General features: G+C 59.1%; 56 protein-coding genes and 3 tRNA genes (2 of these 59 only partly in view). 34 read left to right on the top strand and 25 right to left on the bottom strand.

Annotated elements, in window-relative coordinates:
- Nucleotides 1–459, top strand: partial view of a sterol desaturase family protein gene (locus tag AMM33_RS03130; protein WP_228767914.1) — the 3' portion only. It extends 204 nt beyond the left edge of the window; only the last 459 of its 663 coding nucleotides appear in the window; its start codon lies beyond the left edge, outside the window; its stop codon occupies nucleotides 457–459.
- 137 nt (nucleotides 460–596) lie between these two features.
- On the opposite strand, the gene AMM33_RS03125 is transcribed toward AMM33_RS03130, so the two are convergent.
- Nucleotides 597–3,215, bottom strand: a complete 2,619-nt coding sequence (locus AMM33_RS03125; protein ID WP_090138793.1) for a cation-translocating P-type ATPase — start codon at nucleotides 3,213–3,215, stop codon at nucleotides 597–599.
- Nucleotides 3,216–3,988: 773 nt separating this feature from the next.
- On the opposite strand from AMM33_RS03125, the gene AMM33_RS03115 reads away from it, so the two are divergent.
- Nucleotides 3,989–4,444: a MaoC family dehydratase gene (locus AMM33_RS03115; RefSeq protein WP_090138791.1), complete on the top strand. Its 456-nt coding sequence runs from the start codon at nucleotides 3,989–3,991 to the stop codon at nucleotides 4,442–4,444.
- On the opposite strand, the gene trmL is transcribed toward AMM33_RS03115, so the two are convergent.
- Complete coding sequence (gene trmL, locus AMM33_RS03110) at nucleotides 4,435–4,929, bottom strand: tRNA (uridine(34)/cytosine(34)/5-carboxymethylaminomethyluridine(34)-2'-O)-methyltransferase TrmL (protein WP_090138653.1); 495 nt, start codon at nucleotides 4,927–4,929, stop codon at nucleotides 4,435–4,437. The two genes, AMM33_RS03115 and trmL, sit on opposite strands and share 10 nt — an antisense overlap.
- Nucleotides 4,930–4,984: 55 nt before the next feature.
- Nucleotides 4,985–5,644 (bottom strand): ComF family protein, encoded by a 660-nt coding sequence (locus AMM33_RS03105; RefSeq protein ID WP_228767931.1) that lies wholly within the window; start codon nucleotides 5,642–5,644, stop codon nucleotides 4,985–4,987.
- A 191-nt stretch (nucleotides 5,645–5,835) separates the two neighbouring features.
- Between AMM33_RS03105 and AMM33_RS03100 the strand changes: the two genes are divergently transcribed.
- From AMM33_RS03100 to AMM33_RS03070, 8 genes are all read left to right on the top strand, one after another.
- On the top strand, nucleotides 5,836–6,753 hold the full coding sequence (locus AMM33_RS03100; protein ID WP_090138649.1) for a biotin synthase: 918 nt from the start codon (nucleotides 5,836–5,838) through the stop codon (nucleotides 6,751–6,753).
- 95 nt (nucleotides 6,754–6,848) lie between these two features.
- Nucleotides 6,849–7,325: a DUF2244 domain-containing protein gene (locus tag AMM33_RS03095; RefSeq protein ID WP_090138647.1), complete on the top strand. Its 477-nt coding sequence runs from the start codon at nucleotides 6,849–6,851 to the stop codon at nucleotides 7,323–7,325.
- Between the two features lie 78 nt (nucleotides 7,326–7,403).
- Nucleotides 7,404–8,576 carry a cytochrome c oxidase subunit II gene (gene coxB / locus AMM33_RS03090; RefSeq protein ID WP_090138645.1) on the top strand — a complete coding sequence of 391 codons (1,173 nt, stop codon included), beginning with the start codon at nucleotides 7,404–7,406 and terminating at the stop codon, nucleotides 8,574–8,576.
- Nucleotides 8,577–8,608: 32 nt separating this feature from the next.
- A complete protein-coding gene (ctaD, locus tag AMM33_RS03085) occupies nucleotides 8,609–10,225 on the top strand; it encodes a cytochrome c oxidase subunit I (RefSeq protein ID WP_090138643.1) in 1,617 nt (538 codons plus the stop codon).
- An 11-nt stretch (nucleotides 10,226–10,236) separates the two neighbouring features.
- Entirely contained in the window at nucleotides 10,237–10,347 is a 111-nt protein-coding gene (locus tag AMM33_RS22330) for a cytochrome oxidase small assembly protein (RefSeq protein ID WP_228767913.1), read from the top strand.
- A 9-nt stretch (nucleotides 10,348–10,356) separates the two neighbouring features.
- Nucleotides 10,357–10,986: a cytochrome c oxidase assembly protein gene (locus AMM33_RS03080; protein WP_090138641.1), complete on the top strand. Its 630-nt coding sequence runs from the start codon at nucleotides 10,357–10,359 to the stop codon at nucleotides 10,984–10,986.
- Nucleotides 10,987–11,021: 35 nt separating this feature from the next.
- Nucleotides 11,022–11,207, top strand: a complete 186-nt coding sequence (locus tag AMM33_RS03075) for a DUF2970 domain-containing protein (RefSeq protein WP_369802392.1) — start codon at nucleotides 11,022–11,024, stop codon at nucleotides 11,205–11,207.
- 44 nt (nucleotides 11,208–11,251) lie between these two features.
- On the top strand, nucleotides 11,252–12,133 hold the full coding sequence (locus AMM33_RS03070; protein ID WP_090138637.1) for a cytochrome c oxidase subunit 3: 882 nt from the start codon (nucleotides 11,252–11,254) through the stop codon (nucleotides 12,131–12,133).
- 115 nt (nucleotides 12,134–12,248) lie between these two features.
- Here AMM33_RS03070 and AMM33_RS03065 read toward each other — a convergent pair whose 3' ends face one another.
- Nucleotides 12,249–12,482 carry a twin transmembrane helix small protein gene (locus AMM33_RS03065; protein WP_194945194.1) on the bottom strand — a complete coding sequence of 78 codons (234 nt, stop codon included), beginning with the start codon at nucleotides 12,480–12,482 and terminating at the stop codon, nucleotides 12,249–12,251.
- Between the two features lie 50 nt (nucleotides 12,483–12,532).
- Between AMM33_RS03065 and AMM33_RS03060 the strand changes: the two genes are divergently transcribed.
- The 5 genes from AMM33_RS03060 to AMM33_RS03040 are packed head-to-tail and all read left to right on the top strand — an operon-like array spanning nucleotide 12,533 to nucleotide 16,550.
- A complete protein-coding gene (locus AMM33_RS03060) occupies nucleotides 12,533–13,240 on the top strand; it encodes an SURF1 family protein (protein WP_369802391.1) in 708 nt (235 codons plus the stop codon).
- On the top strand, nucleotides 13,191–13,904 hold the full coding sequence (locus tag AMM33_RS03055) for a hypothetical protein (protein ID WP_090138632.1): 714 nt from the start codon (nucleotides 13,191–13,193) through the stop codon (nucleotides 13,902–13,904). Before AMM33_RS03060 ends, AMM33_RS03055 begins: the two co-directional genes overlap by 50 nt.
- A gap of 3 nt (nucleotides 13,905–13,907) precedes the next feature.
- Entirely contained in the window at nucleotides 13,908–15,038 is a 1,131-nt protein-coding gene (locus tag AMM33_RS03050) for a COX15/CtaA family protein (protein ID WP_090138630.1), read from the top strand.
- Nucleotides 15,035–15,931: a heme o synthase gene (cyoE, locus tag AMM33_RS03045; RefSeq protein ID WP_090138628.1), complete on the top strand. Its 897-nt coding sequence runs from the start codon at nucleotides 15,035–15,037 to the stop codon at nucleotides 15,929–15,931. The genes AMM33_RS03050 and cyoE overlap by 4 nt, the downstream gene beginning before the upstream one ends.
- 10 nt (nucleotides 15,932–15,941) lie before the next feature.
- The gene (locus AMM33_RS03040) at nucleotides 15,942–16,550 is read left to right on the top strand and encodes an SCO family protein (RefSeq protein ID WP_090138626.1); all 609 of its coding nucleotides are present in this window, start codon (nucleotides 15,942–15,944) and stop codon (nucleotides 16,548–16,550) included.
- 56 nt (nucleotides 16,551–16,606) lie between these two features.
- Here AMM33_RS03040 and AMM33_RS03035 read toward each other — a convergent pair whose 3' ends face one another.
- The 7 genes from AMM33_RS03035 to AMM33_RS22325 form a co-directional block, all read right to left on the bottom strand.
- Nucleotides 16,607–17,590: a Bug family tripartite tricarboxylate transporter substrate binding protein gene (locus AMM33_RS03035; RefSeq protein ID WP_090138624.1), complete on the bottom strand. Its 984-nt coding sequence runs from the start codon at nucleotides 17,588–17,590 to the stop codon at nucleotides 16,607–16,609.
- Between the two features lie 198 nt (nucleotides 17,591–17,788).
- Nucleotides 17,789–18,418 (bottom strand): 50S ribosomal protein L25/general stress protein Ctc, encoded by a 630-nt coding sequence (locus AMM33_RS03030; protein WP_090138622.1) that lies wholly within the window; start codon nucleotides 18,416–18,418, stop codon nucleotides 17,789–17,791.
- A gap of 100 nt (nucleotides 18,419–18,518) precedes the next feature.
- Nucleotides 18,519–19,496: a ribose-phosphate pyrophosphokinase gene (locus AMM33_RS03025; protein ID WP_194945193.1), complete on the bottom strand. Its 978-nt coding sequence runs from the start codon at nucleotides 19,494–19,496 to the stop codon at nucleotides 18,519–18,521.
- A gap of 42 nt (nucleotides 19,497–19,538) precedes the next feature.
- Nucleotides 19,539–19,615, bottom strand: a tRNA-Gln gene (locus AMM33_RS03020).
- A gap of 27 nt (nucleotides 19,616–19,642) precedes the next feature.
- Nucleotides 19,643–20,494, bottom strand: coding sequence for a 4-(cytidine 5'-diphospho)-2-C-methyl-D-erythritol kinase (gene ispE, locus AMM33_RS03015; protein WP_090138620.1), 852 nt, complete (start codon nucleotides 20,492–20,494; stop codon nucleotides 19,643–19,645).
- 47 nt (nucleotides 20,495–20,541) lie between these two features.
- Entirely contained in the window at nucleotides 20,542–21,042 is a 501-nt protein-coding gene (locus AMM33_RS03010; protein ID WP_228767912.1) for a lipoprotein insertase outer membrane protein LolB, read from the bottom strand.
- Nucleotides 21,039–22,094: a heme biosynthesis protein HemY gene (locus tag AMM33_RS22325; protein WP_228767911.1), complete on the bottom strand. Its 1,056-nt coding sequence runs from the start codon at nucleotides 22,092–22,094 to the stop codon at nucleotides 21,039–21,041. The genes AMM33_RS03010 and AMM33_RS22325 overlap by 4 nt, the downstream gene beginning before the upstream one ends.
- Nucleotides 22,095–22,833: 739 nt before the next feature.
- Between AMM33_RS22325 and mutM the strand changes: the two genes are divergently transcribed.
- Together mutM and mutY are read left to right on the top strand one after the other, a co-directional pair.
- Nucleotides 22,834–23,649 carry a bifunctional DNA-formamidopyrimidine glycosylase/DNA-(apurinic or apyrimidinic site) lyase gene (gene mutM / locus AMM33_RS03000; protein WP_090138616.1) on the top strand — a complete coding sequence of 272 codons (816 nt, stop codon included), beginning with the start codon at nucleotides 22,834–22,836 and terminating at the stop codon, nucleotides 23,647–23,649.
- Complete coding sequence (gene mutY, locus AMM33_RS02995; protein WP_194945192.1) at nucleotides 23,634–24,677, top strand: A/G-specific adenine glycosylase; 1,044 nt, start codon at nucleotides 23,634–23,636, stop codon at nucleotides 24,675–24,677. Before mutM ends, mutY begins: the two co-directional genes overlap by 16 nt.
- A 12-nt stretch (nucleotides 24,678–24,689) precedes the next feature.
- Here mutY and rapZ read toward each other — a convergent pair whose 3' ends face one another.
- From rapZ to AMM33_RS02980, 3 genes are read right to left on the bottom strand one after another with little or no spacing between them, the layout of a single operon-like run.
- Nucleotides 24,690–25,553, bottom strand: a complete 864-nt coding sequence (rapZ, locus tag AMM33_RS02990) for an RNase adapter RapZ (protein WP_090138614.1) — start codon at nucleotides 25,551–25,553, stop codon at nucleotides 24,690–24,692.
- Nucleotides 25,550–27,247: a DNA repair protein RecN gene (gene recN / locus AMM33_RS02985; protein ID WP_090138610.1), complete on the bottom strand. Its 1,698-nt coding sequence runs from the start codon at nucleotides 27,245–27,247 to the stop codon at nucleotides 25,550–25,552. The genes rapZ and recN overlap by 4 nt, the downstream gene beginning before the upstream one ends.
- A 4-nt stretch (nucleotides 27,248–27,251) precedes the next feature.
- The gene (locus AMM33_RS02980) at nucleotides 27,252–28,145 is read right to left on the bottom strand and encodes an NAD kinase (protein ID WP_090138608.1); all 894 of its coding nucleotides are present in this window, start codon (nucleotides 28,143–28,145) and stop codon (nucleotides 27,252–27,254) included.
- Nucleotides 28,146–28,174: 29 nt separating this feature from the next.
- Between AMM33_RS02980 and hrcA the strand changes: the two genes are divergently transcribed.
- The 6 genes from hrcA (at nucleotide 28,175) to AMM33_RS02950 (ending at nucleotide 33,964) form a co-directional block, all read left to right on the top strand.
- Nucleotides 28,175–29,179 carry a heat-inducible transcriptional repressor HrcA gene (gene hrcA / locus AMM33_RS02975; RefSeq protein ID WP_053170858.1) on the top strand — a complete coding sequence of 335 codons (1,005 nt, stop codon included), beginning with the start codon at nucleotides 28,175–28,177 and terminating at the stop codon, nucleotides 29,177–29,179.
- A gap of 35 nt (nucleotides 29,180–29,214) precedes the next feature.
- Nucleotides 29,215–29,291: transfer RNA gene (locus AMM33_RS02970), tRNA-Ile, on the top strand.
- Between the two features lie 326 nt (nucleotides 29,292–29,617).
- Nucleotides 29,618–30,592: a Bug family tripartite tricarboxylate transporter substrate binding protein gene (locus AMM33_RS02965; protein WP_090138785.1), complete on the top strand. Its 975-nt coding sequence runs from the start codon at nucleotides 29,618–29,620 to the stop codon at nucleotides 30,590–30,592.
- A gap of 1 nt (nucleotide 30,593) precedes the next feature.
- Nucleotides 30,594–32,216 carry a gamma-glutamyltransferase family protein gene (locus tag AMM33_RS02960; protein WP_090138606.1) on the top strand — a complete coding sequence of 541 codons (1,623 nt, stop codon included), beginning with the start codon at nucleotides 30,594–30,596 and terminating at the stop codon, nucleotides 32,214–32,216.
- Nucleotides 32,216–33,121 carry a DMT family transporter gene (locus tag AMM33_RS02955; RefSeq protein ID WP_369802397.1) on the top strand — a complete coding sequence of 302 codons (906 nt, stop codon included), beginning with the start codon at nucleotides 32,216–32,218 and terminating at the stop codon, nucleotides 33,119–33,121. The genes AMM33_RS02960 and AMM33_RS02955 overlap by 1 nt, the downstream gene beginning before the upstream one ends.
- Nucleotides 33,122–33,163: 42 nt before the next feature.
- Nucleotides 33,164–33,964 (top strand): SDR family oxidoreductase, encoded by an 801-nt coding sequence (locus AMM33_RS02950; protein WP_090138602.1) that lies wholly within the window; start codon nucleotides 33,164–33,166, stop codon nucleotides 33,962–33,964.
- A 181-nt stretch (nucleotides 33,965–34,145) separates the two neighbouring features.
- Here AMM33_RS02950 and AMM33_RS02945 read toward each other — a convergent pair whose 3' ends face one another.
- Together AMM33_RS02945 and AMM33_RS02940 are read right to left on the bottom strand one after the other, a co-directional pair.
- Nucleotides 34,146–35,120 carry a Bug family tripartite tricarboxylate transporter substrate binding protein gene (locus tag AMM33_RS02945; RefSeq protein WP_090138601.1) on the bottom strand — a complete coding sequence of 325 codons (975 nt, stop codon included), beginning with the start codon at nucleotides 35,118–35,120 and terminating at the stop codon, nucleotides 34,146–34,148.
- 26 nt (nucleotides 35,121–35,146) lie between these two features.
- On the bottom strand, nucleotides 35,147–36,187 hold the full coding sequence (locus tag AMM33_RS02940; protein WP_090138599.1) for a CDP-6-deoxy-delta-3,4-glucoseen reductase: 1,041 nt from the start codon (nucleotides 36,185–36,187) through the stop codon (nucleotides 35,147–35,149).
- Between the two features lie 47 nt (nucleotides 36,188–36,234).
- Here AMM33_RS02940 and AMM33_RS02935 point away from each other — a divergent pair, with 47 nt between their 5' ends.
- On the top strand, nucleotides 36,235–37,197 hold the full coding sequence (locus tag AMM33_RS02935) for an SDR family oxidoreductase (protein ID WP_090138783.1): 963 nt from the start codon (nucleotides 36,235–36,237) through the stop codon (nucleotides 37,195–37,197).
- Nucleotides 37,194–37,595 carry an RNA-binding S4 domain-containing protein gene (locus AMM33_RS02930; protein WP_090138597.1) on the top strand — a complete coding sequence of 134 codons (402 nt, stop codon included), beginning with the start codon at nucleotides 37,194–37,196 and terminating at the stop codon, nucleotides 37,593–37,595. The genes AMM33_RS02935 and AMM33_RS02930 overlap by 4 nt, the downstream gene beginning before the upstream one ends.
- Before the next feature lie 67 nt (nucleotides 37,596–37,662).
- Here AMM33_RS02930 and AMM33_RS02925 read toward each other — a convergent pair.
- Nucleotides 37,663–37,747: transfer RNA gene (locus tag AMM33_RS02925), tRNA-Leu, on the bottom strand.
- Nucleotides 37,748–37,894: 147 nt separating this feature from the next.
- On the opposite strand from AMM33_RS02925, the gene cysM reads away from it, so the two are divergent.
- Genes cysM through AMM33_RS02910 form a run of 3 tightly spaced genes read left to right on the top strand, consistent with a single transcriptional unit; the run spans nucleotide 37,895 to nucleotide 39,593 of the window.
- Nucleotides 37,895–38,797, top strand: a complete 903-nt coding sequence (cysM, locus tag AMM33_RS02920) for a cysteine synthase CysM (protein WP_090138595.1) — start codon at nucleotides 37,895–37,897, stop codon at nucleotides 38,795–38,797.
- An 11-nt stretch (nucleotides 38,798–38,808) separates the two neighbouring features.
- Nucleotides 38,809–39,366 (top strand): NUDIX domain-containing protein, encoded by a 558-nt coding sequence (locus AMM33_RS02915; RefSeq protein ID WP_090138593.1) that lies wholly within the window; start codon nucleotides 38,809–38,811, stop codon nucleotides 39,364–39,366.
- The gene (locus AMM33_RS02910; RefSeq protein ID WP_194945191.1) at nucleotides 39,366–39,593 is read left to right on the top strand and encodes a sulfurtransferase TusA family protein; all 228 of its coding nucleotides are present in this window, start codon (nucleotides 39,366–39,368) and stop codon (nucleotides 39,591–39,593) included. Before AMM33_RS02915 ends, AMM33_RS02910 begins: the two co-directional genes overlap by 1 nt.
- A 17-nt stretch (nucleotides 39,594–39,610) precedes the next feature.
- On the opposite strand, the gene galU is transcribed toward AMM33_RS02910, so the two are convergent.
- Both galU and AMM33_RS02900 read right to left on the bottom strand, forming a co-directional pair.
- Nucleotides 39,611–40,489 (bottom strand): UTP--glucose-1-phosphate uridylyltransferase GalU, encoded by an 879-nt coding sequence (gene galU / locus AMM33_RS02905; protein ID WP_090138589.1) that lies wholly within the window; start codon nucleotides 40,487–40,489, stop codon nucleotides 39,611–39,613.
- Nucleotides 40,490–40,514: 25 nt separating this feature from the next.
- Nucleotides 40,515–43,412, bottom strand: a complete 2,898-nt coding sequence (locus tag AMM33_RS02900) for a valine--tRNA ligase (RefSeq protein ID WP_090138587.1) — start codon at nucleotides 43,410–43,412, stop codon at nucleotides 40,515–40,517.
- 332 nt (nucleotides 43,413–43,744) lie between these two features.
- Between AMM33_RS02900 and AMM33_RS02895 the strand changes: the two genes are divergently transcribed.
- The 3 genes from AMM33_RS02895 (at nucleotide 43,745) to AMM33_RS02885 (ending at nucleotide 46,228) form a co-directional block, all read left to right on the top strand.
- Nucleotides 43,745–44,167: a rubrerythrin family protein gene (locus AMM33_RS02895; RefSeq protein WP_062408037.1), complete on the top strand. Its 423-nt coding sequence runs from the start codon at nucleotides 43,745–43,747 to the stop codon at nucleotides 44,165–44,167.
- A gap of 109 nt (nucleotides 44,168–44,276) precedes the next feature.
- Nucleotides 44,277–45,626 (top strand): (Fe-S)-binding protein, encoded by a 1,350-nt coding sequence (locus tag AMM33_RS02890; RefSeq protein WP_090138585.1) that lies wholly within the window; start codon nucleotides 44,277–44,279, stop codon nucleotides 45,624–45,626.
- 11 nt (nucleotides 45,627–45,637) lie between these two features.
- Nucleotides 45,638–46,228: a DUF3501 family protein gene (locus tag AMM33_RS02885; RefSeq protein ID WP_090138583.1), complete on the top strand. Its 591-nt coding sequence runs from the start codon at nucleotides 45,638–45,640 to the stop codon at nucleotides 46,226–46,228.
- Nucleotides 46,229–46,368: 140 nt separating this feature from the next.
- Here AMM33_RS02885 and AMM33_RS02880 read toward each other — a convergent pair whose 3' ends face one another.
- The 3 genes from AMM33_RS02880 to AMM33_RS02870 form a co-directional block, all read right to left on the bottom strand.
- Complete coding sequence (locus AMM33_RS02880) at nucleotides 46,369–46,992, bottom strand: L-threonylcarbamoyladenylate synthase (RefSeq protein ID WP_090138581.1); 624 nt, start codon at nucleotides 46,990–46,992, stop codon at nucleotides 46,369–46,371.
- 78 nt (nucleotides 46,993–47,070) lie between these two features.
- On the bottom strand, nucleotides 47,071–47,970 hold the full coding sequence (locus AMM33_RS02875; RefSeq protein WP_090138579.1) for a DMT family transporter: 900 nt from the start codon (nucleotides 47,968–47,970) through the stop codon (nucleotides 47,071–47,073).
- Nucleotides 47,967–48,809, bottom strand: a complete 843-nt coding sequence (locus AMM33_RS02870; protein ID WP_090138577.1) for a 3',5'-nucleoside bisphosphate phosphatase — start codon at nucleotides 48,807–48,809, stop codon at nucleotides 47,967–47,969. Before AMM33_RS02870 ends, AMM33_RS02875 begins: the two co-directional genes overlap by 4 nt.
- A 150-nt stretch (nucleotides 48,810–48,959) precedes the next feature.
- On the opposite strand from AMM33_RS02870, the gene AMM33_RS02865 reads away from it, so the two are divergent.
- Nucleotides 48,960–49,208: a YfhL family 4Fe-4S dicluster ferredoxin gene (locus AMM33_RS02865; protein WP_090138575.1), complete on the top strand. Its 249-nt coding sequence runs from the start codon at nucleotides 48,960–48,962 to the stop codon at nucleotides 49,206–49,208.
- Between the two features lie 24 nt (nucleotides 49,209–49,232).
- On the opposite strand, the gene pth is transcribed toward AMM33_RS02865, so the two are convergent.
- The 3 genes from pth to ftsY form a co-directional block, all read right to left on the bottom strand.
- The gene (pth, locus tag AMM33_RS02860) at nucleotides 49,233–49,898 is read right to left on the bottom strand and encodes an aminoacyl-tRNA hydrolase (protein ID WP_090138574.1); all 666 of its coding nucleotides are present in this window, start codon (nucleotides 49,896–49,898) and stop codon (nucleotides 49,233–49,235) included.
- Between the two features lie 105 nt (nucleotides 49,899–50,003).
- Nucleotides 50,004–50,936 carry an RNA polymerase sigma factor RpoH gene (rpoH, locus tag AMM33_RS02855; protein WP_090138572.1) on the bottom strand — a complete coding sequence of 311 codons (933 nt, stop codon included), beginning with the start codon at nucleotides 50,934–50,936 and terminating at the stop codon, nucleotides 50,004–50,006.
- 135 nt (nucleotides 50,937–51,071) lie between these two features.
- Nucleotides 51,072–52,118 (bottom strand): signal recognition particle-docking protein FtsY, encoded by a 1,047-nt coding sequence (ftsY, locus tag AMM33_RS02850; RefSeq protein ID WP_090138781.1) that lies wholly within the window; start codon nucleotides 52,116–52,118, stop codon nucleotides 51,072–51,074.
- Nucleotides 52,119–52,146: 28 nt separating this feature from the next.
- Between ftsY and AMM33_RS02845 the strand changes: the two genes are divergently transcribed.
- Nucleotides 52,147–53,598, top strand: coding sequence for a M16 family metallopeptidase (locus tag AMM33_RS02845; RefSeq protein ID WP_090138570.1), 1,452 nt, complete (start codon nucleotides 52,147–52,149; stop codon nucleotides 53,596–53,598).
- Between the two features lie 55 nt (nucleotides 53,599–53,653).
- A protein-coding gene (locus tag AMM33_RS02840; RefSeq protein WP_090138779.1) for a M16 family metallopeptidase crosses the window boundary here: on the top strand, nucleotides 53,654–54,910 show its 5' portion. Its footprint extends 117 nt past the window's final position; the window shows 1,257 of its 1,374 coding nt (coding positions 1–1,257); it begins with the start codon at nucleotides 53,654–53,656; its stop codon lies off the right edge, out of view.

Below are 54,910 nucleotides of genomic sequence, written 5' to 3'. Positions count from 1 at the left end.
AGGGCGCACCACTCAGCCGAATACATGAGCATTCGGGTGATGTTCCGCAACAATCTCTTTGATTACCTGCTGATGCCCGGCTTGTGGTTTGCCCGTGCCTTGCTGTACCTGGGCTTTGGCGGCATGGTGTATGCGCTTTATATTGTGGTGAAACTGTTGGTCATCCTGGGGGCGCATTGCGCCTGGCGCTGGGATGAACCGCTTTACCGCATCCGTGCCTTGCACCCCCTCATGTGGGTGCTGGAGCGCACCATCTCGACTCCGGCCACGCATTGGGCACACCACGCCATCACCAATGCCGATGGCGTGGGGCATTGCAAGGACAACTTTGGGAACCTGCTGTTTTTCTGGGACATTTTGTTGGGCAGTGCGCACATCACACGCCCTTACCCTGATCAGGTGGGCTTGATCGATGACAAGTTGTTTGGTCAGGAGCTCTGGTACCACCAGATGTGGTAGGACTGGCTGTAGTCGCGGTGCGAGCAAATGGCCTTGAAGTTCGGCGGCAGTGTGTATGAGGGACTCGAGGGTAAGAGTCCGCAGGTTTGAATTGACCGCGTATGACGGCTGAGGCCCCTGCAAATTTCCGGGGGGCCTTACTGACGATCTGGTCGTTGTAGGTCGGTCTCATGCTTTGTTGCAAATGCCCACTGCAACAAGCTCACGTTGGCCAAACTCAACAGCCCCGAACCGATGGCCACCCACAGCGCTGGCATGGGGGGTGCTTTGAATTGCAGCGGCCCCGCCAGCCAGGGCCAGTAAATGGCCACCATCAAAAAACCCAATGCCAAGCCTATGACGGCATAAGCGGTGGGGTTGGGTACGCGCAAGCTGGCCCAAAATGCGCCGCCTTGGGCACGGTTGCTCAGGATCAGGGCGGCATTGCCGACCACCAAGGTGACGAAGACCATGGCGCGGGTTTGCGCGGGGTCAAGTGGTGACCATCCCAGTTGGGCTACCCCGTCAGAGACCCAGGCGCCCAGCCCTTTTTGGGCCAAAAAATACGTCAAGGCCACGCTGGCCAGCACGCACAGGCCTTGCGCCATCGCCAGGGCAATGGCGCTGGCGCCAAACAAGGGGGCGGTGGTGTCGCGTGGCGGGCGTTGCATCACTTGGGCATCCGCAGGTTCGTTTTCAAAAGCGATGGAGCAGGCCGGATCAATCACCATTTCCATCAGCGCCACATGCAGCGGCAGCATCATGGGGGGCCAGCCCATGAGCATGGGCACAAGCGCAATGCCTGCAATCGGGATGTGGATGGCAAAGATGTAGTGCATGGACTTTTGCAGATTGCCAAAGATGCGCCGACCCACCCGGATGCCGCGCACGATGGAGGCAAAGTTGTCGTCCACCAGCACCAGGTCGGCGGCTTCGCGGGCCACGTCGGTGCCGCGCGCGCCCATGGCAACGCCCACATGGGCGGCTTGGAGGGCGGGGGCGTCGTTCACGCCGTCGCCGGTCATGGCGACCACTTCGCCAGCGGCTTGCAGGGCCTGCACGATGCGCAGTTTTTGATGGGGCGAGATGCGAGCGCATACCGTCACTTGCGCCAGCTGGGCTTGCAATTGCGGGTCACTCAGACTGTCTAGGGTGTCGCCACTGAGGGTCTCGCCTTCAGGCAGTCCCGCCTGGCGGGCAATCTCCTGGGCGGTGGCGGGGTAGTCGCCGGTGATCATGATGACGCGGATACCGGCCGACTGGCATTCGGCCACGGCCTGGTGAATTTCTGGACGCAAGGGGTCGGTCAAACCGATCAGGCCCAGCCATTCGAAATGAAAGCCGTGGGCGCTTTCGGGCCAGTCGTTGCCCGCAAAGCGGCTTTGGGCTACGGCCAGCACGCGCAAGCCTTGTGCGGCCATGCGCTCGACCTGAGCTGACCAGGTTTTCCGCTCAGCGTCCTGGAGGTGGCACAAAGCCATCATGGCTTCTGGCGCGCCTTTGGCCGACACCGTCCGGTCGGGGCCATCGTTCATTTGCCAGACGTGTGACATGGCTTTCAGTTGGGGGCTCAGGGCGTAGGTTTGCACCAGTTCCCAATCGGCGTGCAGGTGGTCGGTCGCGGCCAGATGCTTTTGACCCAGGGCATGGAAGGCCGCCTCCATGGGGTCAAAGGGCTCCGGAGCGCTGGCCAGAATGGCGTGTTCCACCAGGGTGTGGAACTCTTCGCTCAAAGTGGGGGCGCCTGCATGCCAGGTGAGGAGGCTGGCGCCGGTGGCAGCGTTTTGTGTCTTCACGGCCAGCGCGGTCACGGTCATGCGGTTTTGGGTCAGGGTGCCGGTCTTGTCGGTGCATAGCACACTGATCGCGCCAAGGGTTTCGATGGCTTGGATGCGCCGGGTCAACACACCGGCTTGGGTCAAGCGGTGTGCGCCCATGGCCGGAAAGATGGTGAGCACCACGGCATATTCTTCGGGCAGTGTGGCCATGGCCAGAGCGATGCCGGAGAGGATGGCGGGTATCCATTGCCCGGTGCGCCAGCCCAGCGTGAGCACCATGACCAGGCATAAGACCAAGACGATGCTGGCCAGTACTTTGATCAGGCGTGCAGTTTGTTGTTGCAGGGGGGTGGTGTCGACCATGAGCTGGTTCAGGCTCTGGCCAATTTGGCCGACCTGGCTGCGCTGGCCGGTGGCGGTGACCCGTGCCACGCCCTGTCCTCGCACGATGAAGGTGCCCGCTTGCACGGTGTTTTCGCTGTTGGCAGGCGTGTCGCTGGTGTGGGCTTGCTTGCTCACGGGCACGGATTCGCCCGTGAGCATGGATTCGTCGATTTGCAGGTTGTTGGCGCTCAGCAGTTGGCCGTCTGCAGCGACACGATCGCCTTCAGAGATCAGCAGCCAGTCCCCGATCACCACCTCGCGTGCGGGGATTTCGAGGGTCTGGCCTGAGCGCACCACCTGTGCATTGGCTTGGGTCAACTGGCGCAAGGCCTGGATGGATTTTTCTGATTTGCCTTCCTGGTAGAAGGTCAGTACCAGCACTGCCAGCACAAATACGCTCAGTGTCAGGCCTTCGGTCAGATCGCCCAGCACGATGTAGAGGAGGGCGGCAGTGACCAGCAGTGCAAACATGGGCTGGCGCAGCATGTCGATCAAACGGCGCCAGATCGGTCGCACCTTGGCTTGCTCGATGTCGTTGGGGCCGTCTTGCAGCAGCTTTTGTGCGGCTTGCGCTGTCGTCAGCCCGTCAAGAGTGTTAATGTGGTTTGCTGTCATGGTGTGCTGTTTGAGCACTGTGCCTGGTTTTTTGGGGTCAGATTTGACGCATGTCATGTCCAGCCCAATGTCTGTCGCTTCAGCTGCAAGCCCCCTGTGGCTGTCAAAGGACGATCATGAATACCAAGATTCAAGAATTTCTGGAGCGGATCCACCAGCTGGAGATGCAGATTGAGGATGAGTTCGCTCAGCGCAGGCAGCAGCTGCAGGTGGACTTTGAAGAGCGCAAGGTGAAGTTTGAAAAAGAGGTCGTGGCGCAGCAGCGGCGTTTCAAGCAGGGTGTGCTGCGCTACATCCTGACGGCGGACTGGCGGCATCTGCTGAGCGTGCCCTTCATCTACCCGGTGCTTGTGCCCATGTTGGTGCTGGATGCGTTCATCACCCTGTACCAGTGGGTGTGCTTTCCGCTGTACGGGATGGCGCGCGTCAAGCGCTCAGACTATTTTGTGTTTGACCGCACGCATCTGGCCTACTTGAACGTTCTGGAGAAGATCAATTGTGCGTACTGCTCGTATGGCAACGGTTTGTTGGCCTATGGCCGCGAGGTGGTGGGTTTGACCGAGCAGTACTGGTGTCCGATCAAGCATGCCCGCCGGGTTTTGCATGCCCACCCTTACTACCATGGCTTTGTGGATTACGGCGATGCGACCCATTACCGTGAAGAGTTGGTGCAATTGCGGCAACAGCTTCAGGCCATGTCTTCGGGGCAGGATCAGGGGCCGCTGTCACAGCCTGGACAGCCCGAGCCGGTCAGCCTGTCTACAGTCGACGGCATGAAAACCTTCAATACTTTGGCCGATTTGGCCGCTTGTGTCGGCCAGGATGTCACGGCTTCTGAATGGATCGAGATCACGCAGGAGCAGGTCAACCAGTTTGCGCAGGCAACGGGTGACCACCAGTGGATTCACGTCGACGTCGAGCGGGCCAAACAAGGCCCGTTTGGTGCGCCGATTGCCCATGGCTTTTTGACCTTGTCGCTGCTGTCCCAGTTTTTTGACAAGACCATCGTGGTGACCGAGGCGCGCATGGGGGTCAATTACGGCCTGAACAAGGTGCGTTTCATGGCCCCTGTTCCGGTGGGCAGCCGTTTGCGGGCGCATTTGCATTTGCATTCAGCCACGCCTTTGGAGGGCAATGGCTTGCAGCTGCAGTGGAATGTCTCGATCCAGCGCGAGGGCAGTGACAAGCCCGTTTGCGTGGCCGAATCCCTGGTGCGCCTTTACGCCTGATGGCTGGATGGGGTCAGACTGGCCCCGCCAAAACCGTTTTGCCGCCAGGCTTCGAAGACGGTCACTGCCACGGCGTTCGATAGATTGAGGCTGCGCTGGCCTTCGCGCATGGGCAGTTTGATGCGCTGGTTCAGCGGAAATTGTTCGCGCAGTTCTGGAGCCAGGCCCCGGGTTTCGGCGCCAAAGACTAGCCAATCTCCAGGCTCAAAGGCCACGGTGTGAGCCGTTTTGCTGCCCTTGGTGGTCAGTGCAAACATCCGGTCTGCGGCGGGGCGTTCGCTGTCCAGAAAGGCGGGCCAGTTCGCATGGCGGCGCAAGGCGGCGTATTCGTGGTAATCCAGTCCGGCACGCCGCATGTGCTTGTCGTCCATGGAAAAACCCAGCGGTTCGATCAAATGCAGCGTGCAGCCGGTGTTGGCCGCCAGGCGGATGACATTACCCGTGTTGGGCGGAATTTCGGGTTCGACGAGGACGATATGGAACATGGCCGGTATTGTGCCTTGGGGCCTGAGGAACGAGTCCCACGCTGTTTGCCGTGGTTCAGCCTTCACTGTCGGCTGCGGTGCGGGCCAGCACAATGGCGCTGATGTGGGTGGCACCAGCTTGTCTCAGTACCCGTGCTGCGGTGTGCAGGGAAGCCCCGCTGGTCATCACGTCATCGATCAAAACCACCCTTTTTCCCCGGATGTCATGGACTCGCAAAGGCTCGACGGCAAAAGCACCATGCAGGTTGCTCAGGCGCTCCGCTCTGGGTAGGGTGCGCTGAGCAGGGGTGTGGCGGGTGCGCAGCAGCAACTGCGCATCGGTTTTTTCGGGGCTGAGTTTGTTCGCCAGCAGCAAGGCCTGGTTGTAGCCCCGCTCTGCCAGCCGTTGGGCCGACAAGGGTACAGGAAGCACCCAGTCGGCAGCTTCTAGAGTGTCCTCCACCCATGGGGCACTCATCATCAGTGTGGCCAACGGCCCTGCCCAGCCGGGTTGCTGGTGAAATTTGAGATGGGCAATCAAATCGCGCCATGGCCAGATATAGGACGTGGCGCAAAGGCAGGCATCCAATGGAGGAGGCAACTTCAGGCAAACGCCGCAGATGTCGGCCATCTGGGTAGGCATGGGCAATGCACAAGTTCTGCAGCGATGAAGCGGTGGGGCAAAACGACTGATGCAAGTGTCACACAAAGGGGCATGCGGCCAACTGCGGCACACCGCGCAGCGGCTGGGTAACCATGCCCAAGCGCTGTCTGGCCTGCGCGAGGCCAACCATGACTTTTCCCCTCTGAATAACTTGGACCACATGAAATCAATATACTGCCGCCACCCCCTGACGACAAGCCCACTTCAATCATCCCAGTGCGTGTGCAGCATGTTGTATTTTCAAAGCTTTCGACCCCTTGGCCATGTCTGAATCTGAATGCCCCCCTTCACTTGACCCTGTTGCTGCGGCACGTTGGTCGGCATACCCTGATCCGGTGATTGCATCGCCTTGGCTGCACGAAGAGGTGGCGGCACGCATGCAGGAGCGGCTTGATTACATCAAGTTGATGCCAGAGCAATGGGTTCATTGGGAGCCCTTGCGTGGCGGTTTGAATGCCCATAAGCACTTGCAGCAGCGGTATCCCAGCGCGAAAGCCTTGATCCACTGTGAACAAGCTGCCAAAGCCCGCGCAGTTCAAAAGGCGCTGCAAAGTCCATGGTGGCATCCCTTGCGCTGGTGGGGATCGAAGGTTCAGGTGGGCATGCCGCCGGACGGACAATCCCAGATGTTGTGGGCCAACATGCAGTTACACACATGCGCTCAACCCAAAAGTCTGATCGAAGCTTGGTATCGAATACTCGCTGTCGATGGTTTTTTGATGTTTTCTTGCTTGGGACCAGACACTTTGCGGGAATTGCGCGATGCCTTTGCGCAGCGGGGGTGGCACGCACCAGCGCATGAGTTCACAGATATGCACGATTGGGGCGACATGTTGGTGCAAACGGGTTTTTCAGAACCTGTTATGGACATGGAGCGTATAACGCTGACCTTTGAAACGCCCGAGAAATTGTTGGCTGAGTTGCGTGGTTTGGGACGAAACTTGAGCGTGAAACGCTTTGAAGGATTGCGTGGGCGCCTTTGGTATCGGCAGCTCTCAGACGTTCTGATGACTTTGGCCAAGCCTGAGGCGGGCGGGCGTTTGTCATTGACTTTCGAAATCGTCTATGGACATGCCATCAAACCGCCAATTCGCATGAAGGTTGCACCTCTTACAGAAATTGGTTTGGATCAAATGCGTCAAATGTTGCGTGGACAGTTGCATATCTCTGACAAAGTTTGAGATGAATCAAAACCCCCTCGTAACTCAGGTAAAATCCGGCCGAATTTGGCTTCAGAGCGTGCTGAAAAGCCCGTTAGCTCAGCGAAAGTTAACACGTGTCAAATCCCACCTACCAGTTCGCGCAAGAGTCTGAATCTGTTCTTCATTGGCAGCTTCGTCGCAATTGTTCGATTACCCCTTCCCAGTTGGCGTGGTTGTATTTCTCGCTGTGCTTGGTTTCCTTGGGGATAGGGGGGGTTTTCTGGTTTCAAGGTGCAACTTTGGTGTTGGTTTTTGCCGGGTTTGAAGTTGTTGTGGTGGGTGTTGCATTTTTGATCTACGCCAGACATGCAACCGACGGCGAGAGGATTTCACTGCACAGCACAAAGCTGGTGGTGGAAAAAGAATCTGCCGGCCGTATGGAGCGAGCAGAATTTGTTCGTCAATGGGTCAGAGTCGAGCCAAAATCTGGCGACCACAGTCTGATTGAGCTATCGGGCCAGGGGCGTTCAATGGAGGTGGGGCGTTTTGTGCGCCCTGAATTGCGTCAAATGTTGGCGCGAGAAATTAGAAAGGCATTGCGTTCAGCGTGATGCTTTGGGGGTAAGCAGGGCTTGGCCTAGTTTGCCTGAGGTGTGAGTTCAACAGTGTCTTGGAAGTTAGTGAGAACCATGAAGAATATTTCCAACCAATTGGCTACGCTGCTATCCCGCGCGGGCATTTTTGCTGGCGCGTGGGCAACCACAGCGGCTTTTGCGGTCAATGATTTGCCGGGCGGACCTGCCGTCAATCAGCTCAATTTTGCAGCGCCAGTGACCAAAATTGCCGAAGAGCAGCACTGGCTGCACTGGATGATGTTGATCATCTGCACGGTGGTGTTCATTGCTGTTTTTGCAGTCATGTTCTATTCCATCTGGAAGCACCGCAAATCAGTCGGCCACAAGCCTGCCACCTTCACCGAATCGGTGACAGTGGAGATTGTTTGGACAGCTGTTCCCTTCCTGATTGTGATCTTGATGGCATTGCCTGCCACCAAAGTGTTGGTGGCCCAAAAAGATACCACCAATGCCGACCTGACCGTCAAGGTCACGGGCTATCAGTGGAAATGGGGTTACGACTACATCAAAGGCGAGGGTGAGGGCCTGAGTTACATCTCCACGCTGGATTCTTCGCAGCGTGCCATGTCTGACGCCGGCAAGCCTGAAGGCGACAACTACCTGCTCAAAGTTGACAACCCATTGGTTGTGCCTGTTGGCCAAAAAGTGCGTGTCATCACCACCGCCAACGACGTGATCCACGCCTTCATGGTTCCTGCCTTTGGTATCAAACAAGATGCGATCCCCGGTTTTGTGCGTGACACTTGGTTCCGTGCTGAAAAAACTGGCGATTTCTACGGTCAATGCGCTGAGTTGTGTGGCAAAGAGCATGCTTACATGCCCATTCATGTGAAGGTTTTGTCAGCCCCCGACTATGCCGCCTGGGTGGACGCCGAGAAGAAAAAACAAGCGGCCAAAGCGGATGATCCTGCCAAGGTCTGGGCCTTGGATGATTTGTCCAAGCGTGGTGAAAAAGTCTATGCAGCCAATTGCGCGGCTTGCCACCAAGCCAATGGCAAGGGCGCTGGTGCCATCAAGGCGGTGGATGGCTCTGCTATCGTCCTGGATGCCGACAAGTCCAAGCAAATCGCAGTGATGCTCAACGGCCAAAACAATGGCGCCATGCCCGCATGGAAGCAGTTGTCGGACACCGAAATCGCTGCTGTGATTACCTACACTAAAAACAACTGGTCCAACAAGACCGGGCAAATCGTGCAACCGGCTGAAGTTTTGGCCGCTCGCAAATAAGCCGTACCGTATTCAAATCAAAGGAAATCAAGATGAGTGCCGTTCTAGACCATCACGATCACGCCCATGACGACCACGGTCACGCGCCTGCGGGCTGGCGTCGTTGGGTGTATGCCACCAACCACAAAGACATTGGTACTTTGTACCTGTTGTTCAGCTTCGCCATGCTCATGATCGGCGGTGTGTTGGCGCTGGGCATTCGTGCTGAGCTGTTCCAACCTGGCCTTCAAGTGGTCAACCCTGAGTTGTTCAATCAATTCACCACCATGCACGGCATCATCATGGTGTTCGGCGCGATCATGCCGGCCTTTGTGGGCTTTGCGAACTGGATGCTGCCTTTGCAAATTGGCGCCTCTGACATGGCCTTTGCCCGCATGAACAACTTCAGCTTCTGGCTGATGATTCCTGCTGGCGCCATGTTGGTCGGTTCGTTTTTCATGCCCGGTGGCGCACCTGCTGCAGGTTGGACCTTGTACGCACCTTTGACTCTGCAAATGGGTCCATCGATGGACGCTGGTATTTTTGCCATGCACATCCTGGGTGCCTCGTCCATCATGGGTTCGATCAACATCATCGTGACCATCCTCAACATGCGCGCTCCTGGCATGACCTTGATGAAGATGCCCATGTTTGCCTGGACATGGTTGATCACCGCTTACCTGCTGATCGCCGTGATGCCTGTGTTGGCTGGCGCGATCACCATGACCCTGACAGACCGTCATTTCGGCACCAGCTTCTTTAACCCCGCTGGTGGTGGTGACCCGGTCATGTACCAGCACATCTTCTGGTTCTTCGGTCACCCCGAGGTGTACATCATGATCTTGCCGGCCTTCGGCATCATCAGCCAGATCGTGCCTGCCTTTGCCCGCAAGAAGCTGTTCGGCTACGCCTCCATGGTGTATGCCACATCGTCGATTGCCATCCTGTCGTTCATTGTGTGGGCTCACCACATGTTCACCACTGGCATGCCAGTCACAGGCCAGCTGTTCTTCATGTACGCCACGATGCTGATCGCTGTGCCCACCGCCGTGAAGATCTTCAACTGGATCGCCACCATGTGGCGTGGCTCCATGACCTTTGAAACTCCCATGCTGTTTGCTGTGGGCTTCATTTTCGTGTTCACCATGGGTGGTTTCACCGGTCTGATCCTGGCCATGGCCCCGATCGACATCCAACTGCAAGACACCTATTACGTGGTGGCCCACTTCCACTACGTGTTGGTGGCGGGTTCGCTGTTTGCCCTGTTCGCAGGTGTTTACTACTGGATTCCCAAGTGGACCGGTGTGATGTACAACGAAACACGCGGCAAGATCCACTTCTGGTGGTCGCTGATCTCCTTCAACATCACATTCTTCCCGATGCACTTCCTGGGTCTGGCCGGTATGCCCCGTCGCTACGCCGACTACCCCATGCAGTTCACAGACTTCAACATGATCGCCTCGGTCGGTGCCTTCTTCTTCGGCTTTGCCCAGGTCTATTTCTTCTTGTTCGTCGTCCTGCCTGCGATGATGGGCAAAGGTGAAAAAGCTCCCCAAAAGCCTTGGGAAGCGGCCGAAGGCCTGGAGTGGGAAGTGCCCTCGCCAGCACCTTTCCATACCTTTGAAAACCCACCCAAGCTGGACGCAACCGCGACCCGCGTGATTGGTTGATTGCCATGGCCATGACACCTGAACAAAGAAAAAGCAATGTGCGCTTGGGCCTGATCCTGGCCTCGGTGGCACTTGCCGTGCTGCTCGGTTTTGTGGCCAAGTTGCTGATCCTCAACCCCTGAAAGAGTGTGATGAACCTGCGTGGTGAAAACCTGAAGATGGTGGGCAAGCTGGCGGTGGTGACCGCGGGCATGTTCTGCTTCGGTTATGCGCTGGTGCCTATTTACAAGGCGATTTGCGAAATCACAGGCATCAACATCCTGTCAATTTCCGAGAGCCAGGTCCCGGGCAATGCCAAGGCGGGTAAAGCCGCTGAGGTGTTGCGCAATAGCCAGGTTGATACCACCCGCACCATCACCGTCGAGTTCGACGCCAATGTGCGTGGCCCTTGGGAGTTCAAGCCCGAGAAGCGGTCCATGCAGGTGCATCCTGGCGAACTCAGCACTGTGATGTACGAGTTCCAGAATGTACAAAATCGCCGCATGGCTGCTCAAGCCATTCCCAGCTATGCACCACGCAATGCGGCCAACCATTTCAACAAGCTCGAGTGTTTCTGTTTCAACCAGTACACCCTGGAGCCCGGCGAGAAAAAATCCTGGCCCGTCGCCTTTGTGATCGACCCCAAGTTGTCGAAAGACGTGACCACCATCACTCTGTCCTACACCTTCTTTGAGGTGGGCGGTAAAACACCGGCTGCCCCGACAGCGCCTTTGGCGGCTGTTGTTCAGCCCTTGCCGCTCAAGACAGGTTGGGGATCATGACCACGCCTGAGATGCCCGTTTCCAAAACGTCCTGGTTGCGCACCATTCAGGCTGTTCTTTGGTCCTTTGTCGGCCTCCGCAAGAATGCCGACTACCAACAAGACCTTGAAAAACTCAACCCGTTCCACATCGTTGGTGTGGCCATTGTTGCGGCATTGTTGTTTGTTCTGGGGCTGATGGCCCTGGTCAACTGGGTCGTGGTTCAGCCCACCGGCCTTTAATCGCCAAAAATAAGATTTCGATAGAAGAGAGAGCAGGAGTCCCCATGAGTTCAGCAGCACACGGCAGCACGCCTTACTACTATGTTCCGCACGAGTCACGCCACCCGGTCATGTCGGCCATTGGCTTGTTCTTCGTCATCCTGGGCGCAGGCCAATGGATCAATGGCGTCGAATGGGGCATGTATTGCCTGTTCTTCGGTATGGCCTGGTGGTTGATTGTCTTGTACCAGTGGTTCTCCGAGGCCGTGCACGAAAGTGAGAACGGCATGTACGGTCGCAAAATCGACTTGTCCTACCGTTGGAGCATGACCTGGTTCATCTTCTCTGAGGTGATGTTCTTTGGCGCATTCTTCACCGCACTGTGGTGGGCCCGTTCACATTCGATTCCTGCGCTCGGTAGCCTGGAAAACGCATTGCTTTGGCCTGACTTCAAAGCCGCATGGCCCAGCGTGGTGCCCGGTGCGACCACTTCGCCAGCCGGTTTCGTCGAGCCCTTTCAAACCATGGGACCCTTCTGGTTGCCTACCATCAACACCGCATTGTTGTTGACATCAGGCGTGACTTTGACCATTGCTCACCATGCACTGCAAGTAGGCAATCGAAGCAAAACCATCATGTACATGTGGATGACGGTGATTTTGGGTTTGACTTTCTTGTTCGTTCAAGGTTATGAGTACGCCCATGCTTGGGGTGACCTGAACCTCAAATTGTCTTCTGGTATTTATGGCTCCACCTTCTACATGCTGACGGGTTTTCACGGCTTTCACGTGTTCGTGGGCATGTTGATGCTCTTGTTCATCACCCTGCGTTTACAAAAAGGCCACTTCACCAAAGACCGTCATTTTGGTTTTGAAGGTGCAGCTTGGTACTGGCACTTTGTGGACGTGGTCTGGCTGGGTTTGTACATCCTCGTGTATTGGATGTAAGCCTGCCCTTGGCCCCAACAAAAAAGCGCCCAAGGGCGCTTTTTTGTTGGGCAAGGATGACGCGAAAATACCAAATGAAATCGAGTAAGGGTCACCACAAAAATCGAAGCATTGATCAGGCCCCTGGCGGGATACCTGTCGGCTGGATCCAGCCCATTTTCCAAGACACCAGAACGCAGATGAAGAGGACAATGGAAAAGCCGACACGAAAAGCCAGCGCGGTGGCCATGTTGCCTTTTTTGGGCGCTTGGCCCTCGGCGGGCGGGGTGCTGCCCCGCATCATGTACATCAGGGCCGAACCCAGACTGACCAAAATGGCGAGAAACGCGATGGCGACAAGAATTTTCATGGACACATTATCCAATGACTGACAAACCCCTTCACTGGAAAAGATGGATCGTGCTGGCGTTAACCGCTGTGGGTGTGGCCATCACTTTTTCGCTGGGGTTGTGGCAGCTCGGCCGCGCCAGTGAAAAAACCGCTCTCCAGGATGCTCGAACGGCGCAGTCGCGCAAAGATATGTTGGATGGCCGAACATTGAAGGGGAGTTCTGAAGACGTGTTGTTGCGCAGCGAGTTGCTTTACCGCCGCATGGTCGTGACCGGTCGATGGCTGCCCAACTACACGGTCTACCTGGACAATCGACAGATGAATGCCAAGCCCGGCTTTTTTGTGCTCACGCCTTTGCAGATCGACGGCTCTGGCGAGGTCCTCGTGGTGCAGCGCGGCTGGGCTCAGCGCTCTTTCACTGAACGCAATGCATTGCCCCCAGTTCAAACGGCAGAAGGCTTGGTTCAGGTGCAAGGGCATTTGGCCCCATGGCCATCAAGGCTCTATGACTTTGGCGGTGCCGAGACGGGCCCGATACGGCAAAATCTTGATCTGACTGCCTACCGGCAAGAAACGGGTTTGAAGGTACTCGAAGTCACCTTGCTCCAGTCGGGCGGGCCCTCTGAAGGCCTGTTGCGCGAATGGCCTGTGGTGGCCAGTGGCGTTGAAAAACACCACGGTTACGCTTTCCAATGGTTTGGCCTGAGTGGTCTGATCGCATTACTTTATGTCTGGTTCCAAATTGTCCAACCCCGCCGCCAAAAACGACCTGCCTGACAGCCCCCTGGCCATGACGGTGCACGACATGCCCAGCCCCGGTGCTGTGGTGCAAGCCGATGCCCAGCGCACCCGCGTGGGCCGCTGGAAGATGATCGCCATGATGTTGGTCTGCGCTTCTCCGGTCATTGCCTCTTACTTCACCTACTACGTCATTCGCCCCGAAGGCCGTCGTGTCTATGGCGAGCTGATCCAGCCGCAAAAAGACATGCCCCAGGTCAGTGCCAAAAACCTGCAGGGCGAACCGGTCATGCTGGCCAGCCTCAAAGGCCAGTGGTTGCTGGTGACTGTGGCGTCGGGCGATTGCGCCGAGCGTTGCCAGCAAAACCTCTATTTCCAGAGACAGTTGCGTGAAATTCTGGGTCGCGAAAAGGACCGCCTCGACCGTGTCTGGTTGGTCACAGACGACGCCCCTGTAGCCCCCGGCCTCTTGCCCGCTTTGAACATGGCGCACGTGCTGCGCCTGAACACGGCCACGGTGCAAAGCTGGATCAGCCCGGCTCAGGGCCAGCAGTTGCAAGACCATTTGTACGTCATTGATCCGATGGGCAACTTCATGATGCGTTTCCCGGCCAACATGGATGTGCCTAGTGCCTCCAAAGCCAAACGCGACCTTGAGCGGTTGCTCAAGGCCTCCTCGTCTTGGGACAATGCTGGGCGCTGAGGCATGACCGAAGTTGACCTGTACAACCTAGAGCCCATTTTGGAGCTCATGGCCGTAGGCTTGGCGGTGTCCGCATTGCCCTTGGGCTGGTGGCTGTGGCGTCAACGCAGTGCCTCCCCATCAGGACGGCTCAAGGCCCTGACCCTGATCACCTTGTTCCTGACCTTCGATCTGGTGCTGTTCGGGGCCTTTACCCGGCTGACCGACTCCGGCCTGGGGTGCCCCGATTGGCCGGGCTGCTACGGCAGCGCCACGCCCATCGGTGCCAAAGCTGAAATCAAGGCCGCCGAGACCGCCATGCCCACCGGGCCAGTCACCAAGAGCAAGGCCTGGATCGAAATGGTTCACCGTTATTTGGCCACGGGGGTCGGCGTCCTGATCCTCACTTTGGTCGCCATGACATGGTGGCTGCGACGTCAAAGCCGAGAGGTCAGCCCTTGGTTGCCCACCTTGACTTTGGTGTGGGTCTGCATGCAAGGGGCGTTCGGCGCACTCACGGTGACCATGAAACTGTTTCCGGCCATCGTCACATTGCACCTGATGGGCGGCATTGGATTGTTGGTTTTGTTGATGGCGCAAGCCGTTCGTTATGACGGCCCAGGCTCACGGGCCTTGCCGTCGCCATTGCGCACGGGTTTGTGGGCAGGCTTTGTTTTGCTGTGGCTGCAAATTGCCTTGGGGGGCTGGGTCAGCACCAATTACGCCGTTTTGGCGTGTCCTGATTTCCCCACCTGCCATGGCCAGTGGGTGCCCGAGATGAATTGGCAAGGCTTTGGCCTCTGGCGTGAGCTGGGTTACACCCCAAGCGGTGAGCTCTTGCCTTTCTCAGCGCTGGCATCGATCCATTTTGTGCACCGCTCGGCCGCTTGGCTGGTGTTGGCGGTGCTGCTGTGGGTGGGCTGGCGTTTGCGGCTCCAGCCGGGCTTGGCTGTGGCCGGGCGTTGGTTGCTTGGCCTGTGCGCTTTGCAGTTTGCCACCGGCTTGAGCAATGTGGTGCTTGGCTGGCCCTTGCTGGCCGCCGTGATGCACACTGGCGGGGCCGCTGCCATGGCCTTGACCCTGACCTGGGCCTTGAGTGTCAGCCGGGCTGATAATTCAGGGCCTGTTCTCTTTTCCAATAAGCTTGCCGAATGACCGTCGCCACCGCCCGTTTGCCTTTGACTGCCTGGCAACAGTACTACGCGTTGACCAAACCGCGCGTGGTTCAATTGATCGTTTTTTGTGCTTTGATCGGCATGGTGCTGGCCGTGCCCGGTGTGCCCAGCCTGGCCGAGTTGAAGCTGGGTCTGTGGGCTTGCATTGGCATCTGGTTGGTGGCCGGCGCCGCTGCGGCTTTCAACTGCCTGGTCGAAAAAACCATCGATTCGAAAATGAAGCGCACTGCCTGGCGGCCCACCGCCAAAGGCGAGTTGAGTGACCAGCAGGCCTTGCTGTTCTCTGCGGTGCTTTGCGCCTTGGGCTCGGCGGTGTTGTACGTGTTGGTCAACCCGCTCACCATGTGGCTCACCTTTGCCACCTTTGTGGGCTACGCCATCATCTACACCGTGATCTTGAAGCCACTCACGCCACAGAACATCGTGATCGGCGGGGCCAGCGGGGCCATGCCCCCGGTGCTGGGTTGGGCTGCGATGACGGGTCAGGTAGGTCCTGAGGCCCTGATCCTGTTCCTGATCATTTTCCTGTGGACCCCGCCGCACTTTTGGGCGCTGGCGCTGTATCGGGTCGAGGACTACCGCAAATCGGGGTTGCCCATGTTGCCCGTGACGCACGGCAATGAGTTCACCCGTCTGCAGATCTTGCTCTACACCATCGTGTTGATGGCGTCCTGCCTGATGCCCTTTGTCTACGGCATGAGCTCCTGGCTTTACCTGGCCGCCGCGGTGGTGCTGAGCATCGGGTTCATCGGCTATGCGGTGGCCTTGTACCGTGTGTATTCGGACGAGTTGGCTCGCAAGACTTTCCGTTTTTCCTTGATTCACCTGAGCGCCTTGTTTGCCGCTTTGCTTCTCGACCACTACATTTTTTGAGGCCCTAGACATGTTGCAACGCAGAGTTTGGACAAGAGCGGCCCTGGCCTTGGGTTTGGCAGGGGCGGTGTGGGGCTTGAGTGGCTGCGGCGAAGACAAACCAGCCTTTCGCGGCGTGGACATTACCGGGGCTGACTACGCCCAAGGCTGGGAGCTGAGTGACCAAGACGGCCAGGTGCGTACCTTGAAGGACTTTGCAGGCAAGGCCGTGGTGGTGTTTTTCGGTTTCACCCAATGTCCCGACGTCTGCCCCACCGCTTTGCAAGAAATGGCCCAGGCCAAACAGTTGCTGGGTGCCGATGGGGTAAAGCTCCAGGGTATCTTCATCACAGTGGACCCTGAGCGCGACACACCCGAATTGCTCAAGGCCTACATGGCCAATTTTGGGTCAGACTTTGTGGCCTTGCGCCCTACAGCCGAGCAGTTGCCTAAGGTGACCAAGGACTTCAAGATCTATTACAAAAAGGTCGAAGGCAAAACTCCCACCAGCTACACCATGGACCACTCGGCGGGCAGCTTCACCTTTGACCCGCAAGGCCGCATTCGGCTTTACAACCGCCACGCCAGCGGTGCCGAGGCGCTGGCCGCCGACGTGAAGATTTTGCTCAGCGGCAAGTGACTCTGGGCCTCAGGGCCCGGGGCTGAACACGCCGCTTCAGGGCCAGCTTCAGGGTTTCAATTCACTTCGATTTTCTGGCTGCGGATGATGTCGCCCAGCGCTTTCGTGTCCGACTCAATCCGGTTGCGCAAGCCTTCGGGCGAGGAACCCACGACTTGCCAGCCTTGCTGGAACAAACGCTCACGAATCTCGGGGGCACGGACAATCTCGCTGATCACGGCCGACAGCTTGCTGCTCACAGCCGCAGGCATTGATGAGGGCGCGGCCACCGCGTTCCAGATTTCGAGTTGGTAATCCTTTACCCCGATTTCACTCAAGCTCGGCACTTCGGCCGCGACAGGGCTGCGCCCGGTGCTCGAAGCCCCAATGGCCCGCAGCTTGCCACCGCGCACCTGGGCGGCCGCCATGGCCGGAGGCAGCAAAGCCAGCTGAACCTGGCCACCCAACATGGCGTTGATGATTTGCGGGTTGCCGGGGTAGGGCACATGGACAGGGGCAATGCCGGCTTTGGTTTTGAGCAGTTCCATGCCCAAGTGCGCGACGGTGCCGACACCGGGCGATGCATAGCTGAGTTTGTCGCCCGCCTTTTTGGCTTGGCTCAACCACTCTGCTGCAGTCTCACCGGGGGCGCTGGCAGGCACGGTCAGCACCAAAGGCGCTTTGCCGATCAGGCTGATGGGGGCGAGGTCCTTGAGGGGGTCATAAGGCACCTTGGGGTTCAGGATGCGGGCAATCGTCATGTTGCCGTTGATCATCAGACCCAAGGTGTGGCCATCGGTGGATTTCGCGACGAAGTCGGCGGCGATGTTGCCGCCCGCGCCCACCTTGTTTTCCACAATGACGTTCTGGCCCAAAGCTTTGGCCAGCGGTTCGGCCAATGCCCGCGCAGTCAAATCAGGACTGGATCCCGCTGGAAAACCGACGATCAATTTGACAGCATGTTCAGGCCATGATGCCTTAGCAGTTTGGCTTTGACTCCAGGAGGAGGCGCTGAGGGCCAAAAGACCAAGGATGACTCTGCGTGATAAAGAGTTATTCATTCGAGTTCCAGACATGATTGAAGTTCAATTGATGAACATTGACTGCGAATTTTCGCAGTTCATAGAACCTGTCAGCGGAAAAAAATGCCCAGTAGCACTAAGGGCGGCGCAACAAATCTTGCTTGTATATGCAAAAAGCCCGCAAAGCGGGCTTTTTGCTATCAGGCCAAATTGGCCAAGACGTCAGGCTGAAAGAAATTACTTCTTGCCTTTACCCTTGCCTTTGGCATCAGCAGCAGGTGCAGCAACAGGTGCCACCACGACCTCTTCAACAGGGGCCACCACAGAAACCAGAACGGGGTTCTTTTTGCCATGGGTGATGGCTTTGCAACCCGCGGGCAAAGTAATGTCGTTCAAATGCAGGGAAACGCCCTTGGTCAGGCCCTTCAGATCGACTGCAATGAATTCAGGCAAGTTGGCGGGCAAGCAAGCCACTTCGATTTCAGTCACGACGTGGTTGATCAGGCACTTGTCGGTCTTGACGGCTTCAGACTCTTCTTCGCCACTGAAGTGCAATGGCACTTTCATGTGCAAAGTGGTGTTGGCGTCGACACGCTGAAAATCAATGTGCTGTACCAACTGCTTGTAGGGGTGCATTTGATAGTCACGCAGCAAAACCTGGCTGGATTGACCGTTGAATTCCATTTCGAGGATCGAAGCGTGAAAAGCTTCTTTTTTCAAGGCGTGCCACAAAGCATTGTGGTCCAGCTCGATCAGTTGAGGGGCCGATGTGGAACCGTAAACGATGCCAGGCGTACGGCCGGAATTGCGGAGACGGCGGCTCGCACCCGTGCCCTGCTTGGAACGCTCAAAAGCGACGAATTTCATAACTTACTCCATCAAAGGACTCACCGCGACCAGTGATGCCCTGACTAAAAAAAGCCTGCCGGACCAATTGGGTGGCAGGCCGCTGATTGCCCGAAGTGGATCAGATCTGATCCGAGAACAGGCTCATCACCGACTCTCCATTGGCGATCCTGTGCATCGTTTCAGCGATGAGAGGTGCTACAGACAGTTGGCGAATTTTGGTGCAGGCAGCAGCTTGTGTTGTCAGCGGAATGGTGTTGGTCACCACCACTTCATCCAGCGCATCACCCTTGGAGATGCGCTCAATGGCCGGACCTGAAAAGATGGGGTGTGTGCAGTAAGCGTAGACCTTCTTGGCACCACGCTCCTTGAGCACTTCTGCGGCTTTGACCAAAGTGCCAGCGGTGTCAATCATGTCGTCCATGATCACGCAGTTACGGCCTTCGATCTCACCGATCACGTGCATCACTTCGCTCACGTTGGCTTTGGGGCGGCGTTTGTCAATGATGGCCAAATCGCAACCAAGTTGCTTGGCCAGGGCACGGGCACGCACCACACCGCCAACATCGGGCGAGACGACAATCAGGTCTTCATAGTTTTTTTGGCGCAGATCACCCAGCAAAACAGGGGAGGCGTAGATGTTGTCAACAGGTATGTCAAAGAAACCTTGAATCTGATCAGCGTGCAAGTCCATGGTCAGGACGCGATCAACACCGACGGCTTGCAGCATATTGGCCACAACTTTGGCTGTGATGGGCACTCGGCTGGAGCGTGGGCGACGGTCCTGACGTGCGTAGCCGAAATAGGGAATGACTGCACTGATGCGACCGGCCGAAGCGCGTTTGAGCGCGTCGACCATGATCAACAATTCCATCAGATTTTCGTTGGTCGGTGCACAGGTGGACTGGACCACAAAGACTTCACGAGCACGGACGTTTTGTTTGATTTCGACGGTGACTTCGCCATCAGAAAAACGGCCCACATCTGCTGCGCCCAACTGAGTGCCGAGATGATGTGCGATTTCGGCAGCCAAAACAGGATTGGCATTGCCGGTGAAAAGCATGAAGTCGGGTGTGTATGAAGCAGGCTGCATGGGCATTCCAGCGATCAGAAAATTGGGGCCTGTACGAATGAACGTATTTGGCAGGGGAGAAAGGATTCGAACCTTTGCATGCCGGAATCAAAATCCGGTGCCTTAACCAACTTGGCGACTCCCCTACACGGGTTGACTGCTGAAACAGCGGCCTACCGATAATTGTCGCTGGCTGCCCAACCTACAAGAGGATGAACATCCATATTGCTGCATTTGCGTACTTGCCAATGGTCAGGGACCGAGATTGGCTTTGTGCCTGGTTTGCAGTGTGCAAACACTGCACTACCAGAGCCTGTCATTTTTGCGTTTAACCCAGCATCTTCGAGCGCATTAAGCGCTAGTTTGATGTCAGGGCAAAGGCCTATTGCGACAGGCTGTAGATCATTGTGACCGAAGTCATATGTCTGTGCAGCGAAGACCGCTATTGTAGCAGCATTTGTATCGCGTTTCAGGTCCGGATGGCCAAAAATTTGAGATGTTGCAATGCCTGCTGCAGGTTTGATGATCCAAAATTCTGCTGAAGGCAGCTCGATGGGTGTGATTTCTTCGCCGACACCCTCAACCCAAGCGTTACGACCGCGTAAAAAAAATGGTACATCGGCGCCCAGTTGCAGTCCCAGTTTTTCAAGTGTGGGTAAGTCAAGTTTCAGATTCCACAACTGGTTCAGTGCCAGCAGGCAGGTGGCTGCATCGGAGGACCCGCCGCCCATGCCAGCTTGGGCCGGAATTTGCTTGTTAACAGTGATGTGTACACCTTGCGTGCATCCGGTGTGTTTCTGTAAAAGCCGAGCAGCCCGGGTGCTCAAGTCATCGTCTGGTAGTTTGACGGACAAGTCTTCACGGCTGATGCGACTGTTGGGGCGCATCTCGAAATGCAAGGTATCACACCAGTCAACCAGCATGAAGACTGATTGGAGCAGGTGATAACCATCACTGCGTCGACCCGTGATGTGCAAAAAAAGATTCAGTTTGGCAGGTGCGGGAGCATCGTAGAGCGATTTCATGTGCTGATTATCACCAGCAGCTCGCGCATGCGCGTGTTACACGTTTTTCAGCGATCAAGAATGATGCGTAAAACCGTTTCTGGTTGGGGTGTTTTTCGCTGAGCGGTCAGTCGACCTTCTGGGTGTGTTGACAAGTCGACTTGCCATCCTGGGGCAGCTTGCTCACGCCCTGCCAGCCATTCAAACAAGGCTGAAATCGGCAGTGATGTACCCGTCAATTGTTCGGTCATCGCCTGCAAGCTGGCACCATGCTTTCGTTGACCGTTTTGCTCGATCCACGCCATCTGAGGGGTCCAGTTCAACTTGGCCATGGCGGTTCCGATGGGGCTGAACAAGATCAATTCACCTTGCTCAGCACTGCCTTGAAGCTCAAAGCTGGCGCTCATTTGCTGGATGGGTTCGGACTTGATTTGCAACGCAAGTCGGCCTGACCAATATGCACTGGCGCTGCTTGGTGCCACGATGCGTGTGGCGCATGACGTCAACATCATGCCCAGGCACAAGCTCAAGCCCATATTGAACAGGCTGTCAGCAACAGACCGAATCATGGCTTGATTTTCAAGCGTTTGAGGGTTTCTTGCAGTGTTTCATTGTCCGCCTTGAGTTGCAGGCCTTCGCGCCAGATGGCGGTTGCTTCCTGAGTCTGACCCATCGTCCAAAGAACTTCACCCAAGTGAGCGGCAATTTCGGCGTCGGGGCGGAGTTTGTAGGCTGCGCGCAAGATTTGAAGGGCCTGCAGGTGTTCACCCTGGCGGAATGCGACCCAGCCCAAGCTGTCTTGGATGAAGGGATCGTGCGGCGAAAGCTCGACCGCTTTGTTGATGAGTTGGCGTGCTTCATCGAGACGTAGATTGCGGTCTGCCAACGAATATCCCAATGCATTGAACGCATGAGGCTCTTTGGGATTACTTTCCATGACTTGACGCAGAAGCGCTTCCATCTCCTCGTACTTTTTGAGTTTTTCGCAGATCAGGGCCAATTCGATTTGTAGTTCTGCGTTGCGGGGTGAATTGGATAAAGCATTTTTCACCAGCAAATAGGCCTCAGGGGCAAGACCGTTTTCGCGCAACCAGAAAGATTGAGCCAAGTTCTTTTTGAGGACTTGTTCTGCCGTGTTGGTTTTGACTTGTGCCAAAGTCATGCGGGCTTGCTCAAGCTGTCCTTGTTGGGCCAATAAGTCGGCTTGACGGCTGGCAAGTTTCAAGGGGTCTGCGTTTGCCGGCATTTGAGTGAGCCAAAACTTGGCTTTCTCGATTTGTCCTTGCCGCTGAGCCATTTTCGACAGCGCAAGCAGTGCCTCAACCCGACCAGCCTGTTGCTCGGGATCTTTGCTTTGTGCTGTCAACTGAATATAAGTTTCCAGACTTTGTGTGGCATTCAAGGGGCGGTTGTTTTCAAACAAAAGTAATCCGTGAACCAACCAACCATCTGCAAAGTCAGGGAATTTCTTGTTGAGCAATGACAATTGCGCCAGAGCATCAGGGACAAGTTGCAAGCCAATCAAGGATCTTGCATAGCCTAGGCGCAAGTGCGCAGAGGCTTCTTTTTTCATGGCTGCATCCAGCATCGGTTTGAGTGTGCTGGTGGCGTTGCTGATCAAGCTGAGCGATAAAACCAGAGGGCCTTGGGCTTGTGGGTCTGCGGCATGGCCCTTGACGGCGGCTTCCACCGCTTGGGGGATTTGTCCGGCATCACGGCGCATGCGGCCAATCGTGGTCCAGGCGCTGGCAGTGGTTTCAGCTTGAGTGAGGGCTTTTTCCAGCGCTTTTTCGACCACAGTTGCCGCCAGGACCTTGTCCTGAACACGAGCAAAAACGCTGGGAACGGAGATGATTGCGGCTGTTTGTTCTGCCAGCGGCAGCTCGTTGATGGAGGATGACAAGGCATGGCCTGCTTCTTCGATGCGATTGAGCGCCAGAAGAATCTGCAGAATGTAGCGGTTGGGTTCGGGGGCTTGTGGGAGTTCTTTTTTCCAGGTTTGTGCAGCTTGTAAAGCAGCTTCCCCTGAGCGTGCTTGCAGGGCAATATCCACGGATCTTTGAAACAAGGCAGGGTCGCGGGATTTGCGGGCGGCATCCAGCAACATGGAAAACCCGCTGCCCGCAGAGCCTTCACGGACATTCAACTCACCCAGCAGCACTTGATAAAACAACACGGCATCAAGTGCGGACCGTTTTGGGGGCGTGTCAACTTTTGGGCGCGCAGGTTGAGCCCATGCACCGACGATGCAAGTGGACAAGACGGCAAGTCGAAACCAGAATTTCATGCAGGTCATCATAATCTAGACCATCTTTTGACAAGTGCAACAGAGGGGGATACCCCTCTGGGTCTGGAAAATAATGCCCGAGCTCCCCGAAGTTGAAGTCACTCGACGCAGTTTTGCCGACAAAATCGCCTCGGCCCTGATTTTGGATTTACGAATGGGCAAGCCTTTGCGCTGGCCGCTGGGGACTTCGGCGCAGAGTCTCGTTGGCCGGCGAGTGGTTTCGGTCAGGCGCCGAGGCAAATATTTGTTGCTGGACCTGGACGAAGGGCTGCTGCTGCTCCATCTGGGCATGTCGGGCAGTCTGAATTTTGCACCCACCCAAGCCCCGGGCGGCCCTCACGATCACATGGATCTGGTGACCGATCACGGGGTGTTGCGGCTGCATGATCCGAGACGCTTTGGCGCTGTGGTTTGGGCCCCATCGGAAGAATCTGTGCAGGCTCAGAAATTACTGGGGCATCTGGGTGTGGAGCCGCTTGGCGGCCAATTTGATCTGGCCGTTTTCTCCCTGGCGCTTAAAAAACGCCATGCGGCCATCAAACAGGTGTTGCTGGCAGGCCATGAGGTGGTGGGCGTTGGCAACATTTATGCTTCCGAATCCTTGTTCATGGCGGGCATACGCCCGACCACCCGGGCTTCTCGTCTGAGTGGGCCCAGGGTGGCTAAATTGCATGCGGCCATTGTCCAGGTCCTGTCGCGCGCCGTGCAGCAAGGCGGCAGCACGCTCAAGGATTTTGTAAATGCCGAAGGCCGCACAGGCTATTTCCAGCTGGAGGCGGCGGTTTACGGCCGTGCAGGTGAGCCTTGCCGCGTGTGCGCCACGCCAATCCGTTCCTTGCTGCAAGGTCAGCGCACCACTTTTTATTGCCCCACATGCCAGAAACCGTGATCCAGATGCCCGCAGGGTTTGCCACACAAATGGTCAACTGGCAGCGCCAGTACGGCAGGCAAAGCCTGCCTTGGCAAAACACCCAAGACCCTTACCGCGTGTGGTTGTCCGAAATCATGCTGCAACAAACGCAGGTCAGCACCGTGCTGGACTATTTCGCCCGGTTCCTCCATAAATTTCCGGATGTGGCGGCGCTGGCCGCCGCCGAACAAGACGATGTGCTGGCGCTTTGGAGTGGGCTGGGCTACTACAGCCGGGCGCGCAATATGCACCGCTGCGCGCAAGAGGTCATGGCCCGGTTCGGGGGCGAGTTTCCGCGTCGGGCGCAAGAGCTGCAAACCCTGCCCGGGATTGGCCGATCCACGGCGGCAGCGATTGCAGCTTTTTGCTTTCAGGAGCGGGTGGCCATTCTGGACGGCAACGTCAAAAGGGTGTTGAGCCGTGTGCTGGGCTTTGCCGATGATCTGGCCGTGTCCAAAAACGAAAAGCAACTTTGGCATTTGGCCGAAAACGTGATGCCCGAACAAGCCGCCGACATGCCTGCCTACACCCAGTCCTTGATGGATCTGGGCGCCTCTCTGTGCTTGCCGCGTAAAACGCAATGCTCAGAATGCCCTGTTCAGCCCATGTGCAAAGCCTTCGAGAAAGGCACGCCCTTGGCGTATCCGGTCAAGACCCGCAAGCTCAAGCGCAGCAGTGCCACCTTGTGGCTTCTCTGGGCTGAAAACGTACAGGGGCAGGTGTGGTTGCACAAAAGGCCTCAAAAAGGCATTTGGGCGGGTTTGTTCAGTTTGCCGGTCTTTGACACGGAAGACCAATTGCTGGCCGCTTGGCCGCAAGGGCATAGCGCCCGATACCTGGAGCCCTGGAAACATGTGTTGACACACCGTGATTTGCACCTGCACCCGGTACGGCTGAGCGGATCAGGGCATGGTTCACCCGCTTGCGATGGCCAGTGGGTGGATGCCGCGGTTTGGCCAGAGTTGGGGCTGCCCGCGCCCGTGCGCAGTTTGCTGTCCAGCCGCTGAACACGCAGGGGCTCAGCGTGCGTCGAGCTCCCGGTGCCGCTTGAGGGTGAGCCAGCGAGCGCCAAAGTTTTTGGCCAGCTGCTCCACCATGAACACGGATCGGTGTTGCCCGCCTGTGCAGCCAATGGCAACGGTGACATAACTGCGGTGATCCCTCTCAATCGCAGGAATCCAGTGCTTTAAAAAGCCCTCAAGCTGCATTTGCATCTGCACAAACTCTTCAGACTGGCGCAGATAGGCCTGCACCGACGCATCTTGCCCGGTGAGTGGTCTCAAGGCGCTTTCGTAATGTGGATTGGGCAGCATGCGCACATCAAACACGTAGTCGGCGTCTGTGGGAATCCCGCGCTTGAAGGCAAAGGATTCAAAAACCAGTGTCAGCTGGGCCAGTGGGGCGCTGACCAGGGTTTTGATATAGGTTTGCAGCTGCGCTGACCGCAACAAACTTGTGTCAATGACATGCGCCCGGTCACGCAAATCAGCCAGCAATTCGCGTTCAAATTCAATGGTTTCAAACAAGGCTTTGTCGTTTTGAGGTTTGTCTCCCCCCGATAAAGGGTGTTTGCGTCTTGTTTCCGAATACCGGCGCTGCAAGGTGTCTGAGGTGGCGTCCAGAAACACCAACTTCACGACCATGCCCATGTTGCGCAAGAGGCCTAGTTGCTCGGGCATCATGTGCAGCGAATTGGCGCTGCGCACATCAATGGCGATGGCCAGTCTCTGTTCTTTTTGTTGCTCTTCGAGCTTCACAAAGGAAATCAGCAGTTCTGGCGGCAAGTTGTCGACACAGTAATAGCCTGCATCTTCGAGCGCATGCAAGGCGACTGATTTGCCAGAGCCGGACATGCCGGTGATCAGGATGATGTCCATGGTCATTTTGAGGGGGTTTTGCCGCTGGGGGCTGAGTGGCGGGCGGCATTTGCGGTCTGGCCCAGCATTTCCCGCGCATGGGCCAAAGTGGTGGCCGAGAGCTTTTCGCCGCCCAGCATGCGGGCGATTTCGTTCACGCGTTCTTCGTTGACCACGCAGCGCACCTGACTGCTGACCTGGCCCTGGATGGCCGCTTTGCTGACCAGCAGATGGTGGTCTGCACAGGCGGCCACTTGCGGCAGATGGGTTACGGCCAGCACCTGGCGGTGTTGACCAAGTTGCTGCATCAGGCGCCCCACAGTCTCGGCCACGGCACCACCCACCCCGGCGTCCACCTCGTCAAAAATCAGTGTCCCGGCTTCGCCCAATTCGCTGGTGGTCACGGCAATGGCCAGGGCAATGCGCGACAACTCGCCGCCCGAGGCCACTTTGCCCACAGGCCGAGGCGTGCTGCCTTCGTGACCGGCCACCAGAAAACTGACTTCTTCCAGGCCGTGCTGAGCCAGTGTGGCCTGGGTTTGCAGGCTGACTTCAAATCGCCCCCCCTGCATGCCCAGTTGTTGCATGGCCGCACTGACCGCTTGGGCCAGCGGGGCCGCCGCTTTTTTGCGTTGCTTGGAGACTTGCTGGGCCATTTGCAGGCAGATTTTGTGCGCGGCCTGTTCAGCCTTTTGCAAGCTCTCCAGGTCCACAGCCGCGTCCAGCCTGGCCAATTCATCGCGCCAGGCTGCCAGCGTCATGGGCAATTCGTTGGGCGTTTTTTTGTAGCGCCGGGCCAGCGATAACCACAGGCCCATGCGCTCATCGAGTTGGGCCAGGCCTTGCGGGTCCAGATCGGTTTTGCGCAAATAACTGTGCAGGCTGTGGGCCACATCCTCAGCCTGTGCCTGCGCCGAAATCAATACTTCAGCCAGCGCATTGAACTGCGGCTCCACATGTCCCAGGGATTGCAAGCCCTGAATGGCCCGAGACAAGTCACGCAAAGCCCCGCCGTCGTCCTCGCCTTCGAGCCAGATGGCCGCCTGCTGTGCCCCATCCATCAGGGCTTGCGCATTGGCCAGGCGGCTGTGTTGTGTGCTCAGATCTTCCCATTCGTCCACTGCCGGATTGAGCTTTTCCAGCTCCCCTATTTGCCAGGCCAGCCGTTCACGTTCATGGGTCAGTGTGCTTTGCGCCGCTTGTGCTTGTGTCAGTGTTTGCTGGGCCTGTCGCCATGTTTGCCAGGCGCCTTTCAAGGGGCGGGTGTCGATGCCCGCATAGGCATCCAGCAAGCCCCGCACGGCATCGGGGCGTGTCAGGCTCTGCCAGGCATGCTGGCCGTGGATGTCCAGCAGGTGTTCGCCCAGCTCGCGCAATTGTGTGGCGGTGGCCGGGCTGCCATTGATCCAGGCGCGGCTTTTACCTGAAGCGTCCACGGTGCGGCGCAGCAGCAAACTCAAGTCAGACTCAAAACCCGCCTCTTGAAGCCAGTTGTGCAGGGGGGGCGAGCTGTCAAATTCGGCGCACACCTCGCAGCGGCTCGCGCCCTCACGCACCACGCTGGCTTCGGCACGGGCGCCCAGCGCCAGTTGCAGCGCGTCGATCAGGATCGACTTGCCTGCACCGGTTTCACCCGTGAGAACGCTGAAGCCGCTGCTCAGATCCAGTTCCAGCTCGTGCACGATCACAAAGTCGCGCAAGGTCATGTGCGTCAGTGCCACGGTGTCAGGCTCCCTCGTTCCAGTGCATTTTTTTACGCAAGGTGTCGAAATAGTTCCAGCCTTCGGGGTGCAAAAAACGCACCGTGTGCTCTGAACGGCGCACCTTAATCTGGTCGCCAATCAGCAAGTCGGCCAGCGATTGCATGTCGAAATTTGCACTGGCATAGCGACCAGACACGATCTCGATGGTGATTTCAGAGGATTCAGGCAGCACGATGGGCCGGTTGGACAAGGTGTGCGGGGCAATGGGGGCCATGACCCAGCCCCCGATGGACGGGTGCATCAAGGGGCCACCGGCAGACAAGGAGTAAGCCGTCGAGCCCGTGGGCGTGGCAATGATCAAGCCGTCTGCGCGCTGGTTGGACACAAATCGCCCGTCCACGCTGATCCTCAGTTCGAGCATGCCCGAGGTGCCGCCCCGGTTGACCACCACATCGTTCATGGCCAGCGCACTGAACACGCAGTGCTGATCGCGCATGACTTCTCCATGTAGCAAGCTGCGGTCTTCTGTCTGGTAGCGGCCTTGCAGCATCGGCTGCAACACGTCCTGGTAAGACTGAATCGGGATGTCGGTGATGAAACCCAGGCGCCCCTGGTTGATGCCAATCAGCGGCAGGCTGTAGCGCGCCATTTGTCGGCCAATGCCCAGCATGGTGCCGTCACCTCCAATGACCAAGCCCAAGTCACACTGGCTGCCGATGTCCGGCATGTCCAGGGTGGGGTAGAGGTTCAGGCCGGTGTGCAGCGCAGTGTCTTTGTCGAGCACCACCTCGCAGCCTTGGCGGATTAAAAACTGGGCGACATCGTCCAACACCTGGCGCGAACTTTCCAGAGCGTCCCCTGTGACGGTGGCATGGTATTTGCCAAAAAGCGCAACGTGACGGAATTTGGATCTCATGCCGCAAATTACATCATTAAAATGAGCCGATGCTCGATGATCGCGCCAAGTTATTGCTCAAAGCCCTGGTGGAACGCTATATTGCGGACGGCCAACCCGTAGGCTCACGCACGCTGTCCAAAGCATCCGGGCTGGACCTGTCGCCCGCGACCATCCGCAACGTCATGGCCGATCTGGAAGAATTGGGCCTGATCGCCAGCCCCCACACTTCGGCAGGGCGCATTCCCACTACCCGCGGCTACCGCCTGTTTGTGGACACCATGCTCACGGTGCAGCGAGAAGGCTTGCAAGCCCCTGCGCTGACACCGGACCAGCCTCAAAAAGTCATTGCCAGCGCGGCTAACCTCTTGTCCAGTTTGTCCCAGTTCGTGGGCGTCGTCATGGCACCCAAACGGGCTTCGGTGTTCCGGCACATTGAATTTCTGCGTTTGTCCGAGCGGCGCTTTCTGGTCATCATCGTTTCGCCCGAAGGCGATGTGCAAAACCGCATCCTGTTCACTGAAATCGACTACTCCCAAAGCCAGTTGATCGAGACCTCCAATTACCTCAACACCCATTACGCGGGCATGGCCATTGAGCAAGTGCGCAGTCGGGTGCAGCAAGAGTTGGTAAGCCTGCAAGGCGAAATCGCCGCCTTGATGCAGGCAGCGGTTCAAGTCAGCTCGGAGGCCTTGACCGAAGATCACAACGAGGTGGTCATTTCCGGCGAACGCAATTTGCTGTCCGTCAGCGATTTTTCCAGCGACATGGGCCATTTACGGCGTGCGTTTGAGCTGTTTGAGCAAAAAACCCAGCTCATGCGTCTACTCGACGTGTCCAGCCAGGCCGAAGGCGTGCGCATCTACATCGGTGGCGAAAGCCAGATCGTGCCCATGCAAGAGTTGTCAGTCGTCAGCTCGCCCTACGAAGTGGATGGTCAGGTTGTGGGCACCTTGGGCGTCATTGGCCCCACCCGAATGCCCTATGACCGCATGATCCAGATCGTCAACATCACCTCCCGCTTGGTCAGCAATGCCTTGAGCCAGTCTAAATAAGCGCTTGCCAGCCACTACAATCACAGGCTACGGTTGGGGCGTTAGCTCAGTTGGTTAGAGCAGAGGACTCATAATCCTTTGGTCCACGGTTCAAGTCCGTGACGCCCTACCATTCAAATCAAGCATTCAGCCCACTTCTCACCCAGTGGGCTTTTTTGTTTGCGCCTTGTGGGCAGCGTGGCGGTCAAGACGGGGTGCAAATGCAGTTCTCGTATTCCCCCCCGAGCTTTATTGCGGTTTGCACAAGCTCATTTTTTGTCCCGATCTGGGGCGGGGCTTGAACCATCGCTAAGTGGTGATGGCGCTCATGGACTTTAAAAGGAAAAAACGAACTACAGGGCCATGTTTTGAGTGGGCGCTGTGCTTGCGGGGCCTCTGTCAAAATATTCATTCTTTTGAGCCTTCGGGCTTGTTCCCCTCTTGGTGATGTTGAAATTGATGCAAAAACGACACTTGATTCGCGCAGCCTTGGCCATGGCACTGGTGTGGCCCGCTTTGTCTGTGGTGCAGGCGCAGTCTTATCCGACTAAACCGGTGCGCCTGATCGTGCCGTTCCCGGCGGGTGGCGCGACCGATTTGTTTGCCCGCACCTTGTCACAAAAAATCAGCGAAAAACTGGGTCAGCCGCTGGTGGTCGAAAACCGCCCCGGCGCTGGCGGCACCTTGGGCTCTGACTTGGCAGCCAAGGCCACGCCAGACGGCTACACCTTGCTGCTGTCGACCTCCAGCACGCACTCGATTGGCCCCAATCTGAATCCGCGCATGCCTTACGACGCGGTGCGCGACTTCACGCCCATTGCCCATTTGGGCAACGCACCCAGCATCATGCTGGTGCCCAACAACTCGCCCGCCAAAACCGTCAAGGAATGGGTTGATTACGCCAAGAAAAACCCCGGCCGCCTGAACTACGCATCAAGTGGCAACGGCACCATCGTGCAGTTGTCGGCCGAGCTGTTCAAGGCCCAGGCCGATGTGTTTGTGGTGCACATCCCCTACAAGGGCACGGCCCTGGCCATCCCCGACCTGATTTCGGGCAAAGTGGACGTGCTGTTTGACAGCTTGCCCACCGGCATGCCGCATGTGCGCGACGGCCGCTTGCGTGCCCTGGGCGTGACCACCCTCAAGCCCACAGCGCTTGCGCCGGGCATCCCGGCCATCGCCGATGTCTTGCCCGGCTACGAGTCCAACACCTGGTTTGGTTTCTTTGGCCCCAAAAACCTGCCCGCCGAGGTGGTCAGCCGCATCAACACGGCGGCCAACCAGGTGCTCAAAGACCCTGAAGTGATGGACAAACTGTTGCGCTTTGGCATTGAGCCCGTGGGCGGCACACCCGCCCAGTTCACCACCATGCTGGCCAGCGAATCGGCCAAGTGGAAAAAGATCATCACCGAACGCAAGATCACCTTGGATTGACATGAACTTCGACTACCAGTTCCCCTACACCAGCACCCGCTTGCCGCTGTTTGCGCGCAATGTGGTCTCCACCTCGCATCCCTTGGCCGCACAGGCCGGCCTGCGCATGATGCTCAAGGGCGGCAACGCGGTCGACGCCGCCATCGCCGCTGCCGCCGTGATCACCCTGACCGAGCCCGTGAGCTGCGGTTTGGGATCGGACGCTTTCGCCATCCTTTGGGACGGCAAGGAGCTGCATGGCCTCAACTCGTCAGGCCCCGCGCCTGCCACCTGGACGCCCGAGTACTTCCACCGCAAATACGGCGCTGAAGCCAAAACACCGCCCAAGCGCGGCTTTGACTCGGTCACCGTGCCCGGTGCCGTGGCCGGATGGGTGGCGCTGAGCGACCGTTTTGGCAAGCTGCCTTTTGCCGACTTGATGGAGCCCGCTATCGAGGTGGCCGAGCGCGGTTATTTGATCCCCGTGGTGGTGCAGCAAAAGTGGGCCGCCGCCACGCCCGAGCTGCAGTCGCAGCCCGGTTTTGCGCAAAGCTTTTTGCCCTGGGGTCGTGCGCCTCAGGTGGGCGAGTTGTTCCAGTTCAAAAACGCGGCGCGGGGCCTCAGAGCCATCGCAGCCACCAAAGGCCAAGCGCTGTATGGCGGCGAAATCGCCGAAGCCATTGAAAAGTTTGCCAAGGACAACGGCGGCAGCATCACTGCCAAAGACCTCGCCGACTTCAAGCCCGAGTGGGTCAAGCCCATGGCGCAAGACTACCGGGGCTACACCTTGCACGAGATCCCGCCCAACGGCCAAGGCATCGCCGCGCTGATCGCGCTGGGCATCTTGTCCAACTTCGACATGGCCAGCCACAAGGTGGACAGCGCCGAATCGCAGCACCTGCAGATCGAAGCGATGAAACTCGCCTTTGCCGATACTTACCGCTATGTGGCCGATCCGCGCTTCATGGAGCTGCCGCCCGAGCAAATGCTGGACCCGGCCTACTTGGCCAGCCGCGCCAAGCTGATTGACATGAAAAAGGCGCAAGACTTCAAGGCGGGCAATCCGGTCAAGGGCGGCACGATTTACCTCACAGCCGCCGACGAAAACGGCATGATGATCAGCTTCATCCAGAGCAACTACATGGGCTTTGGCTCGGGTGTGGTGGAGCCGACTTACGGCATCAGCCTGCAAAACCGGGGCCATGGTTTCAGCACCGACCTGCAGGGCCAAAACCCTGCCAACCTGGTCTTGCCGGGCAAACGGCCTTTCCAGACCATCATCCCGGCCTTTGTCACCAAAGACGGCCAGCCGGTCATGAGCTACGGCGTGATGGGCGGCAACATGCAGCCCCAGGGCCACATGCAAACCCTGGTGCGCATGCTGGACTACGGCCAGAACCCGCAAGCGGCGTGTGACGCACCGCGCTGGCGCTTCAACACGGGCCTGAACATCAACGTCGAAGCCGCGATGAACGGCGCCACGGTGCAAGAGCTGATTGCACGCGGCCACCAACTCGACATCATCAGCGACTCTTACCAGGACTTTGGTGCCGGCCAATTCATTTGGCGCATGGGCGACCCAGCGGTGCAGGGCTACCAAGCCGCCAGTGACCCGCGCCGCGACGGTCAGGCCGTGGGCTTTTGATAGTGCCCAGCCCCACGCCACACCTGACCACGGGTTTGTTGCTGGCGGCCGCCGGGTCCATGGCCTTCAGTGGCAAGGCCATCATTGTCAAGCTGGCGTACCGGCACGGCGTGGACGCGGTCACCCTGGTCATGTGGCGCATGCTGCTGGCTCTGCCTTTGTTTGTGCTCATGGCCTGGTGGGCCGGGCGGGGCAAAGCGTCGCTTACCCGGCAAGACTGGCTAGGCGTGCTGGGTCTCGGTTTTTGTGGTTACTACCTGTCGAGTTTTCTGGACTTTTGGGGCCTGGAGTTCATCAGCGCGTCTTTGGAGCGCCTGATCCTTTACCTCAACCCCACGCTGGTGCTTTTGCTCGGCTGGTTCCTGTTCAAAAAACGCATCACCCAACGCCAGGGCGTGGCCATGGCCATCAGCTACTCGGGCGTGTTGCTGGTGTTCGGCCACGAAGTGGGCCTGGCCGGGCCGCACGCGGCTTGGGGGGCTTTGCTGGTGTTTTTGAGCGCAGCCAGTTACGCCGTGTACATGACTTACAGCGGGCAGCTGGTGCAGCGCCTGGGCTCTCTGCGCCTGGCGGGCCTGGCCACCTCGGTGGCCTGCGCATTTTGTTTGCTGCAGTTTGTGCTGCTCAGGCCCCTGGCCACCGCCTGGGTGCCCGAGCCCGTGCTGTGGCTCTCGCTGCTCAACGCGACGGCTTGCACCGTGCTGCCCGTGCTCTTGGTCATGATGGCCATCGAGCGCATTGGGCCAGGCCTCACATCGCAAACGGGCATGATCGGCCCCATGTTCACCCTGCTCATGGGCGTGTGGATTTTGGACGAGCCGTTCAACATGTGGATCATCGCCGGGACCGTGCTGGTCTTGAGCGGTGTGTTTTGGGTCACGCGGCCAGCGGGTCGCAAACCGTGATGCGGCCAATGGGCCACATCGCATCAACTTCAGGAGATTGACATGGACTTGGGCATTGCAGGCAAGTGGGCTTTGGTGGGTGGCGCAAGCAAGGGCTTGGGCTGGGGTTGTGCACGGGCCTTGGCCCTGGAAGGCGTGAACGTGGTCATGGTGGCACGCGGCGCCGAGGTGTTGAACAAAGCCGTGGACGACTTGCGCGTCGAAACAGGTGGCAAGGTTCAGTTGATCGGCGTGGCGGTGGACATCACCACCGAAGCCGGTCGCGAAGCCATCTGGAACGTGGCGGGCGGCCCCGGCAAGGACTACGACATCGTGGTCACCAACGCGGGTGGCCCACCGCCCGGGGATTTTCGCGACTGGGACCGCGAGGCCTGGCTCAAGGCCATCGACGGCAATATGCTCACCCCCATCGAACTCATCAAAGCCACCGTGGACCGCATGGCCGCACGCGGCTTTGGCCGCATCGTGAACATCACCTCCAGCGCCGTCAAAGCGCCCATCGACGTGCTGGGCCTGTCCAACGGCGCACGCAGCGGCTTGACAGGCTTTGTGGCCGGGGCTTCGCGCAGCGCCATCGCGGCCAAAGGCGTGACCATCAACAACCTGCTGCCCGGCAAATTCGACACCGACCGCATCCGCTCGACCTTGCCCGCCATGGCGCAAAAGCAAGGCAAAACGGTGGAAGAGCTGCGCGTGATCCAGCAAGCCCAAATCCCGGCCGGGCGCTACGGCAACCCGCAGGAGTTTGGTGCGATCTGCGCCTTCTTGTGCAGCCAGCACGCGTCCTACATGACCGGCCAGAACGTGCTGGCTGATGGCGGGGCGTATCCAGGCACGTATTGATGGACGACGATGTCGGACTCTGCGAGTGCCGACCTACGGGGGGTAGCGGCACCCCGTAGGTCGGTGGTCCAAGACCCCGACGTGTGGTCCTTGCACAGACCCAGCACGAACGGGCTGCAAGGTCTAACGGGCAAATGTCTGACTCTGCCAGTAGCCCAACAAAGGGGCGTGACTTGTTCGCTCAATCGACCCGGGCGCCGCTGGCCTTGACCACACTTTCGTAGCGAGCCAGCTCTTTTTTCATGAAGGTGCTGAATTGTTCAGGGGTGTTGCCTACGGGCTCGGCCAGCAGTTGGCCGAAACGTGTTTTGGTTTCGGGCGCTTGCAGCGCCGCCACAAAAGCCTTGTTCAGCCGATCCACCACATCGCGTGGCGTGGCCGCCGGGGCCACCAGGCCCCACCAGGTGTCAATTTCAAAACCCTTGAGTGTTTCGCTCATGGCCGGGATGTCGGACAGGGCGCTGCTGCGTTGACCGGTGGTCACGGCCAGAGCCTTGAGTTTGCCTGCCTTGATGTTGGGGGCGGCGGTGGCCAGGTTGTCGAAATTGAAGTCGACTTGACCCGACAACAAAGCCAGCTGCGCGGGGTTGCCGCCGTTGTAGGGAATGTGCACCGCAAAAATGCCAGCAGCCCGCTTGAACATTTCACCCGCCAGGTGGCCGGCGCTGCCATTGCCGCCCGAGCCAAAGTTCAATTTGGCCGGATTGGCTTTGGCATACGCCACCAGATCGGCCAGGGTGTTGATTTTCAGGCGCTGCGCGGTCTCGGCGTTCATCACCAGCACGTTGGGCACGCGCAGCATTTGCGTGATGGGCACAAAGTCGCGGCTCGCGTCGTAGGGCATCTTGGCAAACAGCCAGGGGTTGATGGCGTGTGTGGCTGTGGCCGCGATACCGATCGTCAGGCCATCGGGCGCGGCCTTGGCCACCAGGTCAGCGCCCAGGTTGCCGCCAGCGCCGGGGCGGTTTTCAATGATCACAGTGCCCAGGCTGTCTTTCACACGCTCGGCCAGTGCCCTGGCCGTGACGTCGATGGGGCCACCGGCTGCGTAAGGCACGATGATGCGGATGGGTTTGCCTTGCGCCCAAGCAGGGGCCCAAGCCGGTGAGCTGAGTGCGAAGGAGGCGGCTGCAAATTGGCGGCGGGTGATGGACATGGGGTGCTCCGTGAAACAGGTCAACTTCAAGCCTTGGCTTTGTCAGCCTCGGAGGTGAACGAATCGGCGTAAAACTCTTCTTCGGGCAAATGGCCCTGCGCCACATAGTCGCGCTTGGCCGAGTCCACCACGATGGGTGCGCCGCAGGCATAAACCTGATGACCTGACAAGTCAGGGAAGTCCTGCAGCACCGCTTGGTGAACAAAGCCGGTGCGGCCGCTCCACTGGTCTTCGGCCTCGGCATTCGAGATCACGGGTACATATTTCAGGTTGGGCATCTCGGCCAGGCGCGCTTCGATCCAGTCCGCCATGTACAGGTCGGCCGGACGGCGGCCGCCCCAGTACAGCGTGGCCGGGCGGGTGATGCCGCGGTGTTGCATGTGCTCGATCAGCGCCTTGATGGGTGCAAAGCCCGTGCCCGAGGCCAGCAGCACCATGGGCTTGTTGCTGTCTTCACGCAGGTAAAAGCTGCCGTACGGGCCTTCGGCACGCAGGATGTCTTTTTCTTTCATGGTGGTGAACACCGGGTCGGTGAACTTGCCGCCCGGCATGTGGCGGATGTGCAGCTCCACGGTGGGCGGGGCCACCTCCAGGGTGTGCGGGGCGTTGGCCATGCTGTAGCTGCGGCGCGAGCCGTCGCGCAACAAAAATTCGATGTACTGGCCTGCGTGGAACTTCATCACGTCGTTGGCGGGCAGTTGCAGCTTCATCACGATGACGTCGTGCGATTTTTTCTCCAGGCTCAGCACACGCACCGGCATTTTCTTGACGGGCAGGCCGCCTTCGGCCGTGACTTGTTTCGATTCGAGCACCACATCGCTTTGGGCGGTGGCGCAGCAGGTCAGCACCAGGCCTTGGGCTTCTTCGTCTGCAGACAGGGCTTTGTCCTGGTGCGGGCCGTGCACCACGGTGCCCGAGATCTTCTTGCATTTGCAAGAACCACAAGCGCCGTCCTTGCAGCCATAGGGCAGGCCAATGCCTTGGCGGATGCCTGCTGCGAGCAGGGTTTCGTTGTCATCGGCGCTGAAGCTGCGCCCACTGGGCTGTACGGAAATTTGAAAGCTCATCTTTTGGGTATCCTAGAGGGCGTGAATATCACCCGGAACCCTTGATTTTGCCTTCAAACCAAACCCCCTTGGGCGCACGGCCTGCCCGTTTTCGCCGCCAGCGCGTTTTGATCGTGGGCTGTGGCGATGTGGGCTTGCGCGCTGCGGGTCAGCTGGGTGCGCCCCAAAGCCAACGTGTGCGGCTGATGGCGCTGACTTCTTCACCTGAACGGGTGAGGCTGCTGCGGGCCTGCGGCATCACCCCCTTGCAGGGCAACCTGGACGATGCAGTCAGCTTGAAGCGCTTGGCTGGCATTGCACACCGGGTGATCCATCTGGCGCCGCCGCCCACCGACCGCCAAGGCGCCTCGGACCGTGATCCGCGCAGCTTGGCCTTGGTGCGCGCCTTGCGCCTGCGCACGCTGCCACAAGCCTTGGTTTATGGCTCCACCACGGGTGTTTATGGCGACTGCGCCGGTCAGCGGGTCGATGAAACCCGGACCGTGAATCCGCACACCCCCCGCGCTCAGCGCCGGGTCGATGCGGAAAATTTGATGCGGTTTTTGGGGCGCAGTGGCGTGCGGGTGAGTGTGCTGCGCATCCCCGGCATTTACGCCCCCGACCGCGAAGGCGGCACGCCCCGCGAGCGCTTGCTCAGGGGCACGCCCGTGCTGGTGGCCAAGGAGGATGTGTACACCAACCACATCCATGCCAACGATCTGGCCCGGGTCTGTGCCGCCGCTTTGTGGCGCGGCAAGCCGCAGCGCGTGGTGAACGTCACCGACGACACCGATCTGAAGATGGGCGACTACTTTGACCTGGCCGCTGGCCTTTATGGCTTGGCCAAGCCACCCCGCATTTCACGCCACGATGCCAACACCGCCTTGCCCCTGATGCTGCTCAGCTTCATGAGCGAGTCCAGGCGGCTGGACAACACCCGCATGAAAAAAGAATTGAAGGTTCGCTTGCATTACCCGCATGTGCGCGACGGCCTGAGCCCGCAAGGCGCTTTGTTTTCGGGGGCGCGATGACTTCTTTGCGCATCGACAAATGGCTGTGGGCGGCCCGTTTTTACAAAACCCGCAGCCTGGCCAGCGAAGAGATCGGCAAGAACCGTGTGCAGGTCAACGGCCAGGACGCCAAGCCGTCCAAAGAGGTCAAACCCGGCGACACCGTGTGTCTGCGCCAAGGCGCTGTGGAGCGCACGGTTGTGGTGCAAGGTTTGAGCGGCGTGCGTGGCCCGGCTACGGTGGCGCAGCTGCTCTACACAGAAACGCCGGAAAGCATCTCGGCCCGTCAAAAAGCCGCCGAACAGAACCGTTTGGCCCGTGAGCCCGCGCTGAGCATTGAACAGGGCCGTCCCACCAAGCGCGACCGCCGGCAGATTGAGCGCAACTGGAATGACCGTTGGAGTGCGGGGATCGATTGAGGGCGGGATAAGCCTGTGAAGCGCCCAAGAAAAAATCCGCAAGTTGCTAGAACTTGCGGCCTTGTTCTGGTGCCCGGGGCCGGACTCGAACCGGCACGCCTTGCGGCGGGGGATTTTGAGTCCCCTGAGTCTACCAATTTCACCACCCGGGCGGGCATTTGTGAAGACATGAATTATGGCACAGCATTGACCGATTTTTTTAAGACAATGACGAAAAGTTGCAGATCAATCGTCACGCAAGTGTCTTGACCCAAGTCACTGCATCTGATGCTGCGGTCAAGTTATGGCAAAGTACGCGAATGATTTATCCAACCATTGAAGATGCGATCGGCAAAACACCTTTGGTGGCTTTGCAGCGCTTGGGGGCAGCGGATTGCGCTGCGCGTGGCAATGTGATTTTGGGCAAGCTCGAGGGCAACAACCCGGCGGGCTCCGTGAAGGATCGGCCCGCCTTGTCGATGATTCGGCGGGCCGAAGAGCGCGGCGAGATCAAGCCGGGCGACACCCTGATCGAGGCGACTTCCGGCAACACCGGCATTGCGCTGGCCATGGCGGCGGCCATCAAGGGCTACCGCATGGTCTTGATCATGCCGGAGGACCTTTCAATTGAACGCGCCCAGACCATGAAGGCGTTTGGTGCCGAGTTGATCCTCACGCCCAAGAGCGGCGGCATGGAATACGCCCGTGATTTGGCCGACAACATGGCCGCGCAAGGCAAGGGCCGCATCCTGGATCAGTTTGCCAACGCCGACAACCCGCGCATCCATTACGAAACCACCGGCCCCGAGATCTGGGAGCAGACGGGCGGCAAAGTGACCCACTTTGTCAGCGCCATGGGCACCACCGGCACCATCACGGGCGTGTCGCGGTTTCTGAAAGAAAAGAACCCGGCGATTCGCATCATCGGTGCCCAGCCCAGCGAGGGCTCGCGCATTCCGGGTATCCGCAAGTGGCCCCAGGAATACCTTCCCAAAATTTATGACCCCAGCCAGGTGGACGAGCTGATTTACGTGAGCCAAAACGATGCCGAGGAAAGCTGCCGCCAGATGGCGCGGACCGAAGGCATCTTTGCGGGCATCTCGGCTGCGGGGGCTTGCTGGGTGGCCCAGCAAGTAGCTAAGACGGCGCAAAACGCCACCATCGTCTTCATCGTCTGCGATCGCGGTGACCGCTATTTGTCCACGGGCGTGTTTCCCGCCTGACCGGAGGCTTCATGGCTGAATACCGCTTTTGCCCCATGTGTGCCAGTCCTCTGGCCTGGCTTTCGCAAATGGAAGACGGGGGCGAAACGATGCGCCTGCGTTGCACCACCTGCGACTTCACCCACTGGAACAACCCCACGCCCGTGCTGGCAGGCATTGTGCAAGTGGGCGACCAGATTTTGTTGGCCCGCAATGCCGCATGGCCTGGGCGGCGTTTTGCGCTGATCACCGGCTTTATGGAAGCGGGCGAAACGCCCGAAGAAGGCATCACACGCGAGATTGCCGAAGAAACCAACCTGAAGGTGTCAGCGCTCAAGCTGATTGGCGTTTATGACTTTCAGCGCATGAACCAGGTGATCATTGCATACCACGCGGTGGCCGAGGGTGAGGTGCGTTTGTCGCCCGAGTTGGCCGAGTACAAGATGTTCGACTTCGAGGATTTGATCTGCTGGCCAGCAGGCACCGGTTACGCCTTGGGCGACTGGCTGCGCACCATCGGCATCGAGCCGAAATTCATGACGTGGGAAGAGCGTGCCGCGCAGAGCCAGGAAGCGAATCAGGACACATGATGCAGATCGACAAAGAAATTGACACCAGCGGCCTGAACTGCCCCTTGCCCATTTTGAAAGCCAAAAAGGCTTTGAACGAGATGAGCAGCGGTCAGGTGCTCAAAGTGACGGCAACCGATCCGGGCGCTTGGCGCGACTTCGAGGCCTTTGCCCGGCAGACCGGCAACGATTTGTTGATGCAGGAAAAGACCGAAACGGCGTTTGTGTTTGCACTCAAACGCCGTTGAGAAGGGGCCGCTGAGCCTTACAGGCTCAAGCCCTTGAGGTAGTCGCGGAACGAAGCGCCCACCTGCGGGTGCTGCAAAGCCAGCTCCACCGTGGCTTCCAGAAAGCCTTCCTTGCTGCCGCAGTCGTAGCGCTTGCCTTGGTACTGAAATGCGTACACCGCTTCGCGCTGCATCAGGCGGGCGATGGCATCGGTGAGCTGGATTTCGCCGCCCACGCCGGTGGGCTGGTTGCGGATCTCGTCAAAAATGCCTGGCGTGAGGATGTAGCGGCCGGCCACCCCCATGCGCGAAGGCGCTTTGTCCGGGCTGGGTTTTTCCACAATTTGCTCGACACGGATGAGCTGTTTGCCTGCAGGCTCGCCAGCGACGATGCCGTAGCGCCTGACCTGGTCGAGTGGCACTTCCTGCACCGCCAAAACCGATCGGCCTTGCTTGGTATAGGCCTCAACCATTTGGGACAACACAGAGGTGCCCGAGTTGACCATCAGGTCATCGGCCAGCAGCACCGCAAACGGCTCGTTGCCCACCAAAGGCTCGGCGCACAGCACTGCGTGGCCCAGGCCGAGCATGCGGTTTTGGCGCACGTAGGCGCACACCATGTCGTCGGGTTGCACCGAGCGCACCAAGGCCAGCAATTCGTCCTTGTGCGCGGCTTCGAGTTCGCTTTCGAGTTCGTAAGCGGTGTCAAAATGGTCTTCGATGGCCCGCTTGCTGCGGCCCGTGACAAAGATCATGTGGCGCACCCCCGCCGCATAGGCTTCTTCCACCGCGTACTGGATCAGCGGCTTGTCGACCACCGGCAGCATCTCTTTGGGCGCGGCTTTGGTGGCAGGCAAAAAGCGCGTGCCCAGACCTGCAACAGGGAACACGGCTTTGCGGATGACGTTGTGGCTCATGGGGGTGTCCTTGGTGTGCAGGCGATCAGCCCAGGCGTTGCAGTTGCTGGCGAATTTTATCGAGCGTGGCACCGAAATCGGCCACGCGCTTTCTGGTCTCGTCGAGCACGGCTTGCGGGGCTTTGGCCACAAAGGCTTCGTTGCCAAGCTTGGCGTTGGCCTTGGTTATTTCGCCTTCGAGGCGGGCAACTTCCTTGCTCAGACGGATTTTTTCAGCGGCCGCATCCACTTCGATGAAAAGGCACAGTCGCGCTTCGCCCACTACGGCCACAGGGGCCGATTGTGCGGCGGCTATCCATTCGGCTTCGGTGTCAAACACCTTCACTTCGCTCAGCTTGGCCAGCGACTGCAGCACGGGGGCTACGCTTTGCATGAAAGTGGTGTCACCCAGCACATACAGGGGCATGCGGGTCGAGGGGGAGACGTTCATTTCGCCCCGCAGGTTGCGGCAGGCGTCGACCAGGGTTTTGAGCTTGGCCACATGGGCTTCGGCTGCTTCGTCGATGCGCTCAGGCTGGCTCACGGGGTAGGCCGCAATGCTGACCGACTCGCCCGGGCGGCCCGCCACCACCGACACTTTTTGCCAGAGTTCTTCGGTGATGAAGGGGATGATGGGGTGCGCCAAGCGCATGATGGTTTCGAGTGTGCGGATCAGGGTGCGGCGGGTGGCGCGTTGTTGCGCGTCGTTACCGGTGTTGATTTGCACCTTGGCGATTTCGAGGTACCAGTCGCAGAACTCGTTCCAGACAAAGTCATAAATCGTGTTGGCCACGTTGTCCAGGCGGTACTCGGCAAAGCCTTTGGCCACATCGGCTTCGACGCGCTGCAGCTGCGAGCTGATCCAGCGGTCGGCCTGGCTGAAGGCCAAGTAGCCGTGGGCCGGGCCGCCCACTTCGCACTCGGCTTTGGTGTGCTCTTTCAGGCCGCAGTCCTGGCCTTCGCAGTTCATCAGCACAAAGCGGGTGGCGTTCCACAGCTTGTTGCAGAAGTTACGGTAACCCTCGCAGCGCTTGGAGTCAAAGTTGATGCTGCGGCCCAGTGACGCGAGCGCCGCGAATGTGAAGCGCAGGGCGTCGGCACCGTAGGCAGGGATGCCGTCTGGGAATTCTTTTTCGGTTTGCTTGCGGACCTTGGGGGCGGTCTCGGGCTTGCGCAGGCCTTGGGTGCGTTTTTCCAGCAGGGGTTCGAGCGTGATGCCGTCGATCAGGTCAACCGGGTCGAGCACATTGCCCTCGGACTTGCTCATCTTCTTGCCTTGGGCATCGAGCACCAGGCCGTGGATGTAGACGTGTTTGAAGGGCACTTTGCCGGTGAAGTGCGTGGTCATCATGATCATCCGGGCGACCCAGAAGAAGATGATGTCGTAGCCGGTGACCAGGACGCTGCTGGGCAGGTAGAGGTCGTAGTCGGGTGTCTTCTCGGGCCAGCCCATGGTGCTGAACGGCACCAGTGCCGACGAGTACCAAGTGTCGAGCACGTCTTCATCCCGCTTGAGCGTCTTGCCGGGGGCTTGTGCTTGGGCCTCGGCCTCGTTGCGTGCGACGTACACCTTGCCGTCTTCGTCGTACCAAGCGGGAATCTGGTGGCCCCACCACAACTGGCGCGAGATGCACCAGTCCTGGATGTTGTTCATCCACTGGTTGTAGGTGTTGACCCAGTTCTCGGGCACAAAGCTCACGGCACCTGACTGCACGGCGTCGATGGCTTTTTGGGCAATGCTCTTGCCGGTGGCGTCGCCTTGGCCCACCTGGTTCATGGCCACAAACCACTGGTCGGTCAGCATGGGCTCGATCACCTGGCCGGTGCGGGCGCAGCGCGGCACCATCAGCTTGTGTTTCTTCACCTCGACCAAAGCGCCTGCGGCTTCCAGGTCAGTCACCACGGCCTTGCGGGCCACGAAGCGGTCCAGGCCCTGGTATTTCTCGGGCGCGTTCGTGTTGATCGTCGCGTCCAAATTCAGCACGCAGATCATCTCCAGCTTGTGGCGCTGACCGACCTGGTAGTCGTTGGTGTCGTGCGCGGGCGTGACCTTGACCACGCCGGTGCCAAAGGCCTTGTCCACGTAGTCGTCGGCGATCACGGGGATGGTGCGGCCGCACAGTGGCAGGTTGACCTGTTGGCCAATCAGGTGTTTGTAGCGCTCGTCTTCTGGATGCACCATCACGGCCACGTCACCCAGCAGGGTTTCGGGGCGGGTGGTGGCCACGGTCACGCTTCCCGAACCATCGGCCAATTCATAGCGGATGTGCCACATCGAGCCGTCTTCTTCGGCGCTTTCGACTTCCAGATCGGACACGGCGCTTTGCAGCACTGGGTCCCAGTTGACCAGACGTTTGCCGCGGTAGATCAGGCCTTGCTCGTAAAGCTGCACAAAGGTTTCGGTCACGGTTTGGGACAGCTTGGGGTCCATCGTGAAGTATTCGCGGCTCCAGTCCACGCTGTCGCCCATGCGGCGCATTTGGCTGGTGATGGTGCTGCCCGATTCTTCTTTCCACTCCCACACCTTGCTCACAAAGTTCTTGCGCGCTTCTGCGGGTGTGGGGCCCATGTCGTGGCGGCTGATGCCTTTGGCCTGCAGCTGGCGCTCCACCACGATCTGGGTGGCGATGCCCGCATGGTCCGTGCCCGGAATCCAGGCCGTGTTGTGGCCCAGCATGCGGTGGTAGCGGGTCAACGAGTCCATGATGGTCTGGTTGAAGGCGTGGCCCATGTGCAGGGTGCCGGTCACGTTGGGCGGGGGCAGCTGGATGGCAAACGCTGGAGCGCCTTCCTTGGGCGCTTGGGTGCCCCGGAAACCGGCGACACCGTAACCGCGTTTCTCCCACTCGGGTCCCCAATGGGCTTCCAGCGCGGCGGGTTCAAACGATTTGGACAGGCTCTCAAGGCCGGGCTGATGCGCCACAGTGGCGGGTGCGTTGCTCATGGGGAGGGTCTTTTCAAAAAAGAAAACGGCAGCTCAGCAGATGCCGTGCGGGACCCTGTCAGGCCCCAAAACAATGATTTTACCCAGCCCTTCTGGCCTGCTCTTGGGCCTGAAGGGCCCGCTGCTCGGGTTTACCGTCAGCTTGCAGTCCTGCAAATGAGAAGGGGGGGCGGCTAATTAGTTGATATTTATCAATGCGGCTGCTCAATAGCATCGGGCAATCAATGCCATTGCATCAATCTATTGGGCAGACTGAACGGTACAGAGTTAATCTACGCCGTCTCTGGCGATCCTGCCAGGGCAATCGACTCAAAACCCACAAGGAGATATCCATGGCAGCACTCAAAGGCTCGCGCACGGAACAATGCCTGAAGGACGCCTTCGCTGGCGAATCCCAGGCCAACCGTCGCTATTTGTACTTCGCGAACAAAGCTGACGTTGAAGGTCAGAACGACGTGGCAGCCCTGTTCCGTTCCACCGCTGAAGGTGAAACAGGTCATGCCCACGGTCACCTGGAATTCCTGGAGCAATCCGGCGACCCAGCAACTGGCATGCCCATTGGCTCGACACGTGACAACCTGGCTTCGGCTGTGGCTGGCGAAACCCACGAGTACACCGACATGTACCCTGGCATGGCCAAGACCGCCCGCGAAGAGGGTTTTGACGAAATCGCCGACTGGTTCGAGACCCTGGCCAAGGCTGAGCGTTCACACGCCAACCGTTACCAGAAAGCCTTGAACGAACTGGTGGATTGATTCCCCTGGTCCGCGAGCCCGCTGCACCGCAAGTCGCAGCGGGTTTTTCTCAGGGCTCTGGCTGCAGAGTCTTCAGAAAAACCCGATAAAAATCCCAAAGGAGCACAACATGGCCAAAGAAGGCAACCTCGAAGCCCCCACCCGGCACGCGCTGGGCTGGGAGAGCCCCGACTTCTACAACGAAGAAAAGTGCTTTGATGAGCTTGAGCGCATTTTTGACATTTGCCATGGCTGCCGCCGCTGTGTGAGCCTGTGCAACTCTTTCCCCACCTTGTTCGACCTGGTGGATGAAAGCAGCACCATGGAAGTCGATGGCGTCGACAAAAAGGACTACTGGAAAGTGGTCGACCAGTGCTTCATGTGCGACCTGTGCTACATGACCAAGTGCCCCTACACCCCTCCCCACGAGTGGAACCTGGACTTCCCGCACACCATGTTGCGCGCCAAAGCCATCAAGTTCAAAAAAGGTGAAGTGGGCGCTGCTGAAAAGTTCCTCGCCTCGACCGACACACACGGCTCCTTTGCCGGCATCCCGATCGTTGTGCAAGCCATCAACGCCATCAACAAAACCGAAGCGGCGCGCAGCGTCATGGAGAGCGTGGCGGGCGTGGACAAAAACGCCTGGCTGCCCTCGTTGGCCACTAAAAAGTTCCGCTCCAGCGCCCCGGATGCCCAAGCGTCCAAAGTGGTGGACGGCGATAAAACACCGGGCAAAGTGGCGATCTATTCCACCTGCTACATCAACTACAACGAGCCGGGCATTGGCCACGACTTGCTCAAAATTCTGGACCACAACGACATCCCGTATGTGCTGGTCGAGAAAGAAAAATGCTGCGGCATGCCCAAGCTGGAGCTGGGCGACTTGGACTCGGTCAAGGACTCCAAAGAAGCCAACATCCCGGTCCTGGCCAAATACGCCAAAGACGGTTACGCCATCATGGCGGCCGTGCCCAGCTGTGCTTTGATGTTCAAGCAGGAAATCCCGCTCATGTTCCCGGACTGCACCGACACCCAGTTGGTCAAAGACGCGATGTGGGACCCGTTTGAATACTTCATGGCCCGCAAACGCGATGGCTTGCTCAAGACCGAATTCCCGCAAAAGCTGGGCAATGTGAGCTACCAGATTCCTTGCCACGGTCGGGTGCAAAACATCGGCAAGAAGACCGAAGAAATGCTCAAGATGATCCCGGACACCGAGATCAACACGATCGAGCGCTGCTCGGGCCACGCTGGCACTTACGGCGTCAAAAAAGGCTCACACGAGATGGCGATGAAGATCGGCAAACCCGTGTTCAAAGCCATGGCCACCATGAAGGACGGCTCCAAGCCCGACTTCATCAGCTCCGACTGCCCGCTGGGCGGCCACCACATTGCCCAGGGCTTTGAGGTCAATGGCCTGGGCGCCCCTGAACTGAACCACCCCTTGACCTTGGTGCGCAAAGCCTACGGTCTCAAATAAGGAACACTGCCATGCAACTCACCGGAAAAATCACGCCCGAGACCCTGATGTCTTTGGAGGCCTACACCAAGTGGCGCAAGGTGCACAAGCCAGAAGTGATTGCCCACCGCAAGCTGCGCAGCGTCCGCCTGGGTGAGCACATCAACATGCAGTTCGAGAGCGAGACCACCATCCGCTACCAGATCCAGGAGATGCTGCGCATCGAAAAAGTCTTCGAAGAAGAGGGCATCCTGCAAGAGATCGAGGCCTATGCCCCGCTGGTGCCGGACGGCAGCAACTGGAAGGCGACCATGATGATCGAGTACGTCGACATCAATGAGCGCAGACGCGAACTGGCCAAGCTGATCGGCGTGGAAGACCGCATGTTTGTTGAAGTCGAAGGCCATGGCCGTGTTTATGCCATTGCCGACGAAGACCTGGACCGCGAGACCGATGAAAAAACCTCAGCGGTGCACTTTGTGCGCTTTGAACTCAAGCCCGCCATGTGTGCGGCCGTGAAGGCTGGCGCTGGGGTCAAGTTGGGGTGCGACCACACGCATTACCCCTCACACATCGACATCGCGCCCGACACGCTGGCCAGTTTGGCGGGTGATCTGAAGTAATCCGTCAGTGATTTTCATGCCATACCCCTGCTGCGGCCCTTGGGCTGTTGCAGGGGTTTTCTTTTGATCGGTATCTCGGTCGCTTCTGACTTGTCTGCGCCTAAGAGCGCCGGGCCCGTGTCTGGGCAGAAGGTCGTGGCTTAGAGGCCCAACTGAGCCGGGTCGCCTTGACCGTGGCGCAGCACGGTGGGTTCATCGCCACTCATGTCGATCACGGTGGTGGGTTCGAGCGAGCACGCCCCGGCATCGATGACCGCGCCCACCTGGTGTTCCAGTCGTTCACGAATCTCTTCGGGGTCGTTCAGCGGCAGCTCTTCGCCCGGCATGATGAGGGTGGCCGCCAGCAGTGGGGCGCCATGCAGGGCCAGCAGTTCTTGCAACACTTTGTGCTCGGGCACGCGCAGACCGATGGTTTTGCGCTGCGGGTGGCTCAAGCGGCGCGGCACTTCCTTGGTGGCTTCGAGGATGAAGGTGAAGGGCCCAGGCGTGGCCTGCTTGATGGCGCGAAACTGGCGGTTGTCTACTTTGGCGTAGTTAGCCAGCTCGCTCAGGTCGCGGCACAGCAGCGTCAAGTGGTGCTTGTCGTCCACACCCCGGATGCGGCGTAACTGGTCGGCGGCGTTTTTGTCGTCCAGGTGGCAGACCAGGGCGTAACTGGAATCGGTGGGCACGGCCAGCACGCTGCCTTGGTTGAGCAGCTGCACGGCTTGCTTGAGCAGGCGCGCTTGCGGGTTGTCGGGGTGAACAGTGAAAAACTGGGCCATGGGTCAAGGCAGTCGACTGCCGGTGAAGCGTGAATGTCTAAATATGGGGGCGGGGCCCGCTTTGAAAAGAGGCTGTCCTCAGGTTTCCGGGGGCTGGATGTTGATGCGGTTTTCACGCACGGTGAGCCAGGCCCCCAAAGCACCGCACAGCGCAATCAAGCCCATGCCCACAAAGGTCCATTGGTCAGGCAGGTGGTTGAAGACGATCCAGCCGCCCAGCACACCGAAGCCAATTTGTGCGTACATGTAAGGGGTGAGCGTGGCGGCCGGGGCGCGGCCATAGGCCAGGATCAGGAAAAAGTGCCCCACCGTGCCCATCAGGCCCATCAGCAACAGCTGCAGCCAAACCACCCCATCGGTGGGCATTTGCCACACGAAAGGCAGCATGAGGGAGGCCAGCACCGTCACGATCCAGCCTGTGTAAAAGTGCGTGGTGATCGGGTCCTCGGTCTTGGACATGTGGCTGGTCAGAATCTGGAACCCGGCATTGGCCAGCACCAGCAGCAGGGGCAAGGCCAAGGTCCAGTCAAATTCATGGCTGCCCGGGCGAATGATGACCAAGGTGCCCACGAAACCGCCCAGCACCAGCAGCCAGCGCAGGGGGCGGATGCTTTCCTTGAGCATCCAGGCCGACAGCAAGGTGATCACCAGCGGGCTCAAAAGCGAGATGGCGGTGAACTCGCCCACGGGCATGTACTTGAGGCTTGTGAAGGCCAGGACGCCGCAGGCCAACAAGAGCAGTCCTCGCGCCAGCTGAAAGCGGGGGTTGCGGGTGCGCAACACTTGGCGGCCACGGCCGGGCCAAACCACGATGGTGGTGATCAGCGCCTGAATGACGTAGCGGAACCACAGGGCGACCAATACCGACAGGCCGGCACTCACATGCCGGGTGGTGGTGTCCAAGGTGGCGAAACAGGCGGTGGCCAAGACCGCAAAGCCGATGCCCTGAAGGCTGGCGTGTCGGTGCGTCGGGTTCACTGGATGCGGTCGGCGAGCATGTCCCAGACGGGGGTCAGCTGACCCGGCAAGAGGGGCAGGGTGCCCAGGTCGATGCGGCTTTCTTCGGGACTGTGAAAGTCACTGCCGCGCGAAGCCACCAGGTCGAATTCGAGGGCGGTTTCTGCGTAGCGCACCGCTTCTTGCGAGGAGTGGCTGCCGGTTATGACTTCTACCCCACGCCCGCCATGGGCCTTGAATTCGCTGAACAGTGCGTACTCTTCGTTGGGCGTGAAGCCATAACGGGCCGGGTGGGCAATGACGGCGATGCCACCGGCCTCGGTGATCCACTGCACCGCTTCTTGCAGCCGCGCCCAGCGGTGCGGCACGTAGCCGGGTTTGCCTTCGGTCAGGTATTTGCGAAACACCTCCGAGGTGTCGCTGCAGACACCCGTTTCGACCAGATGCCGGGCAAAGTGGGTGCGCGAGATCAGCTCGGGGTTGCCCACGTAGTGCAGGGCGCCTTCGTAGGCGTTTTTGATGCCGACTTTGGCCAGGCCGTCTGACATCTCCTGGGCGCGTTCGCTGCGCCCGCCCCGGGTGCGGCGCAGGCCTTCAGCCAATGCGGTGTTGTGGTGGTCAAAGCCCAATCCGACGATGTGCACCGTCTGGTGGGCAAAGGTGACCGAAATCTCGGTGCCGGTCAGGTAGGGCAGACCCAAGCCACGCGCAGCCGTCAGGGCGCGTTGCTGACCGCCAATTTCGTCGTGGTCGGTCAGGGCCCAAAGTTCGACGCCATTGGCTTTGGCGCGTTCGGCCAGGGCTTCGGGGGTGAGGGTGCCGTCGGAGATGACGGAATGGCAGTGCAGGTCGGCGTTCATGATGTGTTCCACGGTTCATTTTAGGCGCATGCGCCGATGTGCCCACTGCCGCCATCCCAAGCCCCCGGCAACAGCCTTGCGCTGGGTCGGGGTGTTGTGCCTGGCCGATAATCCCGCCATGAACCTGATGACCCTGCCGGAGCCTGCGACATGGCACTGATGATTACCGACGAATGCATCAACTGCGATGTGTGTGAGCCCGAGTGCCCGAATCAGGCGATCTATCTGGGCGAGGAAATTTACGAAATCGATCCCGGTAAATGCACCGAATGTGTGGGGCATTTTGACGAGCCACAGTGTGTACAGGTCTGCCCTGTGGCTTGCATCCCGGTGAACCCGCAGCATGTAGAGAGCCAGGAATCCTTGTGGGCCAAATACCGGCGTTTGCAGAGCCAGTAAAAGCCTTTTGAGGGCTTTGGTGGCTCAGTTGGCTGTAGGCGGTGGCGTTTGGCCCGGTGTGTCTGCCGGTGTGACAGTTGATTGGCTTGGGGCAGGTTTCGGCGGTTTGGGGCGCGGCGGCTTGCTGGTGTGAATTTGGGCCATGGCTTTTTCCATGTCGCCCGCCAGCAGCAAGGGCAAGGCCTTGACGGAACGGGCAATGCTTTCCTCAATCGCCAACCGGTGCTCTGCCATGGGCTTTTTCAAGACCCAGTTCACCACTTCGGCTTTGACGCCAGGATGCCCCACGCCAATGCGCAAGCGCCAGTAATCGGCCGTGCCCAATTGGGTGTGGATGTCGCGCAGTCCGTTGTGTCCTGCATGGCTGCCGCCCAACTTGAGCTTGGCTTCACCCGGTGAAATGTCTAATTCGTCATGGGCCACCAAAATTTCCTGAGGCTGGATTTTGAAGAACCTGGCCAAGGCGCTGACCGATTTTCCCGACAAATTCATGAAGGTTTGCGGCTCCAGCAGCCACACGGTTTGCCCCTTGACCGTGGTGCGGGCCAACAGTCCGTGGTAACTGCGCTCGGGCACGAGGGAGACCTTGAGTTCGCGTGCGACCGCGTCGATCCACCAAAAACCGACGTTGTGTCGGGTGTCTTCGTATTCACTGCCCGGATTGCCCAGGCCAACTAACAGTTTGATCATGTGGCGATTATCCCTGCTCGGTTTCTGCGGACTTGCCATCGTGCAGACCAAGCAAAAGGCCCGCTTGCGCGGGCCTTGGGTGCTGGCTATGGATATCAATACGCTTCAGGCAAATTCCACCAGGGCCTTTTTCATTTTTTTCATGGCCGCCACCTCGATTTGGCGGATGCGCTCGGCGCTCACGCCGTACTCGTCAGCCAGGTCGTGCAGCGTCATGCCGCCCGAGCCGTTGTCGTTCACCTTGAGCCAGCGTTCTTCCACAATGCGGCGGCTGCGGTCGTCCAGCACGCTCAAAGCGGTCGCCAAGCCATCGCTGGCCATCAGGTCACGCTGGTGCGCTTCGATCATCGCGGTGGGCTCGTGGTTCACATCGGCCAGGTAGGCAATGGGGCCAAAGGCCTGCTCACCGTTGTCCGAGGGGGCCGGGTCCAGCAGCACATCGCCGCCGGACATGCGCATTTCCATCTCACGCACTTCCTCGCGCTTGACGTTCAGGCTGTTCGCCATCGCGTCGACCTGGTCGGGCGTCAGGGTGTCGCGGTGCGTGCCTTCGTCGGCATCGGACTTGTAGCCCTGCTTCATCGAGCGCAGGTTGAAAAACAACTTGCGCTGGGCCTTGGTGGTGGCCACCTTGACCATGCGCCAGTTTTTCAGGATGTACTCGTGGATTTCGGCCTTGATCCAGTGCAGCGCGTAGCTCACCAGACGCACGCCTTGGTCGGGGTCAAAGCGTTTGACCGCCTTCATCAGGCCCACATTGCCTTCCTGGATCAGGTCGCCGTGTGGCAGGCCATAGCCCAGGTATTGGCGCGAGACCGACACCACCAGACGCAGGTGCGAGAGCACCAGCTTGCGGGCGGCTTCGAGGTCGTCGTTGGCTTTGAGTTGGCGGGCTGCCTCTTGCTCTTCCTCGAGGGTGAGCATGGGCATGCGGTTGACCGCAGAGATATAAGCGTCTAGGTGGCCGATCGAGGGCACCACGGCCCAAGGGTTGGTCAATGCGATGGCTTGGGTGGGGGATCCAGTTTGAACAGACATACCAGAACTCCTTTCAGAGAATTCCTTGAATATTAGCACTCTCCGGGGTGGAGTGCTAAATCGGAGGGTCTACACCCTGGAGGTTCTAGGGTTAACCCTTTGTTTGTCGAGGTTTCCCTTGTACAGAGCTTGTTTTCAGCTCAGCAGCGCCTGGGCAAACTCGTGGGCATCGAAGGTTTCCAGGTCCTGCAGTTGCTCGCCCACGCCGATGAAATAGACCGGGATCGGCCTTTCGCGTGCAATGGCGCACAGAACCCCGCCTTTGGCCGTTCCGTCCAGTTTGGTCACAATCAGGCCGGTCAGGCCCAGGGTCTCGTCAAAGGCCTTGACCTGGGCCAGGGCGTTTTGGCCCGTGTTGCCATCGATCACCAGCAAGACCTCGTGCGGCGCCGTGGCATCGGCTTTTTGCACCACTCGCTTGATTTTTTTGAGTTCTTCCATCAGGTGCTGCTGTGTGGGCAGTCGCCCCGCGGTGTCCACCAGCACCACATCGCGGCCCCGGGCGCGCCCTGCGCTCACCGCGTCAAAGCTCACGGCTGCCGGGTCACCGCCTTGTTGGCTGATGATTTCCACGGTGTTGCGGTCGGCCCAGACGGCCAATTGCTCCTTGGCCGCTGCGCGGAAGGTGTCGGCTGCCGCCAGCAGCACGCTCAGGCCATCATCGGCCAAGTGCTTGGTGAGCTTGCCAATCGAGGTGGTTTTGCCTGCGCCGTTGACCCCGGCCACCATGATCACCGTGGGATGATGCGCGCCGATTTCGAGAGGTTTTTGCAGGGGTTGCAACAACTGGGCAATGGCGTCGGCCAGCAAGCCCTTGACTTGAGCGGGTTCAGTGGCCTTGGCTTCCTTGACGCGGCGCTTGAGGTCTTGCAGCAAATATTCTGTCGCCTTGACGCCACTGTCGGCCATCAGCAAGGCTGTTTCCAGCTCTTCATAAAGTGCGTCGTCGATGCGCGTGCCGGTGAACACCGTGGTGAGGTTGGAGCCGGTTTTACGCAGACCGGCTTTGAGCCGATCCATCCAGCCTTGCCTTGCCGCAGGTGCGGTTTGGGCACTTGAGTCCCCTGCAGGGGCATCCGGTGCGGCTGGGGGTGACATGCCTGCCGATGCGGCTGCAGTGACGCCTGCAGTCGGCGATTGGGCCTCAGGTGGCGGGGATTTTTTTTTGAAGAAACTGAACATGGCTGGCTTTTCAAGGATCATGCATTCTATGAAACCCCATTTTCTTGTTGGAATTTCCCTGACTCTCACGGTACTGGCATCCCCTCTGGCCTTGTGGGCGCAGGCAACGCCCACCCCGGCGGGCTCCACCACAGCTGCGAATGCTGCACAGGTTGCGCCCAGAGCATCGGTTCAAACCTTCACATTGGCCAACGGCATGGCGCTGTGGGTCAAGCCTGACCGGCGCGCCCCCACGGCGGTGCACATGGTGTGGCTGCGCGTGGGCTCCATGGACGAGGTGGATGGCACCAGCGGTGTGGCCCATGTGCTCGAGCACATGCTGTTCAAAGGTACGCCCACCTTGGCTGTGGGGGAGTTTTCCAGGCGCGTGGCCGCTTTGGGCGGGCGCGAAAACGCCTTCACCGCCAAGGATTACACCGGCTATTACCAGCAGATTCCGTCGAACCAACTCGAAGCCGTGATGCGTCTGGAGTCGGACCGCTTTGCCAACAACCAGTGGCCCGATGCCGAATTTGCCAAAGAGCTGGAGGTGGTGAAAGAAGAGCGCCGCCTGCGCACCGACGACAACCCCCGCGCCCAGTTGCACGAAATGCTCTCGGCCACGGCCTTGTCGGCTTCGCCCTACCGTCGCCCCATCGTCGGCTGGATGAGCGACCTCGAGGCCATGACGGCGCAGGACGCCCGCGACTTTTACCGCAAGTGGTACACCCCGGCCAACGCGGTGGTGGTGGTGGCGGGCGATGTCGACCCGCTGCAAGTCAAGGCACTGGCTGACCAGTATTACGGCGTCATCCCGACCCGAGCTGTGCCCGAGCGCAAGCCACGAGAAGAGCCCGCGCAGCAAGGCCTGCGTCGCTTCGAATTCAAAGCCCCGGCTGAGCAGTCGTATGTGGCCTTGGCCTTCAAGGTGCCGCGCTTGGCGAGCCTCGCGGCCTCGCCTGAGCACGACGATGCCCTGGCCCTGACGGTGCTGGCGGCTGTGCTCGATGGCTACAGCGGCGCGCGTCTGGACCGCGCCCTGACCCAAGGTGAAAACCGCCTGGCCGACAGCGTGGGTGCCTACAACGGCCTCATGGGACGTGGGCCGCAGTTCTTTTATCTGGAAGGTGTGCCCGCCAAAGGCCAAACACCGCAAGCGCTGGAAGCGGCCTTGCGTGCCCAGGTGCAGCGCGTGGCCACCGAGGGCGTCAACGAGGTCGAGCTGCAGCGCGTCAAAACCCAATGGGTGGCCAGCGAAATCTACAAGCTGGACTCGGTCTTCAACCAGGCCCGCGAGTTGGGTGTGGCCTGGGTTTTGGGGCTGCCGCCCGACCATGGCACCCAACTGATGGCCCGTTTGCGTCAGGTCACAGCGGCCCAGGTGCAAGCCGTGGCCCAAAAATACTTTGGCGACGACAGCCTTACGGTGGCGGTGTTGCGTCCACAACCGCTGTCCGGTCACGCGCGTGCCCGGCGTGCGCCTGTAGGCGCACGGCACTGAGCCTCCGCCGCAGTGTTAACACCCCCTCATGAAAGTGAAATTCCCCATGCCTTTGATGTTTACTTGGCCAGCCGCACCGTTGCGTTGCTGGCGTTCGGTGTGCTTGCTGGGGGCCAGCCTATGGCTGGTCGGTGGGGCGCAAGCGACCTTGCCGATTGCGCACTGGACTCAGGCCAGCGGGGCGCGGGTGTACTTGGTCGAAAGCCATGCCATTCCCATGGTGGATGTGCAGATCGACCTGGACGCAGGCAGCCGCCGCGACCCGGCCACCCAGGCTGGGCTGGCTTCGGTCATGGCCGGTCAAATCGCCAGTGGCCTGCGGGCCGATCCGTCGGGCAAGGGCCCGTATGCCCAGGCCCTCGATGAGAACCAGATCGGTGAGGCTTGGGCTGATCTGGGTGCCAGTTTTGGCAGCAGCACCAGTGGTGACCGTTTGAGCTTTTCTCTGCGCAGTTTGAGCTACCCGGATTTGCTGAACAAGGCGGTGGCGCTGGCTGCACGCCAGATGGCGCATCCTGCCTTTCCCGAGGCGATTTGGGCCAGAGACCGCGAAAAGATGTCGGCCAGCCTGCGCGAGTCCTTGACCAAGCCCGCTGTCGTGGCACAAAACCGTTTTGCCCAAGCCGTGTATGGTGCGCACCCTTATGGTTATCGGGCCACGCCCGAGTCCTTGTCGCGCATCTCGGCCCAAGATTTGCGTGCATTGCATGCCAAGGCGCTGCGCTCTTGCCGTGCCTCCGTCAGTTTGGTGGGCGACTTGACGCGCGCACAGGCCGATGAACTGGTCAAGCGCTTGCTGGCACTGTGGCCTAGCGAACCCGGATGCCAGAGCCTGCCTGCGGTGCCCGAAGTGCCCGCTTTGGCGCAGGCCCAGGACTTGATGCTGCCGTTTGATTCGGCGCAGGCCCATGTGCTCTTGGGGCAGCCGGGCTACAAGCGCAACGATCCTGACTTCTTCCCTCTGCTGGTGGGCAACCATATTTTGGGTGGTGGCGGTTTTGTGTCGCGCTTGACAGAGCAGGTGCGGGAAAAACGCGGCCTGAGCTACAGTGTTTACAGCTACTTCTCGCCGGGTTTGCATGCCGGGGCCTTTACCGTGGGCCTACAGACCCGTCCTGACCAGGCTGTGCAAGCATTGCAGGTGGCCAAGGAAGTGGTGCAGGTCTTTGTGCGAGAAGGCCCAAGCCAAGCCGAGTTGCAAGCCGCCCAATCGAATCTGGTGGGCGGCTTTGCCCTGCGCATTGACAGCAACCGCAAACTGCTGGAAAACGTGGCCAACATCGCCTGGAACCGCTTGCCGCTGAATTACCTG

Source organism: Limnohabitans sp. DM1 (assembly GCF_001269385.1).
Lineage (GTDB): Bacteria > Pseudomonadota > Gammaproteobacteria > Burkholderiales > Burkholderiaceae_C > Limnohabitans_A.
The sequence above is the reverse complement of the archived record's forward strand: the minus strand, read 5'-3'. Positions and strand labels throughout refer to the sequence as shown.

Coding starts and splice junctions, on each gene's coding strand:
- AMM33_RS02865 (WP_090138575.1), top strand. CDS start 48,960: ATGGCACTGATGATTACCGACGAATGCATCAACTGCGATGTGTGTGAG.
- AMM33_RS02930 (WP_090138597.1), top strand. CDS start 37,194: ATGACTTCTTTGCGCATCGACAAATGGCTGTGGGCGGCCCGTTTTTAC.
- AMM33_RS02895 (WP_062408037.1), top strand. CDS start 43,745: ATGGCAGCACTCAAAGGCTCGCGCACGGAACAATGCCTGAAGGACGCC.
- AMM33_RS02965 (WP_090138785.1), top strand. CDS start 29,618: ATGCAAAAACGACACTTGATTCGCGCAGCCTTGGCCATGGCACTGGTG.
- mutM (WP_090138616.1), top strand. CDS start 22,834: ATGCCCGAGCTCCCCGAAGTTGAAGTCACTCGACGCAGTTTTGCCGAC.
- coxB (WP_090138645.1), top strand. CDS start 7,404: ATGAAGAATATTTCCAACCAATTGGCTACGCTGCTATCCCGCGCGGGC.
- pth (WP_090138574.1), bottom strand. CDS start 49,898: ATGATCAAACTGTTAGTTGGCCTGGGCAATCCGGGCAGTGAATACGAA.
- AMM33_RS03030 (WP_090138622.1), bottom strand. CDS start 18,418: ATGAAATTCGTCGCTTTTGAGCGTTCCAAGCAGGGCACGGGTGCGAGC.
- AMM33_RS03125 (WP_090138793.1), bottom strand. CDS start 3,215: ATGACAGCAAACCACATTAACACTCTTGACGGGCTGACGACAGCGCAA.
- AMM33_RS02880 (WP_090138581.1), bottom strand. CDS start 46,992: ATGGCCCAGTTTTTCACTGTTCACCCCGACAACCCGCAAGCGCGCCTG.
- AMM33_RS22330 (WP_228767913.1), top strand. CDS start 10,237: ATGACACCTGAACAAAGAAAAAGCAATGTGCGCTTGGGCCTGATCCTG.
- rapZ (WP_090138614.1), bottom strand. CDS start 25,553: ATGACCATGGACATCATCCTGATCACCGGCATGTCCGGCTCTGGCAAA.
- AMM33_RS03025 (WP_194945193.1), bottom strand. CDS start 19,496: ATGCCCATGCAGCCTGCTTCATACACACCCGACTTCATGCTTTTCACC.
- AMM33_RS02870 (WP_090138577.1), bottom strand. CDS start 48,809: ATGAACGCCGACCTGCACTGCCATTCCGTCATCTCCGACGGCACCCTC.
- AMM33_RS02945 (WP_090138601.1), bottom strand. CDS start 35,120: ATGTCCATCACCCGCCGCCAATTTGCAGCCGCCTCCTTCGCACTCAGC.
- AMM33_RS02950 (WP_090138602.1), top strand. CDS start 33,164: ATGGACTTGGGCATTGCAGGCAAGTGGGCTTTGGTGGGTGGCGCAAGC.
- AMM33_RS02910 (WP_194945191.1), top strand. CDS start 39,366: ATGCAGATCGACAAAGAAATTGACACCAGCGGCCTGAACTGCCCCTTG.
- AMM33_RS02915 (WP_090138593.1), top strand. CDS start 38,809: ATGGCTGAATACCGCTTTTGCCCCATGTGTGCCAGTCCTCTGGCCTGG.
- galU (WP_090138589.1), bottom strand. CDS start 40,489: ATGAGCCACAACGTCATCCGCAAAGCCGTGTTCCCTGTTGCAGGTCTG.
- rpoH (WP_090138572.1), bottom strand. CDS start 50,936: ATGTCTGTTCAAACTGGATCCCCCACCCAAGCCATCGCATTGACCAAC.
- ctaD (WP_090138643.1), top strand. CDS start 8,609: ATGAGTGCCGTTCTAGACCATCACGATCACGCCCATGACGACCACGGT.
- AMM33_RS03080 (WP_090138641.1), top strand. CDS start 10,357: ATGAACCTGCGTGGTGAAAACCTGAAGATGGTGGGCAAGCTGGCGGTG.
- AMM33_RS02890 (WP_090138585.1), top strand. CDS start 44,277: ATGGCCAAAGAAGGCAACCTCGAAGCCCCCACCCGGCACGCGCTGGGC.
- ftsY (WP_090138781.1), bottom strand. CDS start 52,118: ATGTTCAGTTTCTTCAAAAAAAAATCCCCGCCACCTGAGGCCCAATCG.
- AMM33_RS02960 (WP_090138606.1), top strand. CDS start 30,594: ATGAACTTCGACTACCAGTTCCCCTACACCAGCACCCGCTTGCCGCTG.
- AMM33_RS03010 (WP_228767912.1), bottom strand. CDS start 21,042: ATGATTCGGTCTGTTGCTGACAGCCTGTTCAATATGGGCTTGAGCTTG.
- AMM33_RS03070 (WP_090138637.1), top strand. CDS start 11,252: ATGAGTTCAGCAGCACACGGCAGCACGCCTTACTACTATGTTCCGCAC.
- cysM (WP_090138595.1), top strand. CDS start 37,895: ATGATTTATCCAACCATTGAAGATGCGATCGGCAAAACACCTTTGGTG.
- AMM33_RS03100 (WP_090138649.1), top strand. CDS start 5,836: ATGTCTGAATCTGAATGCCCCCCTTCACTTGACCCTGTTGCTGCGGCA.
- trmL (WP_090138653.1), bottom strand. CDS start 4,929: ATGTTCCATATCGTCCTCGTCGAACCCGAAATTCCGCCCAACACGGGT.
- AMM33_RS02845 (WP_090138570.1), top strand. CDS start 52,147: ATGAAACCCCATTTTCTTGTTGGAATTTCCCTGACTCTCACGGTACTG.
- cyoE (WP_090138628.1), top strand. CDS start 15,035: ATGACCGTCGCCACCGCCCGTTTGCCTTTGACTGCCTGGCAACAGTAC.
- AMM33_RS03040 (WP_090138626.1), top strand. CDS start 15,942: ATGTTGCAACGCAGAGTTTGGACAAGAGCGGCCCTGGCCTTGGGTTTG.
- hrcA (WP_053170858.1), top strand. CDS start 28,175: ATGCTCGATGATCGCGCCAAGTTATTGCTCAAAGCCCTGGTGGAACGC.
- AMM33_RS03035 (WP_090138624.1), bottom strand. CDS start 17,590: ATGAATAACTCTTTATCACGCAGAGTCATCCTTGGTCTTTTGGCCCTC.
- AMM33_RS02900 (WP_090138587.1), bottom strand. CDS start 43,412: ATGAGCAACGCACCCGCCACTGTGGCGCATCAGCCCGGCCTTGAGAGC.
- mutY (WP_194945192.1), top strand. CDS start 23,634: ATGCCAGAAACCGTGATCCAGATGCCCGCAGGGTTTGCCACACAAATG.
- ispE (WP_090138620.1), bottom strand. CDS start 20,494: ATGAAATCGCTCTACGATGCTCCCGCACCTGCCAAACTGAATCTTTTT.
- AMM33_RS02940 (WP_090138599.1), bottom strand. CDS start 36,187: ATGAGCTTTCAAATTTCCGTACAGCCCAGTGGGCGCAGCTTCAGCGCC.
- AMM33_RS02885 (WP_090138583.1), top strand. CDS start 45,638: ATGCAACTCACCGGAAAAATCACGCCCGAGACCCTGATGTCTTTGGAG.
- AMM33_RS02980 (WP_090138608.1), bottom strand. CDS start 28,145: ATGAGATCCAAATTCCGTCACGTTGCGCTTTTTGGCAAATACCATGCC.
- AMM33_RS03115 (WP_090138791.1), top strand. CDS start 3,989: ATGAAAACCTTCAATACTTTGGCCGATTTGGCCGCTTGTGTCGGCCAG.
- AMM33_RS03055 (WP_090138632.1), top strand. CDS start 13,191: ATGTCTGGTTCCAAATTGTCCAACCCCGCCGCCAAAAACGACCTGCCT.
- AMM33_RS03065 (WP_194945194.1), bottom strand. CDS start 12,482: ATGAAAATTCTTGTCGCCATCGCGTTTCTCGCCATTTTGGTCAGTCTG.
- AMM33_RS03050 (WP_090138630.1), top strand. CDS start 13,908: ATGACCGAAGTTGACCTGTACAACCTAGAGCCCATTTTGGAGCTCATG.